We start from the raw sequence: 57,671 nt of genomic DNA on the forward strand, positions 1-57,671 counted from the left end.
TAACTCGTCCAGCTGCGGCAGTCACTGCATTTACGATGCTAGTCGCTATTTTTAGTGTTCACATTTCCCATGGTCTTTTCCTAAGTAATGGCGGCTATGAGTATGGTCTAGCTCTGTTTGCTGCAAGCTTGTCACTACTGTTCTCAGGTCAAGGTAAAGTAGCAATCGACAACTTTCTACTGGAAAAATTGAAATAATTCAAAATACCAATATACCCAAATGACCTCAAGATGCAGACTTCAGAGCTTCATCAACGAGCACAGCTCAAGCTCAATGACGGCAGGAATGGTTATTCCCTTTCAACGTCATTGGGCGCAGAAATGGGCTTGTTGATGAGCTCCCAAAGGGCGAGTTGTATTCGCTCCTATGCTGCGTTACCGATTTTCTACGTAGAATAACTAGGTATTCAAATCGGTGCCTTGCCTATGAGCGAATACATTCTCGCTGAAACAGCATCTTGAGGTTACTTGGGTATAGACGCAAAAAGGGCGAAGTTAACACTTCGCCCTTTTCGTTTTTAAAACAGTATTATCAGACACAAAACGATGCTTTATCACATCGCCTCACCGGCACGCGTTAAACTATAACCAGTTAATGGATCGATATGTTTCACTAAATCTTCTACCTGAGTGATGGCATTAATCGATGAGCTGTTCTTGCGGTAACTAAGATACACAGGCCGATACCAATCTTCTACCCCTTCCACTCGATAGAGCTGATTAGCCTTTATAAACGGCTCAACAACAGAAGCAGGAAGGTAGGCACTACCACCCTTCTCCAAGATAAAATCAAGCGCTATACGCGCCGTTGAAGTGCGCAGAAATGGGGCTGGCGCCTTGGGGTGTCGTTCACCATGCTCCGAAGCAAAGCGAGCTCCCCAATCAACGTACACATAACGGCGTTCAAACACCGTATCAATCGTGTCGGGGTGAGTGGACACCAACACCAAGACAGTATCCGCGACTTTTTTACATTGCAACTCTTCGGCTTTAATTGGATCAAATGCAAACGCCATGTCTAGAGTTCTTTCTAGCAACTGACGGTTCAATTGCTCACGCCCCATCACTTCAGCCATAAACCCGTAGCCATCAAATGCATCAGTGACCACACTCAAACAGTTTTGTAAGTAGGCATCCCAGATATTAGGCGTACCTCCTAACGTTAACTGAAGCGCTTTACCGCCTTCCAAAGAGAGATCGTATTTTGCTTGCTGTAATGTCGCCACCATGATCTCTGCATAGTTGATCAGACGCTCACCAGCAGAAGTTAATTTGATGTTATTTCGATCACGGGTGAACAGCTGTGCATCAAAATAACTTTCTAACTGTTTAATCCGTGCGCTTACCGCTGCTTGGGTAAGATAAAGATTCTCAGCCGCACGCCCAAAATGTCGGACTTTGGCCAACTCAAGAAACGTACGAAATACTTTTACGTCCATAGTGAACCCTCAAAAATTACCCTTAAATATTAATAGCTAATGTTAATTGTCACGATAAAAAAGTTTTGTTTTTCTTTTGATAAATTTACGCCTAACTTTCGCCGTAATCAATGGCTACACGGTGGTAGCACCTACTTACACGAGGTCGACATGTCTGAGACTGAATTTCGTCAAGGAAAAAAACGTTTTTACGATAATAAAAAATTCCCACGCGGGTTTGCGAAATCTGGTGACTTTACCTTAGCAGAAGAAAATATCCTAATGCTTTATGGGGAGACGCTAGTTGGTCTAGAGTCTGGTGTACTCGCACCAACAAACTCAGAAGAGCAACACTTTATGCAAGTGGTTAGCAATCCAGATTTAGCAGAAACTAAAATCGAAAAAGTGTGGATGAAATACGTTCGCCTAGCTCGCGGCCGTAAGCGCTTTCACACTCTTAATGGACGCAGTCGTCCTGATGCATCAGAAGACTACTCTGAAGACGAGCCTACTCTAACCGAAGAAGATTAATGCTCGCATTAAGTGATGGGCATTCCCTTAGTGAATGCCCATTTGCGCAGGTGCCAATGACCAGTGCTCTTTGATCAAGATCTGAATTCTGCGTCTTGAAGTCATTTGGGTACAGTACGCTTTGTTCTTATTACGCAATAGAAGAAGGTGATTCTTCTAACCACAAAATCTATCTTTCTCCTAAAGCCCCACAGCAAGATACCTCAGGCGGGGCTTTATTTTGCGTCACATTATTAGCCGCGGACTACTTCGCCAGATTCTCTAGTTTTTTCAAGAAACTCTCTTTTAGATGTTCTTGGTCATAATCTAAATGGTAAATATTGTGAAACCCCATACGCAGCTCAACACCGTTACCACGCATATAAACGTTATAACCATCGTAATCTGAATACGCTTCAATACCTTGATACATCTTGCCATTTTCTGTTGGCTCACCATGCAGCATGACATTTTCATACGCGTGCAGCACTTTGCTGGAGTCCAATTCATTTTTCATAACCGATGCTCCTCTAGTCATAGTCCAATGGGTGTCGAATGGATTCATGTTAAGTGTTAGACAATCGTCGGAATCTCTCGCTGACCTAACACTTGCTAAACTTAATGATACCGTTCAATCATCACCTCAGATTGGTTGCTATAAGTATGTAACAAGCCTGTATTAAGAACGCGTAACAGGTCAAAATTACTTTTTTCTTAAAAAAAATTAATAGCTAGTAAAACGATAGGGTTTTCAGCAAAAAAACTAAAACAATCAATTTAACCCACACAATATTGGATAAAAACTGGCTAATAAAAATCACTTATTTTATAATGCGAATTAATGAAATATTGAACATGACCTAGTGGTGATTTCCATGAGACTGATTCCTTTAAAAACAGCAGAGCAAGTTGGGCAATGGGCTGCAGACCACATTGTGAAACGAATCAATGCATTCAAACCAACAGCAGACCGACCATTTGTACTAGGCTTACCCACTGGTGGCACTCCGCTTACTACCTACAAAGCCTTAGTAGAGCGTTTCAACGATGGTAAAGTGAGTTTTAAACACGTTGTGACATTCAACATGGATGAATACGTTGGCCTACCAGCAGAACATCCTGAGTCATATCGTTCTTTTATGTATCAACACTTTTTTGATCTCGTTGACATTCAAGAGCAAAATATTAATTTGCTTAATGGCAATACGGATAATCACGATCAAGAGTGCGCTCGCTACGAAGCAAAGATAAAATCGTACGGCAAAATTCATCTCTTTATGGGAGGTGTCGGTACCGATGGTCATATCGCATTTAATGAACCAGCTTCTTCATTGGCCTCTCGCACTCGAATTAAAACGCTAACAGAAGACACTCGTATTGCTAATTCGCGTTTCTTTGGTGGTGATGTTTGTCAGGTGCCTAAATACGCGTTGACTATCGGTGTGGGAACCTTGCTAGATGCAGAAGAGGTATTAACGCTTGTCATCGGCCACAACAAAGCGCTTGCGCTACAAGCTGCTGTAGAGGGGGCAGTAAACCACTTGTGGACCGTATCTGCGTTACAGCTTCATCCTAAAGCCGTTATTGTTTGTGATGAACCAGCCACACAAGAATTGAAAGTTAAAACGGTTAAATACTTCACTGAGCTTGAGTCAGTGAATATGCAAGGTTACTAAAACAGTATCTTGAGGTCATTTGGGTATAAATGCAAAAAGGGTCGTAACAACGACCCTTTTCTCTGCTTCATAACAAGTTAATTTTCTGTGGAAGCCGCTTTCTTTTCAACAGGTGGCGTTTTCTTTTCAGCACTTTCTTTCACGTCTTTAAAATCGACTACTTGCTGTTCTGGCGCCGGGTAAGTAATCCCGTTAAACCGCCCCCCCTGCTCGATACTCAAATCATCACTGTAAATAGTGCCATTAACACGCCCTTTACTTAGGATTTCAATCTTAGCGGCGTAACATGTGCCTTCAAACGACCCATTAACAATGATGTGCTCAGCATACAGCTCACCATTGGCAGTGCCACTTTCACTTATCACTAGAGTTTTATCCACATGCACCTGACCATCAATATCACCGTCAACCTGCATGTTATTCTCTACTTTGAATTGTCCACTAATTGAACAGCCTTCTGCGATGAGAGTTGTAACTGAGCGCTGACTCGTTGCTCGACTTTGCTTACTAAAGATTCCCATCGGACACCTCTTATCTTAGTAAAAATTGTATCAAAATCATTCAGACCCCAGTCAACGAATGGTTTAGGATCCAATGATCGCCCGACAAAGCGGATTTCATAATGCAAATGGGGACCAGATGTAAGACCAGTATTTCCAGAATACCCAATTAAGTCTCCTTTCTGGACGAAATCGCCCATGCGAACTTTAAACTTGCTCATATGTGAATATGAACTGGTAAAGCCAAACGAATGCTGTAAACGCAAATAGTTTCCCGAACCTTGATTACTAGGACGAGTCACTTCAACAACACCATCTGCAGGAGCATAAATCGCCGTGCCCACATTAACCGCAAAATCCTGTCCCCGGTGAAACTTCACTTTTCCTGTTACAGGGTGAACGCGCTTACCATATCCGGAAGAAATTCGCCCTTCTTTAACGGGCTTACCATTCGGAATTTGATTTAGCATCACAACCCTAACCGATGAGGTTATGGCCGCGGTATCGAGGCGAGACTCGATTTTTTCATTCGCATCATCCTCAACCCCAAGAACCTTCTCTAGATCCCCTAGGCGGTCAGATACCGTTTGCATTTTCTCTTCTCGTTCCAACAAATCACTTTGCAAAGAATCTCGAAGCTCTTGCAATGAAGATACTTCCTCATTGAGAGACATAGATCGGTTTTCCAACTCTCTTTGTTTCAGCTTGGCAAAGTCGACTTCATTAACGAGGTAGTAAATAACACTCCCCGCGGTCAGTACTCCTACTAACGCAAGATACCCAAAACCTTTCAAACAATGTCGATACCATTTTCCAAGCTGAAAATGCCGAGTTCCGCTTATGGATGAAACCGATATCACAAGGTTTTCTTTCATCTATACATCAGCATTTATTTGCAACTTTGTCAGAATTTTATCAGGGTTCTGTCAACAACAAAACTTTTTACTGTGATCTTGTCACAGTTATCAAAATTTAAATTAAGCAATTCATCAATTGGTATTATGTGAAACTGTATGTCCAAAAAAAAGAGTAATACCGAAGAGTTATTGAGACATATTTTCTTGCAGTTTCGTATCAAAATTACAAATATCGAATTAGAGTAATTGCTTAATTATTTTGTTTACTAAAATTTTTCATCTCTAGTGATAGTGATCACTTATATAAATTTTCATTAAAATCTACACGATAATAATGTGATTTAAATCACTAAATTTTATTGGTGTAATTTATTTAAATTGTGACATCAATCATTACAAAGTGTTTGCAAGAAAATAAATAACTAATTTGTATAAAAACTACATACGATAATAATGATAGAGATCACGAACAAATTACTATAAGGCTGGGAAATAATGATGAGGATCACAAAATACCCGTTCGAGATCCAATGTCTAAATGATGTGGTAAATTGACTGGGTACTAAGCAATCAACGGTTTTCTCAGGACCGTTACAACAACAATTATTCATCGGAATATCGAACGGGGAAATCTTATGATATCACCAGATGCTAAGGTCAAGATACAGAATTTTGGCCGCTTCTTATCAAACATGGTCATGCCGAACATCGGCGCCTTTATCGCGTGGGGTATTATCACTGCGCTTTTTATTCCAACAGGTTGGATACCAAATGAAAAACTAGCCGCTCTTGTTGGTCCAATGATCACCTATTTGTTACCTCTTTTGATTGGATACACTGGTGGTAAACTCATAGGTGGTGAACGTGGTGCTGTTGTGGGTGCTATCACTACAATGGGTGTGATCGTCGGTTCAGACATCCCTATGTTTTTGGGCGCAATGATTGTCGGACCTTTCGGTGGCTGGGCAATTAAGTCATTTGATAAACGCGTTGATGGTAAAATCAAAAGCGGTTTTGAAATGTTGGTTAACAACTTCTCAGCCGGCATCATTGGCATGATTTGTGCCCTAATCGCCTTTATGTTGATTGGACCATTTGTAAAAACCCTTTCAACGGCATTGGCATCAGGCGTTGATTTCCTAGTAAGTGCTAACTTACTGCCTTTGACTTCGATCTTCGTTGAACCTGCGAAAGTGTTGTTCCTAAACAACGCCATTAACCACGGTATCTTCACTCCACTTGGTATTCAACAATCGAAAGAGGTGGGTGAATCTATCTTCTTCTTGATTGAAGCAAACCCAGGTCCTGGTCTAGGCATTTTGTTGGCTTACATGGTGTTTGGTAAAGGTACGGCTCGTCAAACAGCTGGTGGCGCATCCATCATCCATTTCTTTGGTGGTATCCACGAAATCTACTTCCCATATATTCTGATGAACCCACGCCTGATTCTTGCAGCAATGGCTGGTGGTATTACCGGTGTATTTACGCTAACTATGTTCCATGCAGGGCTGGTCTCTCCTGCTTCTCCAGGCTCTATCTTTGCTGTATTACTGATGACGCCAAAAGCCTCTGTTGTCGGAGTGCTCTCTTCAGTTGTCGCTGCAACAATCGTGTCATTCGTGGTGGCGTCTATTCTCATGAAGACATCAAAGCAGACGTCTGAAGAAGATGAACTAGAAAAAGCCAGTTCACAAATGAAGGACATGAAAGCGTCTTCAAAAGGCCAAACTGCACCTGCAGCACAAAGCCTTGCAGAGCTTGGAAAAGTAAGCAAAATCATCGTTGCATGTGATGCGGGCATGGGCTCTAGTGCTATGGGCGCAAGTATGCTGCGTAAGAAGGTACAAGAAGCTAACTTAGATATTAGCGTGACGAACCTTGCTATTAATAACTTACCTAACGATGTTGATATCGTTATTACACACAAAGACTTAACGGCACGAGCTCGTAACCACGCACCGCAAGCTCTGCATATTTCATTAACCAACTTCTTAGATGGCGCGTTGTATAACAACCTAGTAAATGAGTTAACAAAGAATAACGATTCTACTACTGCACCGCATACGGCTCCCGCTAATGTTCAACAAGCACCTGTATTCCAAATCGAAAACAAGAACGTGTTCCTCGGGCTATCGGCTGAATCCAAAGAAGAAGCCATCCGCTTTGCAGGCAACAAACTGGTCGAACTGGGTTACGTCCTACCCTCCTATGTTGATGCCATGTTCGAACGTGAAAAAATGGTTTCAACTTACCTAGGTGAATCGATAGCCGTACCACACGGCACCATTGAAGCGAAAGAAAGCGTTATCCAAACAGGCATTGTTATCTGCCAATATCCGGCGGGCGTGCAATTTACTGAAGACGAAGATGACGTTGCCAAACTCGTGATCGGTATCGCGGCGAAGAATGATGAACACATTCAAGTCATTACCATGATCACTAATGCCCTCGATGACGATGAAGCAGTGCGTAAACTGACTTCAACTACCAATGTCAACGAAGTGCTAGCGATCTTAGCCGGCAGCCAAGCCGCTTAATTTCTTCGCTCTCCTGAGTCGTTATTTCTAGGGTCAGTCTCCCCCCATGACTGACCCCACCCAGATTTTATTAAAATTTTAGGTAGGTAGTAGTTATGAGTAATGCAATTCATTTTGGTGCAGGTAATATCGGTCGCGGCTTTATTGGTAAATTGCTGGCGGATGCAGGCATTCACGTCACTTTTGCCGATGTAAACGAAGAAGTAGTGAATAAACTGCGTGAAGATAACCAATATCAAGTAAAAGTGGTTGGCGAAAGCTGTGATATTCAAACTGTAACGAATGTGACGGCGATTAGCTCAATTGGTGACGATATTATCGCTGAGATTGCCCGCACGGATCTTATTACGACCGCCGTTGGTCCAAACGTTTTAGATATTATTGCTAAAACCATCGCAAAAGGTTTAGAAACACGTTTTGCTAATGGAAATACTCAATTTTTAAATATCATCGCTTGTGAAAATATGGTACGCGGTACTTCTCATCTAAAAGAAGAAGTACTCAAATACTTAGATTCATCAGCTCAACAAAAATCTAATGAACTCGTTGGTTTTGTTGATTCTGCAGTCGATCGCATTGTCCCACCAGCGGAGCCATCTGATAATATTCTTGATGTGACTGTAGAAAGTTTTAGCGAATGGATTGTCGACCAAACTCAATTTAAAGGCGAGATACCTGACATTGCAGGAATGGAAAAAACCGATAACTTAATGGCCTTTGTAGAGCGCAAATTATTTACTCTCAATACGGGTCACTGTGTTACCGCTTATCTCGGCTGCTTAAACGGATTTAGAACTATCCGTGAAGCTATTGAAAATGATACTATTCGTGCACAAGTTAAGCAAACAATGCAAGAAAGTGGCGAAGTTCTTATTCGTCGTTATCAATTTGACCGTAATGCACATGCTGCCTACATCGAAAAAATATTAGGCCGCTTTGCTAACCCATATTTAATTGATGAAGTTGACCGCGTTGGCCGTCAACCGTTACGTAAATTGGGGGTAAATGACCGACTCATCAAACCATTATTAGGTACTATTGAGTATGGTACTGAAAATGATACATTACTTTCTGGTATTGCAGCGGCATTAAAATATACCAATGTAGGCGATCCACAAGCCGTTGAATTGCAAGAATCTATTCAATCGGTAGGCGTTGCTAAAACACTTGCAAAATACACAGGGCTGGACGTCAACAGCCCAGAAGTAAAAACGATTGAAACAAAATACAATCAGCTTTAATTAGCATGGCTTAAGGGGGCACGTAGTGCCCTCTCTAATATAACGATAACTAGATCCGTAAATGGTAGAACAAATTAACGAATCAGAAATTCTTGAAAAACTGAATCTTGCACCGTCAGTCAGGGGCTTTTTTATAACTGCTGTCGATGTGTTGACACAATCTGTAGACGCACTCATGGAGCGTATTTTCCTTAAAGATAACTTTGCTGTTCAATCAGTAGTTGGCCCGCTCCTGCATGACTCCGGCCCACTTGGCGATATTCAAGTTCGCTTAAAGCTGTTATTTGGCTTAGGCGTAGTGTCAGATAAGGTCTTTCAAGATATTGAAAAAATTATAAAATTGAAAAACTCGTTGAATGCCGATGGCTCTGAGCATGAATTCACAGACACCAAAGTAATGAATGTCATTCAATCATTCTATTCGATTCAAAAGCTGGGCTTGCCCACTTTTGAGCTGATTGAAAGTGATGTGGAAATGGATGTTGAGTTTTATCAATTACAACTTCAACGCCGTCAGCAAATGATAAAGTCAAGCCTCTCTTTGGCGGTCATCGAAATTTGCAACGCTTTGAACATAGATAGCCCTTTTTAAACAGAACGACATTCCCATACCAGCAGCCAAACTCATTGAGTTTGTTGCTGTTTTTTTCATCTCTTTGCGAATACTCCACCACTTTCTCAAATTTCTTCTTTACCTCACCGTAATTCGTTTTAATATGAAAACCATTGGTATAACAGATTTGGTGCAATACCTATGGAATCGACGGTAAAACTTTATCAACGCATTGCGACACGTTTTAAACAAGAGATCCGCGCAGGACGCTATAAAGTCAATGACATGCTGCCAGCAGAACGCATCTTAGCAGAACAGCTCGACGTTAGTCGGACCGTGGTACGCGAAGCAATGATCATGCTTGAGGTAGAAGGCTTTATAGAGGTGCGTAAAGGCTCTGGTATACGCGTTATCAGTAGTGAAGGCAATCATGCTGAATCAGAGCTTAGGGACACCCCTGATGCCATCGACATTCGTAACTATGGGCCGTTTGAACTCCTACAAGCAAGGCAACTTTTCGAAAGTAACATCGCCGAATTTGCCGCATTACAGGCGTCAAAACAAGATCTCGTTGCGTTAATGAAAATTCAAGAGCAAGCCAAACACGATGATCACAGTCGAGACTCATACTGGGACAGTGAGTTTCACATCCAATTAGCCCGCTGTACACAAAACTCTGCCATCGTAGATGTCGCCGAAATGCTCTGTCGTCACCGCGAAGATAACCCTTACTGGAAAAAACTGCACGAGCACATCAAAGACGACCAAATTCGCAGTTGGTATCAAGACCATGAAGCCATTGTTGAAGCGCTGATAAAACGCGATGGTAATGCAGCAAAACAAGCGGTTTGGCAACATATAGAAAACACCAAACAAATGCTATTTGACGCTTCGAGCGACGACTACGACCGTTTTCTGTTTGCCGAAAGCCCACAAGTGCAATTTTCCTAACCTTCATCAATGAATGGATCCTCCATTCAAAGTATCAACAAACACAATAGAAAGGCTCGCAAAAACGAGCCTCTTGTTCATACTACCTTCTTGCTTAGCTCTCGTAAGCTATAACGTCACACCACTTTTAAATACCGCAATCTCACGGAAATCATTCTGTTCATTGCACGTAGACTCACCATTCACCACCTCGACAACTCGGTCAATAAACGTAGTCAATATCGACTCCAAAGGCTCTCCTGCGGCAATCAGCCCCGCATTAAAATCGATCCAGTGGGGTTTTCGTTGTGCTAGCCCAGTATTAGTCGCAATTTTCATCGTGGGAACTGGCCCACCATAAGGTGTGCCTCGTCCAGTAGAAAACAGCACAATATGGCAACCGGCACTGGCGAGGGCTGAAGTGGCAATGGCATCGTTTCCAGGCGCACTTAACAAACTTAAACCGGGTTTAGTTAAGCGTTCACCATAACGCAATACATTCATCACCGGGCTTTGGCCCGCTTTTTGTGTACATCCTAGTGATTTTTCCTCTAAGGTCGAGATGCCTCCCGCCTTATTGCCTGGTGAAGGGTTTTCGTAAATTGGCTGGTTGTGGTCAATGAAGTAACGTTTGAAGTCGTTAATCATAGTGACGGTTTTAGCAAAGGTGTCTTCATCTTGACAACGTTGCATCAAAAGATGTTCTGCGCCAAACATTTCTGGCACTTCGGTCAGAACTGAGGTGCCATCATGGGCAATCACATAATCAGAAAAACGCCCTAATAACGGATTAGCCGTAATTCCAGAAAAACCATCAGATCCTCCACACTCAAGGCCAAATCGAACCTCACTTAACCAGCCAGGTTGGCGCTTATCTTGTTGCATTTCACTGACAATATCACGCAGTAATTGCACACCATATTCCACCTCATCATCGTGGTGTTGACACACCATAAACTTAACTCGGCTCTTGTCTAGTTCACCCAGCGTCTCTTCAAATACGGAAATCTGATTATTCTCACACCCAAGCCCGACGACCAAAACCCCTCCCGCATTTGGATGCTTAACCAAGTTCTGTAACAACGTGCGGGTATTGATGTGATCCTCGCCCAGTTGTGAACAGCCAAATTGATGGGTAAACACATGTACACCATCAATCGCTCCTTTTGGCAGCTCCCTTTCAATATCCCGTTTCATCTTATTAGCAATAGCATTAACACAACCAACGGTCGGAATGATCCAAAGTTCGTTTCGTATACCAACCTCACCATTAGAACGGCGATAAAGTTGTACTTCTCGATTCGCCATCACCGCACCTAGCGGGGGAAAATGCGGCTGATACTCATAATCGCTGGTGCTACTGAGATTGGTCTTAATATTGTGGTGATCTACATGCCCACCCGCAGCTATCGGTTCGATAACATGGCCTATCGGTGCACCATATTTATATATAATATCCCCAACACTCAATGGGTTAAGAGCCACTTTATGCGCTTGCGGAATGTCTTCAGTAATATGAAAAGAGTATTGTGAAAAAGTCACTACTTCTCCGGCCTGAAGCGGACTGAGAGTGACCAAGACATTGTCTTCAGGGTGGATTTGCATCAAGCGATTCACCGCCGTCTCCTTGGATTTAAAGGATAGAAGAGAGCCTTGCCCAAAACGCCTACACTCGCTTTGGGCAATGGTTTGATCAAAGCGTGCTATACGCCGAAATAGTGTTTGGCATTTTGATAACAGATACCGCGAACCATCTGGCTTAACAATGGGAAGTCGTTAGGTGCTTCACCTTGCTCAACCCAAGATGCAAGCATCTGACACAAAATGCGGCGAAAATATTCATGACGGGTATAAGACATAAAGCTACGGCTATCAGTCAACATACCGACAAAGCGACTGAGTAACCCCAATTGAGCCAGTTGGGTCATTTGGCGCACCATGCCATCTTTCTGGTCGTTGAACCACCAGCCAGAACCGAACTGGATTTTCCCCGGTACACCGCCACCTTGGAAGTTGCCACACATAGTACCAATCACTTCGTTATCTCTTGGGTTCAAGCAGTAAAGAATGGTTTTAGGTAATGCGTCGTCTTTGTCCAACGCATCCAGAAGCTTAGCTAAAGGCGCGGCTACTAGATCATCATTAATGGAATCAAATCCAGTGTCGGGGCCAAGTAAGGTCAACATCCGCGAATTATTATTACGCAGCGCGCCAATGTGGTATTGCTGCACCCATTCACGTTTCGCGTATTCACGCCCTAGAAAGACCAATACGGCGGTTTTAAATTGTGCCGCTTGATGCGGGGTGATTTCATTACCACCAAGCCGTTGGCTCAAAATCGCATCCAGTTCTTGCTCGGTTGCTTCTTCATACACCACGGTATCGAGCGCATGGTCAGATACACAGCAGCCATGAGCTTGGAAATGGTCCAATCGGTTTTTTAGAGCTTGGCATACATCGCTAAAACGACTAATCGAGACATCGGCAACGGCTTCTAAACGATGAATGTAATCAACAAATCCGGCGAGATGAATATTAAAGGCTTTATCAGGGCGCCAACTTGGACGCATTTGGATCGCAAAAGAAGGATCGTCAGCAACCTGCTTATGTGCGGTTAAGTTATCAATCGGGTCATCTGTGGTGCCAACCATTTCCACATTCATTTTTTCCATGATCCGGCGAGCACGAAAATCCTCGGTTGCCAGCATTTCATTGCATTGATTCCAAATGTTTTCTGCACTGGCTTCGTTAACAATGATGTTGCTTAAGCCAAACGGACGACGTAACTCTAAATGACTCCAGTGGTAAATAGGGTTGCCAATGGTGTGAGGGACAGTTGCGGCAAACGCCATAAATTTTTCTTTGTCAGTCGCATCACCAGTACAAAAACGTTCATCTACTCCATTACTGCGCATCGCGCGCCATTTGTAGTGATCGCCTCGTAACCAGATGTCGGTCAAGTTAGTGAACTGGTAGTTATCGGCCACCTGCTGTGGGGGCAAGTGACAGTGAAAATCGATGATAGGTAAATCAGCTGCCACATCATGATAGAGACGACGAGCAAGCTCAGAATGTAATAAGAAATCTTCAGATAGAAAAGTGGCCATAATTAAAACCTAACTTGTTATACCAATATTTGGGTAAATGTCATATTGGTACAGTAAATCCGTTACGGTTTATTTCTGAGATCACCATTACAAATTGAATAATTAGGTTATTTTCACTCCCTTATAGCTCAATATATTTGTTAAGTTGTTATCTTTGTCAAATTTTAAAACACCTTTTCATTAAATGGTTCATTTTTTGATCATTAGCTCATTTCTAATGTTATACCAAATATAATCTAACAGACCACGAGGTATACCAATTATAAAATTAACCTAATTCGTGCCTTTGACGTTTGTGAAATACCCATGTTTGCTTGGATGTACTGAGTAAGGTCAAAGGATAACAACTGAATTTGATTACACGAAGAGATGAAGAAATGTTTATCCGAGCAATGAACGATTTAATAAGTCGCGTGTTACAACTGGTGCTAACCCTCTTTATGATCGTCATGATCATCGCGGTCGTTTGGCAAGTTTTCACTCGTTTTGTATTGCAAGATCCATCGGGATTCACTGATGAGCTATCACGATACCTACTTATTTGGATTGGGATCCTTGGTGGCGCCTACACTTTTGTGATTAAACGCCATCTGGCTTTAGAGCTTCTTGCAGCCAAATTATCTGAGCGCGGTATATGCGTACTGAGTGTGGTCACTAACCTCATCATTATCGCTTTCTCGTCCATAGCCTTTATTTACGGGGGGTCAGATTTAGTCTCCAGCACCCTCAAACATGGTCAAATATCACCGGGGATCGTGATTGGTGGCCATCACTTACTGATTGGTTATGTCTATTTAGTGGTGCCTATCGCCGGAGTTCTTATCGGCTACTTTGGCTTGATTGACATCATCCAAGCACTACAAAAACTCACTCAAAAATCCAACCCAAGCTCATTAGAGGGACAATTATAATGACGCTTCTTGACTTGCTGTTCTCTCAGCACTTTCTACTCAGTATGCCAGATGCCTTTTATGACCTGATGCCCGTAGTAGTCCTGTTCTGCACTTTGGGGGTTTTGCTACTTGTGGGTGTACCAATAGCATTTTCTATCGGTATCGCAGCTCTACTCACGGTATTTATCGATTTCCCTATTGATAAAGCCACGCTCCTCGTATCCCAAAAACTCGCTAACGGGTTAGATAACTTTGGGCTACTGGCATTGCCCTTTTTTATCGTGGCAGGCAACCTCATGAATCGCGGCGGGCTCGCTAGCCGTTTAATCAACTTCGCTATGTTGTTCGGCGGAAGATTGCCCGGTTCTCTTGCTCACGTTAACGTCATTGCGAACATGTTGTTTGGATCATTGTCCGGCTCTGCTACTGCTTCAGCAGCGGCGGTAGGCGGCATCATGAAACCACTACAAGAAAAACAAAAATACCCGATTGATTTCTCCACCGCGGTCAATGTGGCATCTTGCCCATCAGGGCTGCTTATTCCACCCTCTAACATTCTGATCTTATTTGCGTTAGTGAGTAGCACTTCGGTGCAGTACCTCTTTATCGCAGGTTATATTCCTGGAATTTTGATGGGGCTTGGCATCATGACAGGGATCTTTTTACTCGGTAAACGCTACCACATCCCTCAAGAAAAAATCGTGGTTTCGGAAAAAACGAGTAAAGTCGTTTGGGATGCGATCCCAAGCCTTACTTTAGTCATCATTATTATGGGCGGGATATTAGCGGGGATTTTCACCGCAACCGAAGCATCTGCTATTGCTGTGGTTTATGCCTTAATTTTAGGCGTGTTCTATCGCGAACTGAAACTCAAAGACATGTTCCCTGTGTTAATCGAAAGTGTCGTGACGACCTCTATCGTCCTATTGATGGTGGCCACCTCTTCAGCCATGTCATGGGCAATGGCTAACGCCGACATCCCAACGTTCATTTCCGATTTTGTTATGCAAACCTCCACCAATCCGATTGTGGTGATTTTGCTCATGAATATCATTCTATTGGTGGTCGGCACCTTTATGGATATGACCCCAGCAGTACTGATTTTTACCCCGATCTTTTTGCCAATAGCTACCCAACTTGGCATCGACCCGATTCACTTTGGCATTATCCTTGTGTTCAACCTGTGTATTGGTATCTGTACTCCACCCGTTGGTACAGCACTCTTTGTTGGCTGTAGTGTCTCCAACTCTAAACTGGGCCAAGTCGTCCCTAAACTGGTACCTCTGTTTGCCATCATGATCATCACTCTCGGGATAATTACCTTATTCCCTTCACTATCCCTATGGTTACCAACCCTAGCCGGATACCAACATTAACAACAATAACAGGACCCTACAATGAAACGACTGAACCAACTCATTCTTACCTGTGCAGCTTCTGCTCTAGTGGCAGTGAATGTCCAAGCTGCCACATTAAAATTAGCTCATGAACTGCCTACAGAGCACCCAGTACACGCGTCACTTGCTTGGTTTGCTCAACAAGTGAAACAACGCGCTCATTTACGCGTTAAAGTTTACCCTAATGGCACACTAGGTAATGAAACAGGCCTACTGCAAATGGTACAAAATGGTACGATTGCCTTTACCAAAGTCAGTGCTGCACCATTGACCTCATTTGCGCCCGACTACAAATTGCTGTCACTTCCTTATCTTTATAAAAGTGACACTCAGTATCACCAAGTTCTTGATGGCCCCATTGGCGAAAAAATTCTCGCCTCATCAAAAGACTCTGGGTTCCTCGGTCTTGCCTTTTTAGATGCAGGCTCACGTAGTTTCTATACATCAAAACCCATTCGTACGCCTGACGATCTAAAAGGTCTAAAAATCCGCGTACAAAATTCTTCTGTCTCTATTGACACTATCAAAGCACTCGGTGGAACCCCCGTGCCACTGCCTTACGGTGAACTCTACTCAGCAATGCAGCAAGGTGTGGTTGATGGCGCAGAAAACAACATCCCTTCTTATTACTCTTCTCGCCACTACGAAGTAGAAAAAGTGTACTCATACGATAAACACACCATGGTGCCAGACGTACTTGTTGTCTCCACAAGCGTATGGGATTCCCTCACCGATGAACAACGTAAAGTAATTCGTGAAGTCGCTAAAGAAACCGTTAAACAGCAAGAAACTAACTGGAACAATTACGTAGAGAAATCGAAAAAAGCACTGACCGCTAACCACATTACCTTTGTGCAAAGCGACATCAGTAAATTCCAAGCCGCGGTAAAACCGGTTTATGACAAATTCCGTAAGGAAAACCCAAGCCTAGTCGGCATGCTTGACGATATTCAAGCCCAGTAATTTTTGTAAGTGGGTACTTACTTATTTTAAGTACCCACTAAAAACTCATGTCGATGCTGCCAACAATCAGCACCATCACCTTCAATGATTGAGCATTTTATTATGAAATTATCTTTATCTTCTCTCTCTCAAGCGAATGCTGCACAGCGTCCTTTTCCATCTGAGCTTTCTGCCAAAGTGGGGATTGTTCACCTTGGCTATGGCGCTTTTCACCGCGCACATCAAGCTTTAATTACCGATACCTACATGAAAGAAAAAGGGGGAAACTGGAAAATTGTAGGTGTCTCTTGGGGTAACACCGAGTTACAAGACAGTATGGCTCAACAAGATAATCTTTATTCTGTCGGAGTGGGATACAACGATCAATTGGACCTCCACATTGTTGGAGCAGTCGAAACTATTCTAACCAGCCGAGAAATTGATAAAGTCTTTGCCTATTTACGCGACCCTGCAATAAAAATTGTCTCTCTTACCGTGACAGAAAAAGGTTACTGCCATAACCCGGCCACTGGTGACTTGGATTTAGAACACCCATTTATCAAACATGACTTGGAAGACCCAACTCACCCACAATCGGCCATCGGTTTTCTAGTCGAAGGGTTGAACTACCGACGCCTACATGGCATTCGCCCATTTACACCTATGACTTGCGATAATCTCCCAGAAAATGGCCATGTATTGGAGAAAGTCGTGTTGCAATTTGCCCAAGCGCGTGATGCAGAACTGTATCAATGGATTAAAGATAATATTCAATTTCCATGCACTATGGTCGACCGCATTGTGCCACGCACAACCGCGCAAGACATTAATCGTGTCTCTGACGCGCTTGGCGTGCGAGATGATGCTTGTGTTGTTACCGAACCGTTCTTGCAATGGGTTGTTGAGGATAAATTTGTTAACGAAAGACCCTTGTGGGAAACAACATCCATTGCCAATATTCAAGTCACGGATAACGTGCTGCCATTTGAAAAGATGAAATTGCGACTGCTTAATGGTACTCACTCATCTATGGCCTATCTTGGTTACCTATCCGGCTATAGCACGATTGCTGAAACCATCGCTGACCCGCAATTTAAAACCTTTATTCGCGCCATGATGGATAACGAGATTACCCCTTCAGTTCATATCCAAGGGGTAGATCTAAATGACTACAAAAATCAATTAATTGAACGTTATGAAAACCGAGCGCTAAAACATCTGACTTGGCAAATCGCAATGGATGGTTCACAAAAAGTACCTCAGCGCTTCTTACAAACCATGCGTTATGGATTAGAGCACAATATCGATCTTTCTGGCCTCTATCTCGCGCTTGCAGGATGGATTCGTTACGTCAGCGGTATCGATGAACAAAACCAACCCATTGACGTTCAAGACCCATTGAAAGAAACCTTTGCTCAAGTCTGGGAACAGCATAAGAATACTCCTGAGCAATTGGTGCCAGCCTTCGTCGCCATCAATAAAGTGTTTGATCCCTTCTTTGCACAGCATCCTCAATTCATTGATCAATTAACAGCAGCACTCAAAGTCATCATGAATGTAGGTGCAAAACAAGCGGTCTACCAGTGGGTTCAAGAACATCAGTCACTTGCTACTCATTGCTGAGGAGATCAACATGCATATGACATTTCGCTGGTATGGCGAAGGAAATGACAAAGTCACTCTTGGCCAAATCAGGCAAATTCCCGGAGTTGAAGGGATCGTTTGGTCACTGCACGATATGCCCGCTGGAGAACTTTGGAGTGAAGAGCGCATCAACAAAGAAAAAACGCTAATCGAAGCGGCGGGATTTAATATCGATGTGGTTGAAAGCGTGAACGTGCATGAAGACATCAAGCTGGGTCTACCCAGTCGAGATATGTATATCGATAACTATAAAGAGACGTTGCGTCGCTTAGCCAAAGCTGGAGTTAAAGTCGTCTGTTACAACTTTATGCCAGTCTTTGACTGGACACGCACCGAGCTGTTTCATCCATTACCGGACGGTTCCAATGCGCTGTTTTTTGAAAAAAGCCGTATTGATAATATCAACCCATTAGAGCTTATCGATACACTGGCAAAAAATGTCGATGTCACAATGCCAGGTTGGGAACCAGAGCGTTTGGCCAAACTCAAACAGACCTTCAAGCAATATGAAAACTTTACTGCTGAAGATCTGTGGGCCAATCTTGGTTACTTCCTTAAACAAGTAATTCCGGTTTGTGAAGAGGTAGGCATCAAAATGGGGATACATCCGGATGACCCCGCTTTTCCTATCTTTGGTTTGCCTCGCATCATCACAAATAAAGAGAACATCGACCGCTTTTTAAAACTGGTCGATAGTCCATACAACGGGTTAAGCCTGTGTACCGGCTCGTTAGGCTCAGCCAATAACGACCTGCCTGATATCATCGATACCTTTGCTGACCGTATCCACTTTATCCATATTCGTAATGTAAAACGTTTTGAAAATGGCGATTTTATCGAAACCTCCCATCGCGCCTGTGATGGCTCAGTCGATACCGTGAAAGTGATCAAAACTCTACATAAACATAATTTTCAGGGCTATGTACGCCCAGATCACGGACGGCACATTTGGGGAGAAGAGAACTGGGCAAGGCCAGGTTATGGTCTCTATGATCGAGCCTTAGGCATCATGTATATCTTGGGGGTATGGGACAGTTTACCGTAAATACTGAGTTACTCTTGATGCCCCGCTATATTAACCTTACCTCGAAACCCTTAGGGGCAAAGCCAGCCATGGTGGTTGGCTTTTTTTATAGTTTCGCTTTTGTGGTCTCACTCTATTGGCGTTCAATTAAACCAAGATGAGCGCTACATCAATCCTTTCGTTAAAGCGGTTAATCCACTTAAAAAGCAGAGAAACAGTGCACAACGGCGAATTTTTTCTTTAGGCCACGTTTGCGTAAACTTGATAGCCAATAGATACCCCAGCAGTACCGCTGGCATCAAAGGTAAGGAAATCAGAATGTGGTGCCATGTGAAAAAGCCGGCTACTCCTTGCACTATCAGTGACATGATAGAACTAAACACAAAAAAAGCGGCGAGATTACCGCGCAAATTATTTGCCTCTTGATGTTGAAGCAACAAGGCCATCGGGGGCCCACCAATGGCACTGCTGGTTCCAAAAAAGCCCGAGAAAAAACCCGCGATGGCCATTCGTCTTGGTGTCGGCTCCAATCGAAAAGGCAATAAACTCACCAACACAGCGAACAACACTAAGAGACCCAACCACAGCTCTAGGACTTTAACTGATACCCATGTAAGCAGTACACCCCCTGCCATTGATCCGGGAACGCGGCCTAATAAAGCCATTTTAAGCCCACCAATTGAAATACTGCTGCGCAGTTTAAGCGCATTCAAAATAGAAAGAACTAAAGCACTTAACGTTACAGGTGCTGGCACATAATCAGGAGAAAGGATGAAAAGCAAAGGAGCTGCAACCACCGCCAAACCGAACCCTATTGCAGTTTGCACGAAAGAACCGATAAAAATGAGTAGAGCAGAAACCAAGGTGGTACCACTGAGATAATCCATTTGATTAGCCTTGAAAAATTGAAGACATTTAGCAACGTAACAGCTTCTAAAAATTTATCAATAGCAGCAGCATTCCCTTTGCCACACTATGATGATAAAGGGTTCTAGCACTTAATAATCAAATTAAAAAAAGTGTTTTTTAACACCTTCAAACAGATCAAGTCATCCTTACAAGAACGATATTAACGCGGTTTAGTTCAGGTAACTTGCTGCTTTTGCTTAATTTTTATCCAACATCACTGTCTAATCGATTGGGAAACTAAAATTGGAACGCAAAATTGCATAGTTACTCATTACCCAATTTTACTAACTAAAACCATTTGTTATCTATATGTTAACAATATTCACTATTATTCCAAATTCAACTAACCAAATCCACCTTCTCTTAATATAAAGGAATATAAATAGTATGGGTAGCTTATATTTAAATTAAATCAAGGTAAATTAATGAAAAAATTTTCGACTAATAATATAAAACGATTCGTTATTTATTTAAATAAACACATCCAAATTGGTCGCTAATAAAACCACAAATAATCCATAAATAATATTTCTATAAATATAAGTAACAGAAATGAGACAATCACCTAGAAATTAGTTAGTGCTTTTATTCTATTTTGATATATAAATTGTTATAACGGTGTTCTACGATTCTATGCATTATCCTACCTAGTGATAGAGAACTCACTATTATTATATGATATTTAGATTCATTTTTTATGAGAATTAAGTATATAGAAAAATGCCATTCCGTTTATCAAAACCCAAACAAATTATAAAAATAACCTATAAACATATAGTTATAACGACAAAATACATTTTTAAGTGATATTGTTTTTGGCGATATTTGCCATTGGATTTTTTTTAGCAAAACTTGAAAAACTAGGAAATCCCTTTCATAGTTCTTTGAGTGCGATCAAGATTTAAAACTAAATGCTATTTTTGGTATTAAACTTTTCACATGTGTGTTTTAGCTAAAAAAACGCAAAAACAATAAGATGACTTTAAAAAAGTCAACTGTCTTTAATATGTAAACAAGTTGAATGTAAGATATTAATCGCGTTATCCTCATTTATAGAAATAATGGTTAAATAGATTAACCATTATTTCTTAACGAACAGGGATAATAGCGAATACCATGCACTTTGAATGGAGTCTTTTATGAAAAAGGTCGCTTTGATTACAGGGGCAACTGGCGGGATTGGATCTGCCATAACAAAACAATTGATCAATGACGGTTACAAGGTTGTTGCTACATATATCCACCAAATGTACGACCACTCTGTAGAATGGGTAAAAGAAAGTGGTTTTTCTGACGACCAAATTCGTCTACTTGAACTTGATGTCACCAAAGGTGACGAATGTCAGGAAAAACTCACCAAACTTCTTGCTGAAGAAGGCAGTATTGAAGTGTTAGTTAACACTGCTGGTATCACTCGTGATGCGGTATTTAAAAAAATGACTGCTGATGATTGGCATGCTGTTATTGATACCAACTTGAATAGCGTATTCAACGTTACTCACCCTATTTTCCCAGCCATGCTTGAACAAGGTCATGGTCGTATCGTCAACATTACCTCTGTAAACGGCATCAAAGGTCAATTTGGTCAAACTAACTACTCTGCTGCCAAGGCAGGGATGATAGGTTTTACTAAAGCCCTTGCTCTAGAAGGCGCAAAAGCAGGCGTAACAGTAAATGCAGTTGCCCCTGGATACACCGCAACACCAATGGTTGCCAAAATGCGTGAAGAGGTGCTTGAGTCTATTAAAGCTCAAATTCCTATGCGACGCCTTGCCACTCCTGAAGACATTGCCAACGCAGTTGCTTACTTGGTTAGCGATTCAGGTGCATACATCACCGGTGAAACCTTGTCTGTTAACGGCGGCTTGTACATGCACTAGAGGGATGTTGGATGGAAAAAGTATTTATTGTTGCAGCTAAACGTACTGCTCTTGGCTCTTTTGGTGGTGCGTTGAAAAACGTACCAGCTGGTGAACTTGGCGCCGTGCCTATCAAAGCTGCTGTAGAAGCGGCTCATATTGACGTTGATCATATCGATGAAGTCATTATGGGTAACGTTGTTGGAGCGGGACAAGGCATGAACGTCGGTCGCCAAGCTTCTATCAACGCTGGTATTCCATTTTCAGTTCCTGCTTACAGCATCAATATGGTGTGTGGGAGCGGAATGAAAGCTGTAATGGATGGTATCTCTCATATCCGCAGTGGCGATGCTAAGGTCGTTGTAGCTGGCGGTGTCGAAGTGATGTCCGCTATTCCATATGCAGTGTCAGGGAGTATCCGTAATGGTCATAAAATGGGCCATACCCAATTAACTGACCTAATGATTAATGATGGCCTCACTGATGTGTTTAACCAATACCACATGGGTGTGACCGCAGAGAATGTAGCGAAAGAAGTCGGAGTTTCTCGCGAAGAACAAGACGCATTTGCCGCAGCAAGTCAAAACAAAGCGGTTGCAGCGATTGAAGCGGGACGTTTTAAAGATGAAATCGTTCCTGTGGAAGTCAAAGTACGCCGTGAAACTGTTTTGTTCGATACCGACGAATATCCAAAAGCCAATACCTCTTCAGAAACATTGGCTCGTCTTCGTCCAGCGTTCGATAAGGAAGGTACTGTTACTGCAGGTAATGCTTCAGGAATCAATGATGGCGCAAGCGTTGTCGTCCTCGCTTCTGAACAAGCCGTTAAAGATTACAACTTAACGCCTCTGGCTGAGGTGGTTGCCTATGCTCAGGCGGGTGTTGACCCTAAAGTTATGGGGTTAGGTCCCGTTGGTGCAGTCACCAAAGCACTTGAAAAAGCAGAATTGAAGATTACAGATATTGATCTGTTTGAACTCAACGAAGCTTTTGCAGCTCAGGCGTTAGGTGTGGTGAAACAGCTCGCACAGATCCATGATGTACAACCTAGTGCCATCTTAGACAAAGCCAATGTCAACGGTGGTGCTATTGCTCTGGGTCACCCGCTTGGAGCTTCAGGTAACCGTATTTTGGTGAGTTTGATTTATGAGATGCAAAAGCGCTCAAATCAATATGGTGTGGCTTCGCTCTGTGTCGGAGGAGGAATGGGCACAGCAGTAGTAGTCAAAGCAATTTAAAAGTTAACGGACTATATCATTCACTATCAGGAGAATATCCATGTACACCGAATTTTTTAAAACTTTTACTGATCAAGCAGAAAAAGGTTTCGAACCCTTTGTTAAATTTAACCAATTGATGGCTAAAAACGTTGAAACTCTTACAGAGATGCAACTAAACGCTATCAAAACTTATAGCGAAATGGGCCTAAGCCAAGTCAAAGCTGCCAGTGAAGTTAAAGACGTAACATCTCTAACTAAGTTCAACAGCGAACAATTGGCTGTATTCTCTGAACTGTCAAAACAGTTGATCGAAGACAGCAACAAAATCCAAGCCATTGCTAAAGAGTTTAAAGACGATTTTGATAAATTGACTACTGAAAATATCAAAACAGTGACTCCTGCTACTAAATAACAGTTTTAGATAGAACGCCGTCTCGTCAGAGACGGCGTATTTTCCGATCACAGGAGTCTCACAATGTATCAAAACGTCTTTTCGGACTATCTTGTAAAACTTCAAGAAGCCAATGTGCATTGGTGGAAGAATTTCGAAGCAAACAAGGATGTCCTTAGCTCACCAGTGAACAAAGCACTGCGTGATGTGAATTTCGATGATACAAGTAAACTGTTAGAGCAAGCAGCAAATCAACCTCAAGCAATGCTAAAACTGCAGACCCAATGGTGGGAAAAACAGTTAGAAATCTGGCAAGACGTCTTTTTCAACCCTACTCAAAACGGTATTGTAGAAGCTGAAAAAGGGGACAAACGTTTTTCAGATGACGCTTGGGATGCAGACGTTGTATCTAATTTTATCAAGCAGTCTTACTTGTTGTTCAGTAAAACCTACCTCGATACGATTGAATCCATTGAAGGCTTGGATGATAAAACCAAAGAACGCCTAATGTTCTTTTCTCGCCAAACCATCAACGCTCTTTCACCATCGAATTTCATCGCGACGAACCCAGAACTGCGCAAGCTCACTATCGAACAAAATGGTGCTAATTTGCTCGCAGGTTTAGAACAACTTAAAGAAGATGTCGAATCCAGCGCTGAAATCCTAAAAATTCGTATGACGAACAAAAAGGCTTTTCGTGTTGGTGAAGATATCGCAACCACAGCAGGTGATGTCGTCTACCGTAATGACTTGTTTGAACTGATTCAGTACAAACCTTTGACTGAAAAGGTCAATGCTACACCATTACTCATTGTTCCCCCTTACATCAATAAATACTATATCCTTGATTTGAGAGCCAAAAACTCTATGGTGAAATGGCTACTAGAACAAGGGCATAGCGTGTTTATGATGTCGTGGCGTAACCCTGGTTATGCTCAACGTAACGTTGAGTTTGGCGATTACATCACAGAAGGCGTTGTAAAAGCAGTCGGCGCAATTGAAGACATTACAGGTCAAGAACAAATTAATGCAGCGGGTTACTGTATTGGCGGTACTGTACTAGCATGTACTGTCGCTTACTATGCGGCTAAACGCATGAAAAAACGCATTCAATCTGCCACTTTCTTCACCACACTGCTTGATTTTGCTCAACCGGGTGACATTGGCGTTTACATCAATGATCCGATCATTAGTGCCGTTGAAATCCAAAACAGCATGCGTGGTTATATGGATGGCAGAATGATGAACGTAACCTTCAGTTTGTTGCGTGAAAATTCCCTGTATTGGAACTATTACGTTGAACACTATCTGAAAGGTAACAACCCTGTTGATTTTGACCTGCTGTATTGGAACAGTGACGGTACTAACCTCAGCGCTCCAACCAGTAACTTTATGCTTCGTGAGTTCTACTTGAACAATAAACTGGTTCAAGACAAAGGCGTAAAAGTTGGTGGAGTTTGGATCGACTTAAGCAAAATCACTATACCTACCTACTTTATATCAACCAAAGAAGACCACATTGCGCTTTGGGAAGGTACATACAATGGTGCGTTAAAAGTGGGTGGTAAACCAACATTTATATTGGGTGAATCTGGCCACATTGCTGGTATCGTTAACCATCCAGACAAAAATAAATATGGTTACTGGGTAAACGATAAATTGGTAGAAGATTCTCACGACTGGCTATCAAAAGCTGCTCACAATAAGGGCTCTTGGTGGACACACTGGGACCAATGGTTAGCCCAATTTAATCCCGCCGAAAAAGTTGCCCCATATTCACAAGGGTCTGAGCAAAACCCTGTCATCACCGCCGCACCTGGTGACTATGTGAAAATTGTGCTTCCTGTTGATCAGTCAGAAGCATAACTCCGTATTGAGCGGCTCCTAGAGTCGCTCTCTTTTTTGGAATGCATAAGATCACATATTCGTTATTTACTGGGTTACATAATACCTTGCTCTGCAAAAACTTGAGCTAAATAACAGACGCTTCACTCCGCTCACGGCACACTTGCATCAATTAATTTGTTTGGATTGTTACTTTAGAGTGAATAAAACTCTTAAGGCAAAACCCGAGGTGATTTTGATCACCTCGGGTTTTTTATTCCCAGAAGGTGAAAAAATGACGTGTTCTTCCTTAACCCCGATGTGGCTCAAAACTTTAGCAACGGCATCTTTGTTATCCGTCACCAGCAGCGCTTTTGCTATTAATTCTGAGATCAATTTGCATCAAGGCACCGTGGTGGGTAACACTCAAACCTCAACACAGAGTTGGTTGGGAATTCCTTATGCGCAAGCCCCTATAGGTAAGCTACGCTGGCAAGTAGCAAAACCATTGGCTAAATCACAAACCAAACTGCAGGCGATAACGCAAGGTGCGCTCTGCCCGCAAGTTCAGAAAGGCCAAGTTATTGGCAAAGAAGATTGCCTCAATTTGAATATCTATCGACCTAACACCGATGAAACCTTACCCGTTTTGTTCTATGTTCACGGCGGTAATAACCAAACAGGCAAAGCCGATGAATTCAATCCAACCCAACTCGCTTTGGCAACAAAATCGGTGGTCGTCACTGCCAACTATCGCTTGGGTGTGCTTGGTTTTAATCCTCTAAAAGCCATCAAAACATCTGACCCGCTGCAAGCATCTGGTAACTTTGGTTTACTAGACCAAAGTGCCGCACTAGATTGGATAAAGCAGAATATCAGTCAGTTTGGTGGCGATAGTAACAACATTACTGTTTCAGGTTTTTCAGCCGGTGGACGTGATGTGATGGCGATGCTTATCTCCCCGGAGTTTAAAGACAAATTCCAACACGCGATCGTTTTCAGTGGTGGAATGACAACAGCGCCAGTAGATGCGAGTCAGAAAGTATTTGAACAAGCTTTTGCGCCATTGGTAGTCGAAGATGGTCGCCAACCTGATTTAGCCGCAGCAGAGAAATGGCTGAAACAAGGTGATAGCGACGTGAAAGCCTATTTGCAGTCACTTAATCCAACAAGACTCGCCAAGCTAATGCAAAACGCAGGAATTCGTATGAGCGTTTTCCCTCACTTGTACACCGATGGAACAGTACTTCCAGAAAATGGTTTTGACACCCAAACCTACAATCAGGTACCAACAATGATGCTCACTGGAGCAAACGAGTTTTCCTTCTTTGCTCTTGGTGATCCAGAATTTGCAAAAACCGACTGGAATACCCAGCCACATAAAGCGATCGAATACGATTTCGTCTTCCGGTACGGCGGTTTACTGTATAGCGCATTTAACGTGGAAGAATCCGTGGACACCATGCTAAACGCGAAATTCAGTGCACCGATTTATGCAGGTAAAATCAACTACGGCGCAGACCCTATCATCACAGGTCCTGCTATGAGTCGTATCGGCTCATTCCATGGCGTATTTATCCCTCTATTAGATTCAAGCGTCGATATGCCCATGTTTGGTAATGCATTCAAAACCGAAGGGGCAAAACAGTTATCCCATGATCTAGAAAAACACATTGCTTCCTTTATTCGCCAAGGTAAGCCTTCTAGCGATATCAATGTCGAGTGGAAACCTTGGAATAAGGCCACAGCAGCCAACGGCGAATCACTGTATGTATTCGATGCCAACATAAAAAATAGCGTGCTGTATCGTACGGAACAAGCATATCAAACCAAAGATATTATCGAGCTGATGGACAAAGATTACCGTCTTAGCGAAGAAGATAAGAACAAGTTAATCCACTCCGTTTTGAACGGCCGCTGGTTCAGCCAGCAGCTTGATGAGCATTACCATTCACCTTCGCTGTGGTAAAAAGCATTCCTGTTAAATAACAACCGAGCAACCTGCCAGCGCTCTTTCTTTTCCCATCATTTCATGGGTATCGATTGAGCGCTGGTATCTCTTTTACACTGTAAATTTGTCCATAGGCTCCCCTTTTCAAGGACACTCGCCTTTTCCATAGCGCCTTTTCCCTAGGACACTCACCTAATTCAAAGTCCCTTCGGAGGACACTCACCCCAATTCATTTCACATTTTGGTTTTAGCCATACAAAACATCCCTAGTCATTCTTTGAAGTGCCTCGAGTAATTACTGGCTCATTCTTTTACTCACTTTCGTTAATCGTCACGCTAAGGCTTTCTATTTTCTCGGAATCGTAATTTATGACAACCGCTCGCTCACAGCTAATTTGCCCCGACATCACGCCGTATTATCACTGCGTATCTCGCTGTGTTCGTCGTTCGTATTTGTGTGGTATTGATAGTCTTACCGGAAAATCTTATGAGCATCGCCGAGATTGGATTGAGCAGCGCATTCTTAGCCTTGCCAATGTTTATCTGATTCAAATATGCTCTTATGCAGTAATGAGCAATCATTACCATTTGGTCGTTCGTATTGATAAAAAAAGTGCTTTAGCTCTATCTGATTTAGAGGTGGTTGAACGCTGGCATGCTGAGCACCAACTGCCACCGATTATCCACCGTTGGTTAGCAGGAGAGATTCAATCGGACACAGAAAAAGAAGTGTGTAATCGATTTATTAGCGAGTGGCGAGAACGACTTTATTCCCTTAGCTGGTTTATGCGTGAGCTTAATTACGGCATTGCCGTTCAAGCCAACAAAGAAGACCAATGCACAGGTCGTTTTTGGGAAGGGAGATTCAAATCACAAGCGCTGCTTGATGAAAAAGCCTTGCTGGCAGCCATGGCGTATGTCGATTTAAACCCAATTCGAGCCAAGATAGCTGATACGCCTGAGCAATCCGACTTTACCTCAATTAAAGCGAGACTAACGAGTTTAGAAAAAGGAAAAACCACCACACCATCGCTCGCCAATTTTATGGGCTACGAGCATCAAGATAAAACGCAAGGGATCCCCTTTAGACTCAGCGACTACCTTGAGCTAGTAGATTGGCTTGGTCGACAAATAAGGCCAGATAAGCCCGGTTATATCCATGATTCACAACCAAATATACTAACTAGGCTCTCGTTAACCCAATCTGACTGTTTAGCACTTTGTACTGAGTTAGAGAAAAAACCCCGTGTTTGGGTAGGAACTACAGCACGTTTACATCAGGCCAAAATGGCTCTAAACAAAAAACGGATGGTCGCACTGCATATCGCCTAAATCTTCAATCAGTATGGCGTTGTATCACTTCCTCCATTGGCCCCCACCACTCAAAGATCTAATCCACTCGTAATTTATACATATTCCGCCATTGATTGGTTTGGTTTCACCACATTAGCTAGAAAATTGCCCATCTTCTCATGTCTATTTATATCGCTTTTTTACGATGAGTGTCCTTGTAATAAAGCAAGTGTCCTCGTTATCTGATAAAGCGAGTGTCCTCATTATCTTCTCATTATCTTCTCTGAAAGGCGATGTGCACATCGCCATCCTCTTGATGACAAATACTTGAACGCACGCCATAGACAGAAGCTATACGCTCCTCGGTTATCACCTCTAAGGGGTCACCGCTCGCCACCACTTTACCTTGATTGAGTAGCAACACATCTGAGCAATAATTGACGGCTAGGTTGAGATCGTGCAGAGATACGACGACTGTCATCGGCAGCGACTCAATTAACGCCATCAATTCTAGTTGATATTGAATATCGAGATGATTGGTAGGTTCATCAAGCAGCAAAATCTCTGGTTGCTGCGCCAATGCCCTGGCAATTTGGCAACGTTGCTGTAAACCACCAGACAGTTGATGCCAATGGTAATGACGCAACTGGGTTAATTGGGTCTGTTCTAGGGCCATTTCCACCGCTTGAGTGTCTTGTTTCGACCAAGCAGAGAATAAGCCGCGATAGGGTGTCCTCCCTAAACGTACCAAGGCCTCTACCGTTAAATCCATATCCAATTGTGAGTGCTGTGCCACCAGCGCTACACGCGTCGCCATCTGCTGTTTCGACAGTCGATTAACGGGTTCCCCACCCAATTTGAGTTGAGAATGTACCTCTTTCTCTAGGCCTGCAAGTGTGCGCAACAGAGTGGATTTTCCAGAACCGTTGGGGCCAATCAAGGCTAACTTGCGCCCCGAATCCAATTCGAAATTCACCTGATGCAGAATGGTTTTTCCCTCTCGGGAAATCGTCAGGTTTTGCCCATCAATTCTCATGCGGCTTTTCCTCGACTGCGATACAAAATGAAAGCAAACACTGGTGAGCCCACCAACGCAGTTACCACGCCAATAGGCAACACTTGATGCTCAACTAAAATGCGTGAAGCAATGTCAGCCAAAATCATAAACAGCGCCCCTATTAAGGCGGCTGCGGGCAGTAATTTTAGATGCTGATGGCCCACCACAAAACGCGCGATATGAGGAATCACTAAACCAATGAAACCCACCGCACCTATGGTGCTGACCATCACAGCGGTAATTAATGCGGTGATCACCAGCAGTACGACTCGCAACAAGGTTACATGCGTACCCAGCGTACGAGCAATATCTTCACCTAAAGCCAAGGTATCGAGGCGGCGAGCAAACAGCAGCAGAAGTAAAAACGCAGGAATGACGATAATAAGAGCCATGAGAGCTTCTGGCCAGCGCACACTACTTAAGCTGCCTAGCAACCAAAACATGACGCTGCGCGACTGCTCAGCATTGGCCGATGTACTCACTAGATAAGCTGTTAATGCATTGAACAATTGCGTTCCTGCAATCCCTGCAAGGATAATTCGGCTTGGTTCAAATGAGAGTCCACGCGCGAGCAGCATGATCACCAAAAATGAAGCACAAGCGCCAATAAATGCACCTCCAGAAACAGAAATAAGACCGCCACCAACCCCCAGCAGCATCACTAATACAGCCCCCGTTGATGCGCCAGCGGAGATGCCTAAAAGATATGGCTCGGCAAGTGAGTTACGTAGCAGCGCTTGTAATATCACACCGCACAAAGCAAGCCCTGCACCACTACACGCCGCCATCAACGCACGGCTCATGCGATATTGCCAAATAATGCCCTGTTCAAGAGGAGATAAGGGATAATCAGTCAAACTTAACCCATTGGTGATCGCCATCCAAGTATGCTCGAATGAGACGGGCACATCACCAATTCGAGCCGCCAACACCATAAGTAATAAGACACTGAGCAAGCCCAGTGTCATGAGTACCGCAGTCAACGCTTTCGAGTGTACAGCCACAAACTACCCTTATTTAAATTGACCGATTTGCTGACCAATCTCTTCTAACGCTTCAACGTTACCCAGAGATGGGTTAAGCGACATTGCTGGTACTACAATGATGTGGTTGTTTTTGATCGCTTTCATCTGCTTGGTGACTGGGTCGTTTTTCAAAAATTCGATTTTCTTTTCAATGTCATCAGCTGGATATAAACGGCGATCCATCTTCGCTAGCACAATGTAATCAGGGTTATCAGAGGCGATCGTTTCCCAGCTTACCGCAGGCCATTCTTGGTTGGTATCCACCACATTCTTTAGACCCAACGCACTGGCTATCCAAGCTGGCGCACCGGAATTACCCGCAACCCAAGGGTCGCCTTTCAAACGAGAACTTGAGAACCAAAATACCACTTTGGCGTTTTGTGCACGCAGCGCCTTACTGTTTGCGGCAAGTTGCGCTTTTTCAATTCGTTGTGCTAACTGCTGGTTAAGTTCTTTACCGCGCGGCTCCACGTTAAAGATCTTCGCCATTTGAGTGACTTCTTGATAAATCAGATCCACGCTGTATGGCACACTACGAGCACCATCGCTATTGGAACTATCGGTCACACTTTTGCCAACACAATCACTTGGTGAGATCCAAGTATGCACACCAAGATCTTCAAATTGACCGCGTGTAGCAACCTCCCCTTGTGGGCCAACGTGATAAGTGTATTGCGCCGCCACCAACTCTGGCATCTGTCCTACAACCGCTTCAAAACTTGGCGAGTTATCTGACAAACGTTTTAGAGTCGCTTCCTCTTTAGCATAAGCTTTTGGCAAGTGACCAAACCAAACGGAAGTTCCTACCACTTTGTCTTTCAGACCCAAAGCAAGCATCAGTTCAGTTTCATGCTGACCAATCGTAACAACGCGTTCTGGTGCGTGTTGATAGGTATTTTTCAGACCGCAGTTATCAATGGTCAAAGGATATTGAGTTGCCAAAGCGGCACTACTAAGTGTTAGTCCTAATGTGGCACATAGAGTTGAGCTGATGAGTTTATATGTCATGATTACCATTTTGTTATGTTATAACATCTCGCAAGCGAGAATATTTCCATTATTTCGGCAGCGAGTCAATACGGCATGATGAGTTAGCACTGCCACAACAAACCCAAATGGCCTTCAGATGCGAAATTCAGCATCTGAAGGTTATTTGGATATAGCCTGGATACCATGACAAGAAATGAACAATAAGATACTGATGAAAATCAATATTTGGCTGATTAAAGGGAATAAAATGTGCTACTGAATATGTCCATAAATTGAGTATTCTTATCTCCACATCAGTGCTTTGCTTAAAAGCACATGATCTTTCCTTAGAAGAACATCTTGAGGTCATTTGGGTATAAAAAAACGCCTCGCAAGAGCGAGGCGTTGATTGGGGGGAGGCATATGGTTGGGATTACTTAGCCGTTAAACCGTATTTACTGTAGATTTCTGCAACTCGGCCGCTCTTAACCATCTCTTCAAGCTTTTGATTAAATGCACCTGATAATGGATGATTTTTAGGCATTCCGTAGTAGTTTCCAATTCGGTTTGGATAAAAATAAGTTGCTGAGTTGTAAGCGGTAAAATTCGTTGCTTTGAACTCCGATTCCAACGCACCCATGTCTAATACTACGATGGCGTCAATTCGTTTGGCTTGAAGCATTCGAGCTAAGTTAAAATCGTCGTTTACCACGACTTTGCGCAACGAGTTATCTTGGTCAAATTGCTTGAAGTAAGCGGTACCGCGTTTCACACCGATGTTAAGTCCACTTAAATCAGAATATGACTTCACATCTGCACCGTCTGAACGGGTAACAAACATGATGTTCTTCACCTGTTCGGAAATAGGACCAACGTACTGTACAAATTTCTCACGCTCATCGTTGCGAATGACTCGAGGAACAATGTCAGTACCATGACTCTTCAAATTATTTAAACTGCGGGCAAATGGCACAACACTCCAATCAATCGAATGTCCTAACTGCTGAGCAGCTTCTTCGATGATATCTTTTAATGGTCCACTAAGCTGATTGGTCGCACTATCAACCAACATTTCAGGTGGACGGTGACGAAAATCTGCTTTGAGTGATTGCGCACTTATGGCAGTGCTCATTAACGTTCCTAAAAGAAAAAGCGCACAGTGAATATAATGCTTTAACATGACCAATCCTCGTCGTTAGGCTGAAATTTAGGTTACAGACTAGGAGTATAGTCATGCTTTCAAGGAGGACACGGCGACACGGGGGAATAGCCTTAAAAATACGACCATAGTAGTAAAAAATAGGTGTGCGATTGTGATGAATATCTCTATTAATCATGATATGGACCCAAATGATCTCAATATACAGAATTTAGAGCTTTACCAACGAGCACAAATCAAGCTCAATGACGGAAGCAATGGTCATTTCCTTGCAATATCATTGTCCACTACAAATGGGCTTGTTGGTGAGCTCCCAACGGACGAATTGTATTCGGTAAAACAGCGTCTGGAAGTTACTTAGGTATAGCCATAGCTTTCGACAAATACTCCAAGCGCTCCACAACCGGAACCATCCCTCCCCCTGTCGCCCACACAAGATGAGTGATACAGGCAGGATCAACATTCAGTGCTTGTACCAGTTTACTCTTGTCATGAAACCAAACTGGACCGCTCATCCCCGCCAAAGCAGATGGCTCAAGGAATAAATCTTCACTCTCTTTAAACAACCCAAGCATCTGATAGAGTTTGATATCATCCACTGTGTAAAACCCACTAATAAGATGCTCCATAGCTCTACCAACAAAGCCCGATGCGCGCCCAACCGCTAGACCATCCGCTTCTGTCACATTGTCTAAACCAATGTCTTTCACCGAAATACTGTCATGCAAACCAGTCATTACGCCTAGCATCATGCATGGAGAATGCGTCGGCTCGGCAAATACACAATGAACATGATCACCAAACGCCATTTTAAGACCAAATGCGACTCCTCCGGGACCGCCACCAACACCGCAAGGTAAATAGACCACTAAAGGATGCTCAGAATCAACAATACGCCCTTGTTCAGAAAACTGCTGTTTGAGGCGTTCACCAGCAACGGAGTAACCCAAAAAAAGGTGCTTGGAGTTTTCATCGTCAATAAAGATACAACTAGGATCACTGTCTGCTTGGCGTCGTCCATTTTCTACTGCAACACCATAGTCACTCTGATATTCAACCACCTCAACGCCACGCTCACGAAGCAGGTCTTTTTTCCATTGTCGCGCATCTGCCGACATGTGAACGGTAACTGAAGAACCCAGTTTAGCACTCATAATACCGATCGACAGTCCCAGATTACCGGTTGAACCGACCGCTATCGTGTATTGACCAAGTAACTGCCTAACCGCAGGTGAAAATAGTTTGCTGTAATCATCATCTTGATGAATTAAGCCCGCTTTTAACGCGATTCTTTCGGCGTGCACCAATACTTCATAAATGCCACCCCGCGCCTTAATTGAACCTGAAATAGGCAATTGGCTATCTAATTTAACTAACAAATTACCCATAATAGCGCAGTGGAAGTGTGTTTCTAACGCACTTTTCATTTTTCCTATTTCTACTAAAGGTGACTCGATAATACCTTTTGTTATCGTTGTTTCTGGAAAGGCTTTGATGAAATATGGTGCAAAACGGGACAGTCTAGCGCTGGCATCTTGGATATCGGAACGAGTTAAGCCGACATAGTTTAGACCCTGTTCTAAGGTACTATTTTTGGGGTTAGACCAATAAAGCGGCTTTGCTTCTTTTAATTGAGAGATGAGTGGAACATGTTGAACTAAAGAAGAGAGAAGTTGACTTTCCATCGCGCTAATCCTTTAAGTCGATGCAAAATAAAGTCTTTCCATTAGAGCAAGAGTTAACCTTTCTGACAAACAGAGTTAGGCAAAAAATATAAAAAAAGGCACTATCTCAGTACGACAGTGCCTTCTCTCTAAAACGAATACCAAGTATTAGGCAAGTTTCAGATCTTTTTCGATACGGTAAGCGACCATATCTTCAATAGTTAACACAGGTAGATTGTGTTTTACACCAAACGCAACAATTTCGGGTGTTTTTGCCATAGTGCCATCTTCGTTGGTGACTTCACAAAGCACGCCGAATGGTGTCAAACCTGCCATTTGCATTAGGTCTACCGTACCTTCAGTGTGGCCACGGCGAGTCATTACGCCACCAGCACGTGCGCGCAGTGGGAAAACGTGACCAGGGTGAGCTAGGTCTTCCGCTTTCGCTTCAAAGCGACCTGCAGTTTTAATGGTAGTCACGCGATCTTTTGCAGACACACCAGTCGTTACGCCGTGTTTTGCTTCAATAGAAATAGTAAATGCAGTTTGGTTTTTGCTGTCGTTCACTTCAACCATTGGTGGCAATTTCAGTTTTGTTGCATGAGCGTCGCTCATACATAGACACACAATACCGCTGCATTCACGAATCATCAGCGCCATTTGCGCATCTGTTAGGTGCTCAACAGAATAGATAAGATCGCCTTCGTTCTCTCGGCTTTCATCATCAAGCAACAAGACACCACGGCCTTCACGTAAAGCTTCAAGTGCGTTTTCAACACGAGTGATTGAGTCGCCGAATTCGGCAAGTAAAGATGACTGATTCATGGTTATACTCCTAACGAATACCAGAATCAGGGCTTATGAGGGATAAAGATCAAAAACCAAACACCGCAAAGCGCCGACAACAAAGTCAGCCCCCATTAGCAGATGCGTTTATCATTCTCTCTCATCCGGACTATAACCGTCGGCCCTGGCTTCTCACCAGATCTGCTGACCTCGAAAAATATCGAGCGCTCGTGGGCTCACCCTAAGGCATACCACCGGTGGGGAATTGCGCCCCGCCCTGAGAATAAATTAAATATCGCTGGAAATAGTATTCCTTTCACCGGTAATTGCAACGAGAAAAATCCATTCTTAATGAATTATCAGTGTGATAAACAAATCGCAATTAACGAATAACCCAACGTTTTAGTAGATGAACAATCGCTTTACGATAACGTAACATTAACCATGTTCTCGGCCAATGATGCCAACTGGTGAATACGGTTTTACCATGGGAAAACGCTTTGAAGCCTTCTATACCATGATACGCACCTAATCCAGATTCACGGAAGCCACCGAAAGGTGAGTCTTCAACTACCGATTGAAAGACCGTGTCATTCACCGCAACGCCACCACTATGTGTTCCTTTGAGCACATAGTCATGAATGTCTTTGTCTCGTGTCATTAGATACAACGCAAGTGGTGACGCTTGTTCGTTCACTCTTTGAATAGCTTCTTCAATGGTGCGATAGCCAATCACTGGCAAAATAGGCCCAAAGATTTCATTTTGCATTAGCAACATGTCATCTTTAGTGTTGGTCACCAATACTGGCGCCATCTGTCTTGTTTCCAACAGCAATTCACACTGTAAATTGTGCAAAGTGCCACCTTGCTGTTTGGCATCATCAAGCATGGCTTGCAAACGCTGGTATTGACGAGCATTAATTATGGCCGAATTTTCTAACTGCCCTTTTCTACTAACAAAGCATGCTTTAAAACGCTTCAAATACAATTCAACAAATGCATTCACTTTCTCCTGCGGTAACATGACATAGTCAGGAGCAACACACACTTGACCTGAATTCAATGTCTTACCAAACAAGATATGATCAACCGCCTTATCTAAATCCGCGTCTGCCGCGATAATCACAGGTGACTTTCCACCTAACTCAAGAGTGACCGGTGTGAGGTTCGCTGCTGCGGCCTGCGCAACTAACTTACCCACGGCTGTAGACCCAGTAAAAAGCAAATGGGCGAATGGCAAACGACTGAACTCGGCAGCAATAGCCAAGGGGCCTTCAATACACACAGCAACATCACCAATCGCAGCCACAATACGTTTAATCACAGCGTTGGTTTTAGGTGTATCTTCACTTAACTTAACCATCGCCTGATTACCAGCAGCGATAGCCGTAATTAAAGGCGCCAAACTAAGATACAGCGGAAAGTTCCACGGAACCATGATACCAACCACCCCAACAGGTTGATAACAGACCGATACTCTTGAAGGAAACAAGAATATTCCACTGTGGCGACGTGTTGGCTTCATCCATTTTTTCACTCGCTTTAACGTATAGTTGAGATGATTCAATGTTGGAACGATATCGCCAACAACATTATCAAACCTGCTGCGATAGCCAAAATCTTCAGTCATCGCCAACACGAGTGCACCTTGCTGATCAAGCAAAGCTTGTTTGAGCTTAACTAAACGCTGTTCACGCTTTTCTAAACTAGGAAAACGGTCGTTCGCAAACTGAAGCGTTAAACGACCAAATTGAGCCTGCAAGACTTCAAGGTCTGATGCATTAGAGACTTGCCATGTAGCATCAGGAGCCGCGATATGGGCCATAGTGGATACCTATTACAAACTAACATTTTGACTGAGATGCTATCTATAGCGACCCAAAAGAGGCATAAGAAAGGGCATCCGAAGATGCCCTTATTTTAACTGTGTTTAACACACTTGTCTGCTCATATGCCAGGAAACCATTACAACTTAAATCGAGAAATCTCTTTTTCAAGTTGGTTGGCTAAACCATGCAACTCTTTCGCTTGTTGAACCGCATCTTGCGCATCAGATGCCAATTGATCGCTTACCTCACGCACCGATTCAGTGTTGGTATTAATATCAGCGGTCACCAAAGACTGCTCTTCAGCCGCAGAAGCAATTTGTGTCGCCATGTCACTGATTAATTGAATTGCTTCACTGATGGCATGTAGGCTCTCTCCTGTCTCATTAACATCCGACACACTGGTTTCTACCAATTTATGGCTTTCAGTCATCACCGAAACTGCGTTGGTTGTCACTTTCTGCAAACCTGCAATCTTGGTTTGAATCTCTTCAGTTGAAGCATGAGTGCGTTGTGATAACACACGAACCTCATCCGCTACCACAGCAAACCCACGCCCTTGCTCACCCGCTCGTGCTGCTTCAATTGCCGCGTTGAGAGCCAACAAGTTGGTTTGTTCTGCAATACCACGGATTGTCGAAAGAATCGTTGAGATCTCATTAGCATTCACTTCTAGCTCACCAATGATAGATACCGCACTGCTCAGTTCTTTCGCCAATTGGTCTATAGATTGCTTGCTTTGCTGCATTTGTTTGAAGCCTTGCGCCCCCAACTCAACCGACTGATTCGAGTTTTTCGCTGTATTTTCAGCATTACCAGCAATCTCTGAAGTAGCAGAAGCCATTTCTGTCACAGCAGTCGCCACCATGGTAATTTCATCTTGCTGACGCTGAATCCGCTCACTGCGTTGAGTCGCGGAATCAGCCGCTTGGTTGGCACCTTCGTTTAGTTTACCTGTTACGATTTGTACTTGTTTCACCATCTGATGTAAGCGGTCAACAAACTTATTAAATTTATCGGCTAGGATGCCAACTTCATCTTGGCTTTTCACTTCTAAACGACGAGTTAGATCACCATCACCTTCAGCAATATCGGTTAGTGCGTTAGTAATATTGGTCAAACCACGTAACTGCGTCGCAACAAACCACGAAGTTAGTAATGCCATTACAATCAAAATTACCGCACCGATGATCATCTGAGTCATCAACATATTGTGCAATGGTTGTTCCAGCACACTTTTATCCATGACCATCACCAACATCCAATCGGTGTGATCGATACTTTGCGCCATCAAAATCTGCTGCTTACCATCCACCGTCGCAGGTAATTGGCTACTGCTATTAGCAGCTTGGACTAACGCTTGCGTACTTAAGTCCGACGAAATTTCACTGATTTTTTTCATGATCAGATCTTTATTCCGGTGTGCAACAATAGTGCCTTCCCGGTTGACCAAGATAGCATAACCATTACCAGGAACCTGAATAGCCAGAACATCGCGAATGATTTTATCTAATGCTAAGTTAGATGCAGCAACACCAGTAAACTGACCATTCACAAAAACGGGATCAGCTAAGGTCACCACTAAGGTTTTCATTGTCACACTCACGTAAGGTGGCGTGGTAACCGCTTGCCCTTTCTCTTTAGCCAATTTATACCAAGCACGAACACGCGGGTCGTATCCTGCTTTGTTCAAAGATGGATCTTGACGAAACATATCGCCTTTCTCATTACCGTAATAAGAAAGACCAAAAGAACCAGACACAAACGCTTGACGGAGATGGGGAACAACGTCCAATTCTGGGTTAGCCGCAATTTCATCTTTCAGAGCGGTAATGGTGGCTTGCTTGGTAAAAATCCAATCGCCGATTCCCTTAGCGTTGGCTTTCAACGTGTTGATACTCTCACTTTCGATCGATCGCCAGCTTTCCTGCTTAAATGCCTGATAGCCTGCCACCAATAACGCGGCGGCGGTCAGTGCAATTGCGATAATCACAGAGAAAACCATTTTTCTCTTTAAACTCAACTGCATGGAATATGCTCCCTATTAATTGCTTTAGTAGTGTAAGCGGCTAACACCTAATATTAGACTAGCTTAATTAATCGCTAATGTACGATCACTATCGGCAAACGGAGCGGTTTATTTAGCAATTTGCACTAAATTTGTGATTGGAACCGAATACTTGAATAAAAAGGGAAATGAATTGGCGAAAATTATCGCAAAACCCTTATTTATAAAGAGGTGATATAGATGAAGAAGATAGCTTATTGATGAGCGCACTCAAAACATAATGTAGCTTACTAGGAGACAAATAAACATGCCCCCTCAGTCCGAACAGTAAGTATTACACAATACTCACATCATGAAATTCTTTTTCACGATGCTCAGCCTGTTGTTCGTGGCATCGCTGATTACACACACGGCAATAATACTGAGGTTCGAGCTTATGGTAATGTTTACCTTTTAACAACAGCGCGAGAAACTCCTGTGCACCTTGCCAGCCTGATTCATTAGCGGGTTTACAACGACCCATGACGACTTTATGAGCTGTGACCTTTCCACAGCAGTGGCAATATGCCTCAGGCATAACATAACTCCCAAACAGATATTGACAAATGACGAACTAGCAACTAGGTGTGACATTTTCTCAAACTAACAATTTATTATTGTGATATACATCGCAAAACCAATGGCTGGTTTAGTAGCAATCAAAGATGGTAAGTAGACACAAAAAAAGCCCCGCATTTGCGGGGCTCAGGTCTTATTTGTGTCAGAAATCAGTCAAGCTCGACTAACTGATTCTTGTACGTTTCATGCTGTGCTTTGACGACTTCTTCAGGCTCTCCACTCAACAAGCTCACGACAATGATGGCAATTGTTGACAAGATGAATCCAGGTACCAGTTCGTATAGGTCAAAGATACCACCAGAAAGCTGTTTCCAAACAACGATTGTTACACCGCCCACAATAATACCAGCCAATGCACCATTTCGGTTCATGCGAGACCAGTACAAGCTAAGCAGTAAGGCGGGGCCAAAGGCTGCACCAAAACCAGCCCATGCGTAAGAAACAAGCCCCAATACCGAACTGTCTGGTTTGATAGCCAATAACAAAGCAATGATTGAGATACTTACCACACCAATGCGCCCCATACGTACGATTTGGTCTGAAGTCGCATCTTTATTGAAGATCTGTTTATACAAATCTTCAGCTAACGCAGAAGATGACACCAGCAATTGAGAATCTGCAGTACTCATAATTGCTGCCAAAATAGCAGCAAGCAGAATACCCGCCATCACAGGATGGAACATCACATTAACCAGCAACATAAAGATTTTTTCGCCGTCATCAAGGGCAACAGATGGGGTATTCGTAACATAAACCAAACCTACCAAACCAATCAGTAATGCCCCAACCATAGAGACAGCAGTCCAAACAACGGCGATACGACGTGCTGTACCAATATCTTTATTTGAACGAGAAGCTTTGAATCGAGCTAGGATGTGTGGTTGACCAAAATACCCCAGCCCCCACGCAACCAATGAAATAATCGCAATACCCGATAATGGCTTACCATCGATACCATTCCATAATGTCAGCAGTTCTGGATTAATGTCAGCTAACTGAGTTTGTAAGTTACCAAAGTCTCCTTCAAGAGCAACAATTGGCACGATAGCCAGTGCCGCAGCCATCAAAAGGCCTTGTACCAAGTCCGTCCATGCGACGGCTAAGAAGCCACCAAATAGAGTATAAGAAACAACACATACCGTGCCGATGATAACGGCGGTGGTGTAATCTAATCCAAATACAGTCTCAAACAACTTACCACCAGCTACTAAACCAGAACTGGTATAGAAGAGGAAAAATAGCAAGATAAAGAACGCAGAAATGGTTTGAATCAGCTTAGACTTATCGTTGAAGCGACGAGCAAAAAACTCCGGTAAAGTTAATGAATCCGTCGTAATACTGTATGTACGTAGACGTTTCGCAGCTAGTAACCAGTTCAGCCATGTCCCTAATAGCAGGCCTCCAGCAAGCCAAAACGCTTCAATACCGGCTGCATAAGCATACCCCGGTAAGCCCAACAATAACCACCCACTCATATCTGATGCACCAGCAGACAGTGCAGCAGGCCAAGGACCAAGTGAACGCCCGCCTAGAAAATAATCTTCGGAGTTCTTGGTTCGTTGATACGCATAAACACCAATTGCCAACATCAACACTAGATAGACAAAAAAGGTGGTCGTAATAGCAAAGCTATTCGTAGCCATAAATTCTTCCTCTTATTTTTGAAATCGCCTTCCCTGTCCCCCCACCTTTTTAGATGAGGGGCTAACGCAATACTCAAATTAGTGGGCTTCGTGACCAAGCTCGAGCAAGGTCGCATTACCACCCACAGCAGTTATATTTATTGTACGAGTTCTCTCAGTAATGAAACGCAACGATAAATGAGGATCGTGAGCAACGGGTAAAGTGCCCAAATCGGTTTCAGAGACTAAGCTAACAATCGCGCCTTTTCGCTCAGAAAGTTGACGATTCAACGAATGTTCAATCGCCGAGCCACCAACCAATCCCACGCATCTCACATCCGAATCCAACAAGGTATGATGAGCATCTAACGGTAAAGTTAGCAAAAGATTGGCTGGTAATAAGGACTGTTCGTATGCCGAACAGAGTAACGACACCCACTCTTTGTCATCGCTACAAAGAATGACACTGTTGCCTGCAATCAACGCTGCAGACAATAGCGCAACAGTCGCCAGTTGAGCTTTCGCACCTCCTTCTTGTTGGACGAGAAGAGCGACGCCCCGTCCAGCAGTGTAAAGCTCATTTGTTTCTCCAGTAGGGCCGACAAGCTCATGAGTTTTTGCGAGCAAGTTCGACGCTTGGTGAAGATGGTATGACAGGACATTCGCTAAATCGGAACGCGCACTCGTCATGTTGGTCATTAGAGACAGTAAACACTCTCTCTTATAATCAAATCCGGTTTGAAACCAATTTTCCCAAGCAGTGTGGGAATCTGAAAAATGAGTAGCATAATGCAGCATATCGAGTCTCCCTAACTTAGGCGTAATGAACTTGGGTAAAACGGTACAAGTAGTGTGGACCGCCGGCTTTTGGACCAGTGCCAGAAAGGCCTTGACCACCAAACGGTTGAACACCTACCACCGCACCAACCTGGTCTCGGTTGATATAGCAGTTACCCACACGAGCATGCTTCTCAATCCAACGGTAGGTTGTTTCATTACGGCTATGGATCCCCATTGTTAAACCAAAACCAGTGGCATTAATGTCATTGACCACATTAGCCAGATCTTGGGCTTTAAAACGGACGATATGCAAAATAGGACCGAAATGCTCCTCGGTTAAACAACTGATGCTTGGAATTTCAAAAGCACACGGCGCAACAAAATCACCAAATTCACATTCAGAAGGTAGCTCAAGTTGTGCCACTAATTTATGGTCTTTCTTAAGCTCAGCGACATGAGCTAACAATCGCGTTTTTGCAGCTTCATCAATCACAGGGCCAACATCAGTACGATGCAAATAAGGAAGCCCCACTTTGAGTTCCTGCATTGCGCCATCAATTAACTCGATGATTCTGTCAGCGATATCTTGCTGAACATAAAGCACGCGTAGCGCTGAACAGCGTTGACCTGCAGAAGCAAAGGCTGAACGAATAGTATCTCTCACCACTTGTTCAGGTAACGCAGTGCTATCCACAATCATTGCATTTTGGCCACCCGTTTCCGCAATAAATGGCACAGGTTTGGCATCACGCTGCGCTAGTGTTTGATTAATGCGCTGAGCAGTAAGTGTCGATCCAGTGAAAGCCACCCCTGCAATGGCAGGATGTGATGTCAGTGCGTTACCAATTTCGCCACCCAAACCAGGAAGAAGTTGAATAACACCTGCTGGGAACCCCGCTTCTAGCATCAACTCAACCGCTCGATAAGCAATAAGCGATGTTTGTTCTGCAGGTTTCGCGATAACAGTGTTACCACACATAAGGGCAGCAGACACTTGACCAAGGAAAATCGCTAATGGGAAGTTCCATGGACTAATGCAGACAAACACCCCACAACCCTGTCGGTTAAGAGTAACGGTTTGGCCATCGAATCCTTCGATCTCTTGATCGTTAAACAACGCCTTTTGTGATGCGTAATAACGACAAAAATCTACCGCTTCACGCACTTCATCAATGCTATCGTGAATGGTTTTACCTGCTTCTTTGTGACACAGGGCAACAAGCTCCGCAAGGTTATCTTCCAAAACATCAGCCAGTTTCAGCAACTTAGCACTGCGTTCTGCGGCATCAAGACCATTCCACAACGGGAACGCGGCTTGTCCAGCATCAATCGCTGAGGAAACATGATCAAGAGAACTGTGATAAACACACCCGACAGACTCACGGCGATCATAAGGGGCCGTCACCGCTACGGAAGCATGATCAGCCTTGATCATGCTTTCGAGCAAAGACGAACCATTGATCACAGGAGCGGCTTGCCATTGTTGCTCCATCCATTTGTCTACTTGTGCTTCAAATGGCTTCGCTTCACTGAGGATGTCAATATTGACCCCATAGGAGTTGGTTCGCTCTGCATAAACCTGTGGAGGTAATGGAATCTTGCCGTTATGCAATGTCTTATGTGCCAACAGCATATCAACCGGATGTTGGGTGAGCATATCTATCGGACAACGAGCATCAACCAAGCGATGAACAAAAGAGCTGTTCGCGCCATTTTCTAATAAACGACGAACAAGATATGGCAGCAAGTCTTTATGGCTGCCAACCGGGGCATATATACGTACGGGTTGTTTGTAATGCTTAATCGCATAATTAAACAACGCATCACCCATGCCATGCAGGCGCTGAAACTCAAAATCGGTGTGTTGTGCCATTACTGAAATAGCAGTGATGGTTTGAGCGTTATGACTGGCGAACTGAGGAAATAGATTACCTCGTACACTTTCGCTTAAAAGGAAACGAGCACAAGCCAGATAAGAAACATCAGTGGCTTCTTTACGGGTATAGACTGGATACCCAGTATACCCAGCCTGCTGCGACCACTTAACTTCACTATCCCAGTATGCCCCTTTTACTAAGCGAACAGGAATCAAATCTCCTTGTTCTTTTGCAAGGGCGGTTAACCAAACTAACGATGGTAAAGCACGCTTGGAATAGGCTTGAATAACTAAGCCAAACTTACCCCAACCTTTCGCAACATCGCTACGATACACTTTTTCAAACAGCTTCAATGAAAGCTCTAAGCGGTCTGCCTCTTCTGCATCGATAGTGATCGCTACGTCATAACGAACGGCTTGCTCTAATAAAGCAACAAGGCTGTTATATAACTCATCCATCACACGGTCAGTATTAGCAACTTCATAGCGTGGGTGAATCGCAGAAAGCTTGATAGAAACAGAAGCGGCGGGGCTGGTGGAAAGGCCGTATTTGTCCTCACCAACCGCTTTAATTGCAGTTAAGTAATCTTGAAAATACTTGGCAGCGTCAACGGTAGTCAGTGCCGCTTCACCAAGCATATCAAATGAATAGGTATAGCCTTTATCACGCATTGGCTGGCCATTTTTTTGCGCCTCACTCAATGTGCGACCCAATACAAATTGGTGCCCCATGATCTTCATCGCTTGGTGCATCGCCTTACGAATCACAGGTTCACTTAACTTATTAACCAACCGATTTACAGCCTGAACCGGGCTAGTGCTATCAGGGTCATTAAGGCCAATCACTTTACCTGTCAGCATTAACCCCCATGTAGAGGCGTTAACAAAGACAGAATCGGAACGTTTCAGATGAGATTTCCAATCTGCGACACTCAATCGATCCCTGATAAAAGCATCGGCGGTTTCTGTGTCAGGAATGCGCATTAGCGCTTCAGCCAAACACATTAAAAGGATCCCTTCTTGGGTATCTAAACTGTACTCCAGCAACAAAGCATCGATCAGTTGGATGGATCGTTTATCCGCGCGGATCGCTTCGATCAACGTCGTCGTATTCGATGCCATCTGTTCCTTTTCGTCGTCATTGGGAGTCGCCAGCGGAAGAAGTTGTTCTAGCCATTGCGATTCGTCCACCATATATAGTGGCGAGATCTCTCCCCAAAGTGCATCAAGCGAGCGCTCAATATACTCAGGCTTCAACACATCAGTTGCAGTAAACATGCGTTTTCCTCAATCTCCATATCCGGATTCCCTTACCGGATTTCATACAACAGCTAGCAGTGTATTTTGAGCTGGAGGAGAATACTTGTCAAAAACTCCGAGCTTTTTGCTATTTTCTCGGTTTTTTAACAAAACAAAAACAGAATCACAGCATTTATAACCATATAAAATGCTTATTTTTTACCATTTTTAACGATAAAAACACTAATCACCTCTAAAAATTTAGTTGATTAGAATAATTCTCATTAATAATTCGTCATTTTTTGGATTTAATGACCAAACTGTTTCTTGAATTGCGAAGGGGAACAGCCTTCAATTCGTGTAAAGGTATGAGTAAAAGCACTTTGATTAGCAAAACCCGCGAGTTCTGCCACCTGTCCCAAGGTAAATTGGCCTTGCCGAATAAATTCTTTAGCAGCGTTAACCCGTTTTTGTAGGACATATTGATGAGGTGTGATTCCCATGCGATCTTTAAACAGCATATGAAATTGGCTTTCACCCAAATACACGCTGCCCGCAAGTTGCAACACAGAAATTTTATGAGAGATATGACGCTCGATATAACGATCAATGGTATCCAGATCAAATCGAGAATCTTTACGATGTAACTCAAAGGAAGAAATATGACGCTGTAAAAGTGAAATTAAGGTGTCATTGCATCCCCGGCTTAGCATTAAGTCGTCTGGGTGAGCCCGCATCTCCAACACTAACATATGAATTAGCTGTTGGATCTGACCATCCAATTGGAAATAAATATCCTTATTAGCGAGATCATTTATCTTTTGCAAGAGTACAGGATCATCGCCTTTAGGCATTGGCATATTGAGCACTAAGATATCCGATTGCTCGATCACTCCACCAAAGGCATGTCCCGAACCACACGTCACTACACATCCTTGTCCGGGAGAAACAATATTGCCAAAACCGTTTATTTCAAAATCTACTTGCCCCTTTAAACCAATAACGATTTGGGTGTAGTCATGATCATGTCGATTCATTTGCAATGGCAAAGTCACTAACTCTGCAGGCTTTGGCGACAAAACTTTGGCATGTTGATCCAGTGCAATTGGAAAATCAGCGTGCAATAGGCTCATAATGAAACACTTAACGAATGACAGAACTGCATGGTATACCAAAACTCAATCACCACAAAATTGTCTTACAAACTCTGTTCGCTTCCTCAACATTGATCAACTTGTCACATATGCTCAAGTGCTATATTGAGTAAATAACCAGCAAGGATTAATTCGGAACAATGATCAAGTGCACATAAATTACGGTCAATGAGTGTTCAATTAGCAAATGACTAGGTAGATTAGCAATAGATGCTTGCATATTTTATTTAACAGCCCAAAATGGAAGGTGCACGCTTATAAAATTTACAAAATCAGTTACCTAACTTGTCTATTTCAGTAAATAAAGTAAGTTGCCAAAGGAAAAAGATTTGCATTTTTAAGAGTCAGCGTCATTACATATGCTGTCAAAAGATTGTCTTTCCCACTGATTACCAGTGGTTAAACGTAAAATTGTTGCAGGGAACTATGATCAAACATCGCATCCCAGCGCTACTACTTGCGCTAACCCCAATTTGGGTATCTGCGTCGGTGTACGCAAACGACGTCAAACCTGTTGACCCGGTTGCCGCTATCGATGAGAAATTAACAACCAAACAGAGTGAAATTGACGCGATCTCTTCTGACTACGACAAAGAAGCAACTACGCTTCAGCAGCTCCAGAATGAAGAATCAAACCTCAAACGAGAGGGCGGTGAACTCATCGCAAAACAAAATCGTGCTAAATCAGCTCTAGATAAACAATATGGCCACCTTTTAGAAGATCCAGATACTGATTTAACGAGTTTCCAAAAAACGTATCAAGAATCTTGGGCTGCGGTTAAACAAAATCAATCTGATTTGCTTAACAAGCAGCAGGCTTTAACAGAAAGTCAAATGCGTTTGGCACAACTTAAGCAAAAAACAGCTCGCTTAAAAACCGAGTTTGCCAATTTGCAAGAGAGCCGAATCGAAGCTCGAGTAAAACGTCTTGAAGCAGAATTGCGCGAAACCAGTGCTATTGAAACAAGCTACAAGACAACGTGCTCGACAACGATGACGTTAGGCGAATGTGCTAGCCAAGGTGTTCATCTGACAAAACAAAAAGCAGTGAAAACATTTCGTTCGCAATTGCTAAATAGTTTGACAGAATCGGCCTTAGCCAAACAAAACGTGAAAAATGTTGAACTCAACATCACAGTGCAAGATAGCCAAGTGATTAAGAGCGGCTTTGAAGGTAACAGTGATTACTTCACATCCATGCAAGCACAGATGCAGGCAAAACCTGAACCGATTGCAGCATGTAAATTGTTGAACGTATCATCTCGCTACTGTCTACAAGGCTCGCAGACAACCAAAAAACGTTCTGATAAGCAGTGGTCAACGGTTACAGTACGTTCAGACCAATACAACGATTCAGTCACTATTAATGGCATTAACTACGGTAGCACGCCGGTAGAGATAGTGCTGCCAGCTGGCCGACACCAAGTCACCGTATCTAAAAATGGATACGAGACTTACAACCGTGTCATCACGATTAACGGTAACGACACTGTTTGGGTAAAACTCCGCCCGAATAAAGAGAGCTAAACATTAATAGATAGTGATCATGTTCACTACTCTTTCAGCTCGCTAAAACGTCATTTTGTTACTAAGTTATTGAAAGATGACTTCTGACAAAGTGGCGTTTTCGTTTACAATAGCGAGAATATTTTCATTAGCTAACTGAAGTAGATAATAATGCGACAAGGTTTACCCGCTCTGTTATTGGCACTCTCTCCTTGCTTAATGGTTTCATCAACGTTGGCAGAAGCAGCTTCGTCTTCAGTCAGCACTATTGATGACGCTCTGTCTAGCCAAAGTGCAGATTTGCAGGATGCAAAGAAGACAACTGAGACCCAGCAAGCCGCTTATAAAAAACAATCGGCTGAGTTGGTACAACTAGAAACTCAGGCAAAAGCGCTCGACGAGACGCTACAGTCAGCTAAAGCATCACTCCAAAAAGCCTATGCCAAAATGCTTGATGATCCCAAAACCGACATCACAGCAATTAAGGAGACATATCAAAGCGCCTGGTCTGATGTAAAACAGAACCAAAAAGCGCGTCTAGAAGCGACACAGAAGCTTCAAGACATCGAAGCACAATTAGCACAACTGAAAGCCAAAGAGAGCTCTATCGAGCAGAAGATAACCGCTTTAGGTCATGATAAACTCCGCGCTCGCGCACAGAGGCTTAAAAGTGAGTTAAAACTTACTGGTGAGCAAAAAGTTAGCTTTACTAATAAATGCGATATAAAAATGACACTGGCTCAGTGTGCCGATCAAACCAAAGAGCTTGCTTTACAGAAAGCGGTTAACAACTATCAGGATTGGCTTGTCGACGCTGCAACAGAAACGTCAGCTATCAAACCTAACCTCAGTAAAGTTTCTTTGAATATTCATCTCATTAAATATGATACGAATAAAGCCGGTTTTGCTGACAGTACCCGTTATCAAACTGTACTCACAGCACAACTCGAATCAAGAGCAGGTGAAGATGCCGCATGTACTTTGCTTGGCATCGATAAAAGTTACTGTTATGCCGTTGATCAAAATGGGCAACGACAGCAAAACCAAAAAGAAGTCGCTTGGGTCAGCTTGAACGTACGCTCAAATCAATATAACGACAACGTGGTGGTTGATGACGTAAATTACGGCAGCACTCCGGTTGAAATCATGCTTCCGGTAGGCAACCATCTGATTACAATAGAAAAAGAAGGGTATCACTCTTTTTCTCAAATGATTGGCATCAATAGCGACCAAACCTTGCGCGCTGTATTACGAGAGCAAGCTAATCTGCTAAAACCAGGCCATAAATTCGCTGACTCATTGAAAGGTAACATAAAAGCACCAGAGATGATCACCCTGATCAGAGGTGAATACTTAGTGGGAGAAAACGCCTCTCGTAAAATTAGCCTTGATCATGCTTTCGCAATGAGTGCATCACCAATCACTGTCGGTGAGTTTGAAACATTCGTTACTCAAACTGGATATCAAACCGATGCAGAGCTAAAACACCTTTGCATTTCAGTGAATAATTCAGAGGTAACACCAGTTTCAGACAGTTACTGGCGTAACCCAGGCTTTAAACAAACCGCATCTAATCCTGTTGTTTGTGTTAGCCAAAATGATGCGAAAGCCTATACCGATTGGTTAAGCAAGCAAACGGGATCAGTTTATCGTTTACCAACCGAAGAAGAGTGGGAAATCGCCGCTCGTTCTGGCAGTCAAAACGATTATTGGTGGGGAGATGACTTTGGTGCCGACAAAGCTAATACAGGCTGGGGTGGCAGTAAATGGTCAAACAAAAGCACTTCCCCTGTGGGCTCGTTCGCGCCAAACAATCTCGGCTTTTATGATGTAGTCGGTAACGTTTGGGAATGGACAAAAGACTCCCGCGGAATGGCAAAAGGTGGCGCTTGGAGCTTCTCACCTGATATGGCTAAAGCGTCGAGTGAACTGTTTATTGATCCAAACTCAGCAGCAAATTACCTCGGCTTTAGGGTACTGCGAGAGCTTAAATAAGTTCGCTAAAATCAGTCTGCTTAAATAACTTATAATGATAAAAAAGGGAGTATGACTCCCTTTTTCTTTGCGCTGAATTCCGCTAAAAATCCAAATATCTCGTTCGCAACAACCTATGGCGCTAAACGATCAATAGCCCAACTCTGCTCGCTGAAGCTATACAAGAATCTGTCGTGCAATCGGTGCTCTCCACCTTGCCAAAATTCAATACTGCTAGGAACGACACGAAAACCGCCCCAAAAGCTCGGCACTGGAACTTCACCATTAGCAAACTTTTGTTTGAGCTCAAGAAACTTGCCTTCAAGAATACCACGAGCCGAAATTCGGCTACTTTGATGACTTGCTATCGCTGCAATCTGGCTATCTTTAGGACGAGAAGTGAAATATTTCATATTCTCAAAAGCAGAAAGTTTTTCCACAGTCCCAGTAATATGAACCTGACGTTCAAGTGGATGCCAAGGGAAATGTAAACTGATTTTGGCATTATGCTCAAGGTGTTTGGCTTTACGACTACCCAAATTGGTATAAAAAACAAAGCCATTGTTATCTAGATTTTTGAGTAAAACAATCCGTTGAAACGGCTGACCGTTTTCATCGACTGTCGCAACAGTCATCGCGGTGGGGTCTGTTAACTTTGCATCAATCGCTTGCTGAAGCCACACATTGAATTGTTCAATTGGGTCTTCTTTTAAGTCTTTTCTTCTCAAGCCGCCCTGAATATATTCGCGACGAATATCTGAAAGATCCATTTCTACTCCTTATCATTTTTTATGGATTTTGCGCTGATAGAGTCAATAACTCAAGTCTTCAACGAGCAGATATTCGACAAACAAACGCCAACGGGGTGATTTAGAGATAAAAATTGGTTTGCATTAGGGTAATTAATGTTAAAAAGGGAAAGCTAAACGCTTTCCCTTCATCCAACACAGTATGCTCTTAGAGATCGTCCTCTTCACCTATCGCTTCACCCGATAATTTTGCAGAACACAAAATCTTGTACTGATTAAAATGAAAGACCGATGGACCATGAGCACGCTTAGTCGTCACTTTTTCGTCTGCGAACATGACCGTCACATGCGTAAAAACTTGCCCTTTAGCTTCGATTGTTTTGGTTTCCAACAAGGTGTCAAAATCTTGCGTAACCAACTCGACCGCGTGCTTTGCTTTTTCCATCTTTGCATTAGCCACTTTTTTACGGTGTTCAACACGATCGATATCTTCTTGAGTTCGCCGCGATTTATCCCTTTTCTTGACGACAAGCTCTCGCCTTACAGCATCCATTGTGGCTTCTTGGGCTTGCTTATAGATGGCTTTCTGTTTCGCAATTCGTTCTTTCTGCATTGTGTATTTTGCAAATCCCTCAACATAAGTTGCTGTATCGCCTTCTACACCAAGATTAAAACAAACAACACAACCACCGACTTTAGCGTGCCCCCCGCTTAAAGTCCCTTGAGTTTCACTTTCATCAATAACAAAAAGGTCTCCACCGCAGCGCAAATCATTGCTCATTGAATGCACGGTTAGGTGAATATCTCCTGTAGCTTGCAGCTCGGAAAACTGTGCATAGTTGGCTTTGATATTACCGCCAGACTTGACCACACAGCTCTTTGGTTCAGACTCAGATACTGTATGACCAATGATACCCTTTCCTACCTCTATATCGCCCTGTGCTTGCACGTCAGCCGATTCAATAAAACCGCCAACCGTTACGCTGCCTGTAGCGCGAATAATCATGCCAGGCTCCACATCGCCAGCAACCACAACCGAACCTTTAAATTTTACGTGCCCTGTTGCAACACTTACGCTGTTTAAACATAACGCGTTTTCTACATCAACGGTATTTTGGCGAATAATAGGCATACCAGATTGGCTAGCTAACAACAAATTAGGATCATCGGTTGAGATATAAGACCCCTTACCCGCTTTAAATGTTGTATCGGTACCAGGAGTGGGTTTGATAGGTTCACCGCACACAGTAAAGCCGACGCTTCCTTTTGTGGCAGGCTCTCGCTTCATGATAGGGTCATTTTCACCAACAGTAACTGTCTGACCAAAATCTCGCATATCAATTTTGTGCGCTTCATTATCTTGAGGCGCTAGAATACGCTTCATCACATCTTCAACCAAAGGAACAAGACGCGCGTTCTCGCCATGTTGAGCTGGCATTCCATGGGCAACAACTTGGCTAAATGTTTCTCCCGGAGAGAGAGATTGACTAGCGACTAATACTTTTTTTAGGGCAACTTTATTAATGCCCTTTTTCACATTTGCGTCTGAAAGGTGGCGTACGATATCAGGAGCAGTGATGCCCTTCCCTCCATAAGCACCAATTACGCTCATGGTAGCTAGCATATTTTTTTCAGAAAGCTCGATGTTGATTTGCGTATCGACTTTCTCCGCGACGGTAATACCGAGCCGTGCATCTGGATGATTTTGTTTTGCCTTAGAGATAAAGCGTTCAACTTGGTCGTCTAACACTTTAAATTTTCCGGCACCCAGTTCCAATAATGCATCGTTCAGTGACGAGTTTTCTAACTGATCGTCAACCGATTGACTTTCATCCATTTTAGCTACAACACGATTTTGTTCATCGTCTAGTGCAACAAAGTCCTTCCACATACCACTTAACCTAAGGATTATTTACTGCTGCCAGTGTATCGAACATTCGCAGCGGACCAAATATTTCTGGCTTTAAAATCAGTGCTATATCACCCACATCAGCTTATGAAATACAATTTCTGTAGTTTACAGTGTAAATTGCATTAATCCGGAGAAAAACAGTAATCAATTTACACTGTAAATCAAATGCGTTACTAAACTACCAATCAACTTTACACTGTAAATCGCTCAACAACACCTGAAACGATTCGCGCATTTTACTCTCCACTTGTTTTCGGCCGGAAAGAGAAAAACTTGAAGCGCAATGAGACCATGTCCATTTTTGCAGTACTTTACAAACGAGCAAACGCGAAACCCGCTCCCACTCTTTTCCCTTTAAGTTAACCAACAGTTGAGCCATAGCAAAAGCACAGCTCTCATAATTACTGCCACCCAACACGTAACGCTCAATCAACCTAACGTGCTCTTGGTTAAAACCGCTAATATTGACTTTATGGCTCATAAACCAACGAACTATCTCTGGGTCTAAATATTGAAAACTATCATTCAACTCAAATTGAAGATGTTGATAAAACAAAGTCTGAGCTTGCTCGACCCAATCCACACTGACACTCTTGACCATCAATAAAGAATGACAACCACTGGCTTGATCTCGTTTGGTGCCAAGGCGGATCGGTTCAAAACCGTTCAAAGACCAAAACTTTAACAAAGGCTCCGTGACACCAAAACTGGTGGTAACAAAGTCGACCTTAACTGACTGACAAAATTTGGTAATAAGTTGCGAACCGATACCATGACTTTGCACACTAGGGTGAACGGCTATACGCATGATTCGATAACTGGTTTGTAGAGCAGCTAGCGTAATTCCAACTTGGTTCGCAATTGAAACTGCAGCTAAGTGCCCTTTAGGACGCCGTTTACCTTGGCAAATCTGTTCAACGGTTTTGTTATCCAACCCACCCTCTTTTACTGCCATCAAACATCCGACGATAGTATCAGCTTGCATTGCAATCCAAACCACTGTATTCGAATCGGCTAAGAGCTGAAATAGATCGTTTGGCGATGTCTGGTAATGCGCATTTACCAAAATAGAAAATACATTCTGTAACGTCTCAGGCGAGGTTAACAAACTGTGTTTATCAAGCGGAAGATAACGCAACTCACTATCGTCTAACTCAATAGGCTTTAAGTCGTAGTCCAACAAAAACGTCTGCTTTTGCCAAGCTTCGAGAAAATCGTTGTTTGCCCAACGTATAGGTCGATCTATGTGAAACGCTCTGTAGCTAGGTCTATGTTGAGCAAGCCAAGATTGAAACTTTAAGGTAAAGCCTCTACCGCATCCTTCATAGCCATTAATCGTCGACGAAAAAACCATACGATGATAATGCTCGACAAACGCCTGCAAAATGGGTATCGGTAACGCGGCAGCTTCATCAACAATCAACAAATCGCATTCTGGCTTATCAAGTAAAATATGGTCTGGAGCCATAAAGCGCAAAGAAGACTCTCCAAATGTCACAATATCTTTACTGCGCGTGGCAGATGGCAGCGCTGATAATAAATGTTTATAAAGAGGTTGAACCGCTTTAGAAGATGGAGCGGTAACAATAATGTGAATCTGACGCTCTTGCATCAACTGAGCACTAGCAATACCTAATGCACTGGTTTTTCCTCGACCGCGGTCTGCTGTCAAAATTAACGGCCGCTTACGATGCCCAGAAATGACCTTCTTGATGAGAGAAATAGCCTGATGTTGCTGTTCGAAACGCACATCATAATCGAACTTGTTCAGTTCTGGCAGAGCGGACTGTCTTGATTCCCCGACGTAAAGCAGAGCCTTTAATTGATTCGAAAGCCATTTGTCGCCTGAGTGATTCATCGCTAGTCTGTCAACAAACAGAAGCAACCCTCCACCACATAGCGTTCCTAGGGCTGCACTAAAACTATTAGCATCCCAAGGAGCACTCAGATTCCAAATCAATAGCTGACACTCTCTACCTAATAATTGCTGTCCTTGGTGAGATTCAAGCTGAAGAACACGAGACTCATCAAATGAAGTGCCAAGAGCAAAAACATGTTGCTCCCCTATCACCTCTGAAAATTGAAGACAAAGTGCCTTCGCACTTTCAAGATCATGCTCAAGCACGACACCAAAACGACCATTATTTTGTTTAGCAATGTCGCGAAGATTTTTTAAATAGGATAAGGAACTGTTCATGTCACTCAATCTTGATTCGAATTAGGTATACCCAAGTAACCTCAAGATGCGGTTTCAGCGAGAATGTATTCGCTCATAGGCAAGGCACCGATTTGAATACATAGTTATATTTAAATACCTAGTTATTCTACGTAGAAAATCGGTAACGCAGCATAGGAGCGAATACAACTCGCCCGTTGGGAGCTCATCAACAAGCCCATTTCTGCGCCCAATGACGTTGAAAGGGAATGACCATTCCTTCCGTCATTGAGCTTGACCTGTGCTCGTTGATAAAGCTCTGAAGTCTGCATCTTGAGGTCATTTGGGTATAAATATTATCACAGCAGAGAAAGCGTACTCCACTTCGTCGCAAATGACATATACGAATAGCGTAATTCCAACTTGCAATACGTTTTCCTTCTCCATTTAGAGGAGAATAAATTTGTCTACACGACAAATTTATTTTGCTTTATTAGATAGACAAGTTGCCTAATCATCGCCCTGATAACCAGTATCGTGCTGGTCACTTAAGGATAAAAAATGCAATGAAACTTTTTTTTAAAGGATGCCTGATCGCCAGCGTGGGACTATTAAGTACAACAGCCTTTGCCAAAGAAACACTGAATGTGTATGCATGGGGTGGCTATCTACCTGAAACATCTCTCGCGCAATTTGAGAAACAACAAAATGTCACCATCAACTACACGACTTTTGAAAACAATGAGTCGATGTATACCAAGCTAAAAATGCTTAAAGGTACAGGATATGATGTTGTATTTGCGTCGGCATACTTTATTGAAAAAATGGCTCGTGAAGGTTTACTTGCCGAAATAGACCATGCACAAGTGCCGAACATGCAAGACACTATGCCTGGATTACTTGGCCTACCTCATGACCCAAAAAACAAATATTCATTGCCTTACATCTGGGGTATTACCGGTCTGTACTACAACAAAACTCTCGTACCTGAAGGTATTACTTCTTGGTCTGATTTGTGGAAGCCGCAATATGCTCAGCAAGTGATGCTCATTGATGATATGCGTGACGTATTTGGCATGGCGTTGAAAATGAATGGCCATAGCATCAACAGCACCGATAGAGACGAAATCAAGCAAGCCTACGAATCGTTAGTTACATTGAAAAAAAATGTACTACTGTACAACTCAGATGCACCACACGTTCCTTATATCTCTGGAGAAGTATCTCTAGGAATGCAATGGAATGGTAACGGATATCAGGGCCAACAAGAGTTACCTGACCTGACTTTTGTGATGCCAAAAGAAGGTGCCGTGATGTGGATGGACAACTTTATTATTCCATCAGGAACGGAGCATAAAGCGCTCGCAGAGAAGTTCATCAACTTTATGTATGAACCAAAGAACCAAGCAGAGATCGTAAATAATCTTGGTTATTCTTCAGCAACAAACGCAGGCCGAGCATTACTTCCTGAATCAATCCGTGACAACAAAACAATATTTCCTAGTGAAGACGACATGAAAAAAGGCGAATTCACTAACGATGTTGGGCCAAAAGCCTTAGCAATTTATGAAGAGTACTGGCAAAAACTTCGTAACTAAGTTTGAATATCAACGATTCGACTGTCCAAAAATAGAAAAAGGCCCGCAGTTAATTGCGGGCCTTTTTAATTTTGCAACCTCTGCTTTTTGACTCAACACGACCTGTTAGAGCCTAAAACAGAGTAAAAGATGACAGCTCTTCTACTGCAGTTTTGTCGCAACGAAATCTAAAATTTCTTGCATCAAAGCGTCGTCGACCTTTTTCAGGTTTAAGGACAAATTACTGCCTTTTCGGGAATAATTGGCTCGACCTTTCACCAATTCAATTTTTGGATTTTCGGCACGTTTAGGTGGAACGAAATCTTGAATCCAGCTTTCGAGTGTTTCCGTCACCTCTTTGGTAATACGTGTTACACCTTGCGCTTCACAACACTGCCACACGTATTTGCCATCTTGATGACATTTTTCAATCAAAGATTGCTGCTGTTCATCACTCAATTCGTTAAATTGTTTATGCAATTTAACGATAGTTGGACGGCCCAATTCCACAACGTTCGGATACGCTTTAAGTAATTCAAGTGGCAAAGCAGCCGCTTTTAAAGCCCCACTGACTAACGCTTCACTGCACTGAAACATACGAGCTAATGCTTTCTGGTCTTCTGCTTCGCCACTATCGAGCTTAGCTTGCATTTCACGTCCTTTCTCATAAAGAGAAAGCGGCTTGTGTGCATTAGCAACATCAGACAAGAATTTAGCATGATCAGAGTTAATGTCATTAGAAACATAAACCAAGAAATCTTTATGAGCCAAAATACAAGACATACGACGGCGACTGCCATCTAGAACTTCTATTTTGTCGTCCGAAGTGCGACGACCAACCGCTGGAAATTGTTGGCCGCGTTCTTTTAATGTCACCAAAACATCAGACAAAGCATGTTCGTTTAAGAATTCTTGTTCACGGGCATTTTCCGCAAAAACCACCGTATCCGTTGCTACTTTATCAGCCGGAACTCGAACCAATTCAAAGGTCACCATCTCTTCACCTGCAATGGCAAGCTCAATGATTTGAGCTTGTGCTTTCGCAGCAGACTGAGCTTCTTGAGGAGTGGTAGCACGACGTTTGTCCGCTTTACCAAACAGTTTTGCATTCAATTCAGACGTTTTTAATGCCATGGTTCAATTACCCCTGATTTAAAGAAGACCAATTTGTGTGAAGAACACGTTCAAGCTCTAGCGCACTCTTTTGCACAGCATCTTGTGCCGTTGCGAGAGTTTTCTTACCCCCCTCAAAGTCGCTAACCGTAAGGTCGAATACCGTGCTGTAGGTATCTGCACAGGTTTCGAAAGCTCGGCTGCGAGGAATGGTCGCCATCATTACT

General features: G+C 43.1%; 48 protein-coding genes and 1 riboswitch (2 of these 49 only partly in view). Of the genes, 22 read left to right on the top strand and 26 right to left on the bottom strand.

Translation table 11 applies throughout. From position 1 onward, the window contains the following. Both JCM16456_RS22985 and JCM16456_RS23980 read left to right on the top strand, forming a co-directional pair. Nucleotides 1–197 carry the end of a DoxX family protein gene (locus tag JCM16456_RS22985; protein ID WP_068718882.1) on the top strand. Its footprint begins 247 nt before the window's first position, so 197 of the gene's 444 nt are visible here — the last part of the coding sequence; the start codon falls outside the window, past its left edge; it ends in the stop codon at nt 195–197. A 33-nt stretch (nt 198–230) separates the two neighbouring features. Next, nucleotides 231–398, top strand: coding sequence for a hypothetical protein (locus JCM16456_RS23980; protein WP_156430634.1), 168 nt, complete (start codon nt 231–233; stop codon nt 396–398). A gap of 155 nt (nt 399–553) precedes the next feature. On the opposite strand, the gene JCM16456_RS22990 is transcribed toward JCM16456_RS23980, so the two are convergent. After that, nucleotides 554–1,438 carry a LysR family transcriptional regulator gene (locus JCM16456_RS22990; RefSeq protein ID WP_068718884.1) on the bottom strand — a complete coding sequence of 295 codons (885 nt, stop codon included), beginning with the start codon at nt 1,436–1,438 and terminating at the stop codon, nt 554–556. A 150-nt stretch (nt 1,439–1,588) separates the two neighbouring features. Between JCM16456_RS22990 and JCM16456_RS22995 the strand changes: the two genes are divergently transcribed. Further along, nucleotides 1,589–1,948 carry a DUF413 domain-containing protein gene (locus JCM16456_RS22995; RefSeq protein ID WP_068719147.1) on the top strand — a complete coding sequence of 120 codons (360 nt, stop codon included), beginning with the start codon at nt 1,589–1,591 and terminating at the stop codon, nt 1,946–1,948. A gap of 244 nt (nt 1,949–2,192) precedes the next feature. On the opposite strand, the gene JCM16456_RS23000 is transcribed toward JCM16456_RS22995, so the two are convergent. Beyond that, nucleotides 2,193–2,444: a DUF3081 domain-containing protein gene (locus JCM16456_RS23000; RefSeq protein WP_068718886.1), complete on the bottom strand. Its 252-nt coding sequence runs from the start codon at nt 2,442–2,444 to the stop codon at nt 2,193–2,195. Between the two features lie 358 nt (nt 2,445–2,802). Between JCM16456_RS23000 and nagB the strand changes: the two genes are divergently transcribed. Further along, nucleotides 2,803–3,603 carry a glucosamine-6-phosphate deaminase gene (nagB, locus tag JCM16456_RS23005; protein WP_068718889.1) on the top strand — a complete coding sequence of 267 codons (801 nt, stop codon included), beginning with the start codon at nt 2,803–2,805 and terminating at the stop codon, nt 3,601–3,603. A 77-nt stretch (nt 3,604–3,680) separates the two neighbouring features. On the opposite strand, the gene JCM16456_RS23010 is transcribed toward nagB, so the two are convergent. Together JCM16456_RS23010 and JCM16456_RS23015 are read right to left on the bottom strand one after the other, a co-directional pair. Beyond that, nucleotides 3,681–4,019, bottom strand: a complete 339-nt coding sequence (locus JCM16456_RS23010) for a bactofilin family protein (protein ID WP_068718891.1) — start codon at nt 4,017–4,019, stop codon at nt 3,681–3,683. Between the two features lie 8 nt (nt 4,020–4,027). After that, nucleotides 4,028–4,978, bottom strand: coding sequence for a M23 family metallopeptidase (locus JCM16456_RS23015; RefSeq protein ID WP_068718893.1), 951 nt, complete (start codon nt 4,976–4,978; stop codon nt 4,028–4,030). 617 nt (nt 4,979–5,595) lie between these two features. Between JCM16456_RS23015 and JCM16456_RS23020 the strand changes: the two genes are divergently transcribed. The 4 genes from JCM16456_RS23020 to JCM16456_RS23035 all read left to right on the top strand — a co-directional run bounded on the left by JCM16456_RS23020 (nt 5,596) and on the right by JCM16456_RS23035 (nt 10,242). Continuing rightward, nucleotides 5,596–7,497 carry a PTS mannitol transporter subunit IICBA gene (locus tag JCM16456_RS23020; protein ID WP_068718895.1) on the top strand — a complete coding sequence of 634 codons (1,902 nt, stop codon included), beginning with the start codon at nt 5,596–5,598 and terminating at the stop codon, nt 7,495–7,497. A 95-nt stretch (nt 7,498–7,592) separates the two neighbouring features. Continuing rightward, a complete protein-coding gene (locus JCM16456_RS23025; protein WP_068718897.1) occupies nt 7,593–8,738 on the top strand; it encodes a mannitol-1-phosphate 5-dehydrogenase in 1,146 nt (381 codons plus the stop codon). A gap of 61 nt (nt 8,739–8,799) precedes the next feature. Beyond that, entirely contained in the window at nt 8,800–9,330 is a 531-nt protein-coding gene (locus JCM16456_RS23030; RefSeq protein WP_068718899.1) for an MltR family transcriptional regulator, read from the top strand. A 162-nt stretch (nt 9,331–9,492) separates the two neighbouring features. Then, complete coding sequence (locus JCM16456_RS23035) at nt 9,493–10,242, top strand: GntR family transcriptional regulator (protein WP_068718901.1); 750 nt, start codon at nt 9,493–9,495, stop codon at nt 10,240–10,242. Nucleotides 10,243–10,350: 108 nt separating this feature from the next. Here the strand turns inward: JCM16456_RS23035 and JCM16456_RS23040 are convergent, their stop codons facing one another. Continuing rightward, on the bottom strand, nt 10,351–11,838 hold the full coding sequence (locus tag JCM16456_RS23040) for a UxaA family hydrolase (protein WP_156430635.1): 1,488 nt from the start codon (nt 11,836–11,838) through the stop codon (nt 10,351–10,353). Between the two features lie 86 nt (nt 11,839–11,924). Next, nucleotides 11,925–13,328, bottom strand: coding sequence for a glucuronate isomerase (uxaC, locus tag JCM16456_RS23045; protein WP_068718903.1), 1,404 nt, complete (start codon nt 13,326–13,328; stop codon nt 11,925–11,927). A 377-nt stretch (nt 13,329–13,705) separates the two neighbouring features. Here uxaC and JCM16456_RS23050 point away from each other — a divergent pair, with 377 nt between their 5' ends. From JCM16456_RS23050 to uxuA, 5 genes are all read left to right on the top strand, one after another. Next, nucleotides 13,706–14,239, top strand: coding sequence for a TRAP transporter small permease (locus JCM16456_RS23050; RefSeq protein WP_068718905.1), 534 nt, complete (start codon nt 13,706–13,708; stop codon nt 14,237–14,239). Between the two features lie 44 nt (nt 14,240–14,283). Further along, a complete protein-coding gene (locus JCM16456_RS23055) occupies nt 14,284–15,597 on the top strand; it encodes a TRAP transporter large permease (protein WP_231894486.1) in 1,314 nt (437 codons plus the stop codon). Nucleotides 15,598–15,618: 21 nt separating this feature from the next. Beyond that, nucleotides 15,619–16,581: a TRAP transporter substrate-binding protein gene (locus JCM16456_RS23060; RefSeq protein ID WP_068718907.1), complete on the top strand. Its 963-nt coding sequence runs from the start codon at nt 15,619–15,621 to the stop codon at nt 16,579–16,581. A 102-nt stretch (nt 16,582–16,683) separates the two neighbouring features. Further along, nucleotides 16,684–18,183 (top strand): mannitol dehydrogenase family protein, encoded by a 1,500-nt coding sequence (locus JCM16456_RS23065; protein WP_068718909.1) that lies wholly within the window; start codon nt 16,684–16,686, stop codon nt 18,181–18,183. Nucleotides 18,184–18,193: 10 nt separating this feature from the next. Beyond that, nucleotides 18,194–19,249 (top strand): mannonate dehydratase, encoded by a 1,056-nt coding sequence (gene uxuA, locus JCM16456_RS23070; RefSeq protein ID WP_068718911.1) that lies wholly within the window; start codon nt 18,194–18,196, stop codon nt 19,247–19,249. A 143-nt stretch (nt 19,250–19,392) separates the two neighbouring features. Here uxuA and JCM16456_RS23075 read toward each other — a convergent pair whose 3' ends face one another. Continuing rightward, the gene (locus tag JCM16456_RS23075) at nt 19,393–20,115 is read right to left on the bottom strand and encodes a sulfite exporter TauE/SafE family protein (protein WP_068718912.1); all 723 of its coding nucleotides are present in this window, start codon (nt 20,113–20,115) and stop codon (nt 19,393–19,395) included. A gap of 1,161 nt (nt 20,116–21,276) precedes the next feature. Between JCM16456_RS23075 and JCM16456_RS23080 the strand changes: the two genes are divergently transcribed. The 6 genes from JCM16456_RS23080 to JCM16456_RS23105 all read left to right on the top strand — a co-directional run bounded on the left by JCM16456_RS23080 (nt 21,277) and on the right by JCM16456_RS23105 (nt 28,714). Beyond that, complete coding sequence (locus tag JCM16456_RS23080; protein WP_068718914.1) at nt 21,277–22,017, top strand: SDR family oxidoreductase; 741 nt, start codon at nt 21,277–21,279, stop codon at nt 22,015–22,017. An 11-nt stretch (nt 22,018–22,028) separates the two neighbouring features. Continuing rightward, entirely contained in the window at nt 22,029–23,234 is a 1,206-nt protein-coding gene (locus JCM16456_RS23085; RefSeq protein WP_068718916.1) for an acetyl-CoA C-acetyltransferase, read from the top strand. 40 nt (nt 23,235–23,274) lie between these two features. Continuing rightward, on the top strand, nt 23,275–23,628 hold the full coding sequence (locus JCM16456_RS23090) for a phasin family protein (protein WP_068718918.1): 354 nt from the start codon (nt 23,275–23,277) through the stop codon (nt 23,626–23,628). A 63-nt stretch (nt 23,629–23,691) separates the two neighbouring features. Beyond that, a complete protein-coding gene (phaC, locus tag JCM16456_RS23095) occupies nt 23,692–25,473 on the top strand; it encodes a class I poly(R)-hydroxyalkanoic acid synthase (protein ID WP_068718920.1) in 1,782 nt (593 codons plus the stop codon). Nucleotides 25,474–25,726: 253 nt separating this feature from the next. Beyond that, the gene (locus tag JCM16456_RS23100; RefSeq protein WP_156430636.1) at nt 25,727–27,400 is read left to right on the top strand and encodes a carboxylesterase family protein; all 1,674 of its coding nucleotides are present in this window, start codon (nt 25,727–25,729) and stop codon (nt 27,398–27,400) included. Between the two features lie 351 nt (nt 27,401–27,751). Further along, nucleotides 27,752–28,714 carry a transposase gene (locus JCM16456_RS23105; protein WP_068718924.1) on the top strand — a complete coding sequence of 321 codons (963 nt, stop codon included), beginning with the start codon at nt 27,752–27,754 and terminating at the stop codon, nt 28,712–28,714. 235 nt (nt 28,715–28,949) lie between these two features. Here JCM16456_RS23105 and JCM16456_RS23110 read toward each other — a convergent pair whose 3' ends face one another. From JCM16456_RS23110 to JCM16456_RS23175, 13 genes are all read right to left on the bottom strand, one after another. Beyond that, nucleotides 28,950–29,711: an ABC transporter ATP-binding protein gene (locus JCM16456_RS23110; RefSeq protein ID WP_068718926.1), complete on the bottom strand. Its 762-nt coding sequence runs from the start codon at nt 29,709–29,711 to the stop codon at nt 28,950–28,952. Next, nucleotides 29,708–30,736 (bottom strand): FecCD family ABC transporter permease, encoded by a 1,029-nt coding sequence (locus tag JCM16456_RS23115; protein ID WP_197655231.1) that lies wholly within the window; start codon nt 30,734–30,736, stop codon nt 29,708–29,710. The genes JCM16456_RS23110 and JCM16456_RS23115 overlap by 4 nt, the downstream gene beginning before the upstream one ends. A 9-nt stretch (nt 30,737–30,745) precedes the next feature. After that, on the bottom strand, nt 30,746–31,765 hold the full coding sequence (locus tag JCM16456_RS23120; RefSeq protein ID WP_068718927.1) for an ABC transporter substrate-binding protein: 1,020 nt from the start codon (nt 31,763–31,765) through the stop codon (nt 30,746–30,748). Nucleotides 31,766–32,159: 394 nt separating this feature from the next. After that, on the bottom strand, nt 32,160–32,858 hold the full coding sequence (locus tag JCM16456_RS23125; RefSeq protein ID WP_231894466.1) for a substrate-binding periplasmic protein: 699 nt from the start codon (nt 32,856–32,858) through the stop codon (nt 32,160–32,162). 380 nt (nt 32,859–33,238) lie between these two features. Next, complete coding sequence (locus JCM16456_RS23135; RefSeq protein ID WP_068718932.1) at nt 33,239–34,570, bottom strand: D-serine ammonia-lyase; 1,332 nt, start codon at nt 34,568–34,570, stop codon at nt 33,239–33,241. A gap of 147 nt (nt 34,571–34,717) precedes the next feature. Next, a complete protein-coding gene (gene ribB / locus JCM16456_RS23140) occupies nt 34,718–35,374 on the bottom strand; it encodes a 3,4-dihydroxy-2-butanone-4-phosphate synthase (RefSeq protein ID WP_068718933.1) in 657 nt (218 codons plus the stop codon). A 109-nt stretch (nt 35,375–35,483) separates the two neighbouring features. Next, nucleotides 35,484–35,624: riboswitch (FMN riboswitch) on the bottom strand. A gap of 93 nt (nt 35,625–35,717) precedes the next feature. Next, nucleotides 35,718–37,160, bottom strand: coding sequence for a coniferyl aldehyde dehydrogenase (locus JCM16456_RS23145; protein WP_068718935.1), 1,443 nt, complete (start codon nt 37,158–37,160; stop codon nt 35,718–35,720). Between the two features lie 140 nt (nt 37,161–37,300). Next, entirely contained in the window at nt 37,301–39,190 is a 1,890-nt protein-coding gene (locus JCM16456_RS23150) for a methyl-accepting chemotaxis protein (protein ID WP_068718937.1), read from the bottom strand. A gap of 313 nt (nt 39,191–39,503) precedes the next feature. Next, entirely contained in the window at nt 39,504–39,746 is a 243-nt protein-coding gene (locus JCM16456_RS23155; protein WP_068718939.1) for a hypothetical protein, read from the bottom strand. Nucleotides 39,747–39,936: 190 nt separating this feature from the next. Beyond that, a complete protein-coding gene (gene putP / locus JCM16456_RS23160; protein ID WP_068718941.1) occupies nt 39,937–41,430 on the bottom strand; it encodes a sodium/proline symporter PutP in 1,494 nt (497 codons plus the stop codon). A gap of 78 nt (nt 41,431–41,508) precedes the next feature. Beyond that, nucleotides 41,509–42,207: a 1-pyrroline-5-carboxylate dehydrogenase gene (locus JCM16456_RS23165; protein WP_068718943.1), complete on the bottom strand. Its 699-nt coding sequence runs from the start codon at nt 42,205–42,207 to the stop codon at nt 41,509–41,511. A 16-nt stretch (nt 42,208–42,223) separates the two neighbouring features. Beyond that, a complete protein-coding gene (gene putA, locus JCM16456_RS23170; RefSeq protein ID WP_068718945.1) occupies nt 42,224–45,343 on the bottom strand; it encodes a bifunctional proline dehydrogenase/L-glutamate gamma-semialdehyde dehydrogenase PutA in 3,120 nt (1,039 codons plus the stop codon). A gap of 269 nt (nt 45,344–45,612) precedes the next feature. Continuing rightward, a complete protein-coding gene (locus JCM16456_RS23175) occupies nt 45,613–46,437 on the bottom strand; it encodes a helix-turn-helix transcriptional regulator (protein ID WP_068718947.1) in 825 nt (274 codons plus the stop codon). A gap of 447 nt (nt 46,438–46,884) precedes the next feature. Here JCM16456_RS23175 and JCM16456_RS23180 point away from each other — a divergent pair, with 447 nt between their 5' ends. Next, entirely contained in the window at nt 46,885–47,985 is a 1,101-nt protein-coding gene (locus tag JCM16456_RS23180) for a PEGA domain-containing protein (RefSeq protein WP_068718949.1), read from the top strand. A 150-nt stretch (nt 47,986–48,135) separates the two neighbouring features. After that, a complete protein-coding gene (locus JCM16456_RS23185) occupies nt 48,136–49,959 on the top strand; it encodes a formylglycine-generating enzyme family protein (protein ID WP_068718951.1) in 1,824 nt (607 codons plus the stop codon). Nucleotides 49,960–50,072: 113 nt separating this feature from the next. On the opposite strand, the gene pdxH is transcribed toward JCM16456_RS23185, so the two are convergent. From pdxH to JCM16456_RS23985, 4 genes are all read right to left on the bottom strand, one after another. Next, on the bottom strand, nt 50,073–50,708 hold the full coding sequence (pdxH, locus tag JCM16456_RS23190) for a pyridoxamine 5'-phosphate oxidase (RefSeq protein ID WP_068718953.1): 636 nt from the start codon (nt 50,706–50,708) through the stop codon (nt 50,073–50,075). A 187-nt stretch (nt 50,709–50,895) separates the two neighbouring features. After that, nucleotides 50,896–52,578, bottom strand: coding sequence for a DUF342 domain-containing protein (locus JCM16456_RS23195; RefSeq protein WP_068718955.1), 1,683 nt, complete (start codon nt 52,576–52,578; stop codon nt 50,896–50,898). A gap of 199 nt (nt 52,579–52,777) precedes the next feature. After that, entirely contained in the window at nt 52,778–54,796 is a 2,019-nt protein-coding gene (locus JCM16456_RS23200) for a GNAT family N-acetyltransferase (protein WP_068718957.1), read from the bottom strand. Nucleotides 54,797–54,918: 122 nt separating this feature from the next. Next, a complete protein-coding gene (locus JCM16456_RS23985) occupies nt 54,919–55,086 on the bottom strand; it encodes a hypothetical protein (RefSeq protein ID WP_156430637.1) in 168 nt (55 codons plus the stop codon). A gap of 234 nt (nt 55,087–55,320) precedes the next feature. Here JCM16456_RS23985 and JCM16456_RS23205 point away from each other — a divergent pair, with 234 nt between their 5' ends. Next, the gene (locus JCM16456_RS23205; RefSeq protein ID WP_068718959.1) at nt 55,321–56,352 is read left to right on the top strand and encodes an ABC transporter substrate-binding protein; all 1,032 of its coding nucleotides are present in this window, start codon (nt 55,321–55,323) and stop codon (nt 56,350–56,352) included. A gap of 141 nt (nt 56,353–56,493) precedes the next feature. On the opposite strand, the gene JCM16456_RS23210 is transcribed toward JCM16456_RS23205, so the two are convergent. Together JCM16456_RS23210 and JCM16456_RS23215 are read right to left on the bottom strand one after the other, a co-directional pair. Continuing rightward, a complete protein-coding gene (locus tag JCM16456_RS23210) occupies nt 56,494–57,465 on the bottom strand; it encodes a ParB/RepB/Spo0J family partition protein (protein WP_068718961.1) in 972 nt (323 codons plus the stop codon). A 7-nt stretch (nt 57,466–57,472) separates the two neighbouring features. Further along, a protein-coding gene (locus tag JCM16456_RS23215; RefSeq protein ID WP_068718963.1) for an AAA family ATPase crosses the window boundary here: on the bottom strand, nt 57,473–57,671 show its 3' end. The gene runs 1,019 nt beyond the window's last position; only the last 199 of its 1,218 coding nucleotides appear in the window; its start codon lies beyond the right edge, outside the window — the gene reads right to left on this strand; the stop codon is at nt 57,473–57,475.

The organism is Vibrio tritonius (assembly GCF_001547935.1).
GTDB lineage: Bacteria > Pseudomonadota > Gammaproteobacteria > Enterobacterales > Vibrionaceae > Vibrio > Vibrio tritonius.

Bases quoted from the DNA above. Each gene is read 5' to 3' on its own strand.
- JCM16456_RS23165 (WP_068718943.1), bottom strand. From the start codon at position 42,207: ATGCTGCATTATGCTACTCATTTTTCAGATTCCCACACTGCTTGGGAA.
- JCM16456_RS23075 (WP_068718912.1), bottom strand. From the start codon at position 20,115: ATGGATTATCTCAGTGGTACCACCTTGGTTTCTGCTCTACTCATTTTT.
- JCM16456_RS23085 (WP_068718916.1), top strand. From the start codon at position 22,029: ATGGAAAAAGTATTTATTGTTGCAGCTAAACGTACTGCTCTTGGCTCT.
- phaC (WP_068718920.1), top strand. From the start codon at position 23,692: ATGTATCAAAACGTCTTTTCGGACTATCTTGTAAAACTTCAAGAAGCC.
- JCM16456_RS23210 (WP_068718961.1), bottom strand. From the start codon at position 57,465: ATGGCATTAAAAACGTCTGAATTGAATGCAAAACTGTTTGGTAAAGCG.
- JCM16456_RS23120 (WP_068718927.1), bottom strand. From the start codon at position 31,765: ATGACATATAAACTCATCAGCTCAACTCTATGTGCCACATTAGGACTA.
- JCM16456_RS23100 (WP_156430636.1), top strand. From the start codon at position 25,727: ATGACGTGTTCTTCCTTAACCCCGATGTGGCTCAAAACTTTAGCAACG.
- putP (WP_068718941.1), bottom strand. From the start codon at position 41,430: ATGGCTACGAATAGCTTTGCTATTACGACCACCTTTTTTGTCTATCTA.
- JCM16456_RS23110 (WP_068718926.1), bottom strand. From the start codon at position 29,711: ATGAGAATTGATGGGCAAAACCTGACGATTTCCCGAGAGGGAAAAACC.
- JCM16456_RS23145 (WP_068718935.1), bottom strand. From the start codon at position 37,160: ATGGCCCATATCGCGGCTCCTGATGCTACATGGCAAGTCTCTAATGCA.
- JCM16456_RS23980 (WP_156430634.1), top strand. From the start codon at position 231: ATGCAGACTTCAGAGCTTCATCAACGAGCACAGCTCAAGCTCAATGAC.
- JCM16456_RS23180 (WP_068718949.1), top strand. From the start codon at position 46,885: ATGATCAAACATCGCATCCCAGCGCTACTACTTGCGCTAACCCCAATT.
- JCM16456_RS23135 (WP_068718932.1), bottom strand. From the start codon at position 34,570: ATGGAAAGTCAACTTCTCTCTTCTTTAGTTCAACATGTTCCACTCATC.
- JCM16456_RS23185 (WP_068718951.1), top strand. From the start codon at position 48,136: ATGCGACAAGGTTTACCCGCTCTGTTATTGGCACTCTCTCCTTGCTTA.
- JCM16456_RS22990 (WP_068718884.1), bottom strand. From the start codon at position 1,438: ATGGACGTAAAAGTATTTCGTACGTTTCTTGAGTTGGCCAAAGTCCGA.
- JCM16456_RS23175 (WP_068718947.1), bottom strand. From the start codon at position 46,437: ATGAGCCTATTGCACGCTGATTTTCCAATTGCACTGGATCAACATGCC.
- nagB (WP_068718889.1), top strand. From the start codon at position 2,803: ATGAGACTGATTCCTTTAAAAACAGCAGAGCAAGTTGGGCAATGGGCT.
- JCM16456_RS23020 (WP_068718895.1), top strand. From the start codon at position 5,596: ATGATATCACCAGATGCTAAGGTCAAGATACAGAATTTTGGCCGCTTC.
- JCM16456_RS23055 (WP_231894486.1), top strand. From the start codon at position 14,284: ATGCCAGATGCCTTTTATGACCTGATGCCCGTAGTAGTCCTGTTCTGC.
- JCM16456_RS23080 (WP_068718914.1), top strand. From the start codon at position 21,277: ATGAAAAAGGTCGCTTTGATTACAGGGGCAACTGGCGGGATTGGATCT.
- JCM16456_RS23150 (WP_068718937.1), bottom strand. From the start codon at position 39,190: ATGCAGTTGAGTTTAAAGAGAAAAATGGTTTTCTCTGTGATTATCGCA.
- JCM16456_RS23105 (WP_068718924.1), top strand. From the start codon at position 27,752: ATGACAACCGCTCGCTCACAGCTAATTTGCCCCGACATCACGCCGTAT.
- JCM16456_RS23155 (WP_068718939.1), bottom strand. From the start codon at position 39,746: ATGCCTGAGGCATATTGCCACTGCTGTGGAAAGGTCACAGCTCATAAA.
- JCM16456_RS23050 (WP_068718905.1), top strand. From the start codon at position 13,706: ATGTTTATCCGAGCAATGAACGATTTAATAAGTCGCGTGTTACAACTG.
- JCM16456_RS23030 (WP_068718899.1), top strand. From the start codon at position 8,800: ATGGTAGAACAAATTAACGAATCAGAAATTCTTGAAAAACTGAATCTT.
- JCM16456_RS23205 (WP_068718959.1), top strand. From the start codon at position 55,321: ATGAAACTTTTTTTTAAAGGATGCCTGATCGCCAGCGTGGGACTATTA.
- JCM16456_RS23015 (WP_068718893.1), bottom strand. From the start codon at position 4,978: ATGAAAGAAAACCTTGTGATATCGGTTTCATCCATAAGCGGAACTCGG.
- JCM16456_RS23065 (WP_068718909.1), top strand. From the start codon at position 16,684: ATGAAATTATCTTTATCTTCTCTCTCTCAAGCGAATGCTGCACAGCGT.
- JCM16456_RS23200 (WP_068718957.1), bottom strand. From the start codon at position 54,796: ATGAACAGTTCCTTATCCTATTTAAAAAATCTTCGCGACATTGCTAAA.
- JCM16456_RS23060 (WP_068718907.1), top strand. From the start codon at position 15,619: ATGAAACGACTGAACCAACTCATTCTTACCTGTGCAGCTTCTGCTCTA.
- ribB (WP_068718933.1), bottom strand. From the start codon at position 35,374: ATGAATCAGTCATCTTTACTTGCCGAATTCGGCGACTCAATCACTCGT.
- uxuA (WP_068718911.1), top strand. From the start codon at position 18,194: ATGCATATGACATTTCGCTGGTATGGCGAAGGAAATGACAAAGTCACT.
- JCM16456_RS23010 (WP_068718891.1), bottom strand. From the start codon at position 4,019: ATGCAGGTTGACGGTGATATTGATGGTCAGGTGCATGTGGATAAAACT.
- putA (WP_068718945.1), bottom strand. From the start codon at position 45,343: ATGTTTACTGCAACTGATGTGTTGAAGCCTGAGTATATTGAGCGCTCG.
- JCM16456_RS23125 (WP_231894466.1), bottom strand. From the start codon at position 32,858: ATGAGCACTGCCATAAGTGCGCAATCACTCAAAGCAGATTTTCGTCAC.
- uxaC (WP_068718903.1), bottom strand. From the start codon at position 13,328: ATGGCCACTTTTCTATCTGAAGATTTCTTATTACATTCTGAGCTTGCT.
- JCM16456_RS23090 (WP_068718918.1), top strand. From the start codon at position 23,275: ATGTACACCGAATTTTTTAAAACTTTTACTGATCAAGCAGAAAAAGGT.
- pdxH (WP_068718953.1), bottom strand. From the start codon at position 50,708: ATGGATCTTTCAGATATTCGTCGCGAATATATTCAGGGCGGCTTGAGA.
- JCM16456_RS22995 (WP_068719147.1), top strand. From the start codon at position 1,589: ATGTCTGAGACTGAATTTCGTCAAGGAAAAAAACGTTTTTACGATAAT.
- JCM16456_RS23195 (WP_068718955.1), bottom strand. From the start codon at position 52,578: ATGTGGAAGGACTTTGTTGCACTAGACGATGAACAAAATCGTGTTGTA.
- JCM16456_RS23000 (WP_068718886.1), bottom strand. From the start codon at position 2,444: ATGAAAAATGAATTGGACTCCAGCAAAGTGCTGCACGCGTATGAAAAT.
- JCM16456_RS23985 (WP_156430637.1), bottom strand. From the start codon at position 55,086: ATGCAGACTTCAGAGCTTTATCAACGAGCACAGGTCAAGCTCAATGAC.
- JCM16456_RS23025 (WP_068718897.1), top strand. From the start codon at position 7,593: ATGAGTAATGCAATTCATTTTGGTGCAGGTAATATCGGTCGCGGCTTT.
- JCM16456_RS23035 (WP_068718901.1), top strand. From the start codon at position 9,493: ATGGAATCGACGGTAAAACTTTATCAACGCATTGCGACACGTTTTAAA.